General features: G+C 60.2%; 50 protein-coding genes and 1 riboswitch (1 of these 51 running past the window's edge). Of the genes, 27 read left to right on the forward strand and 23 right to left on the reverse strand.

The annotated features are described in order from the left end of the window. Positions 1-597: 597 nt before the first annotated feature. On the reverse strand, positions 598-810 hold the full coding sequence (locus H6M51_RS21640; RefSeq protein WP_185811882.1) for a hypothetical protein: 213 nt from the start codon (positions 808-810) through the stop codon (positions 598-600). A 144-nt stretch (positions 811-954) separates the two neighbouring features. Continuing rightward, positions 955-1170: riboswitch (cobalamin riboswitch) on the forward strand. Between the two features lie 51 nt (positions 1171-1221). Between H6M51_RS21640 and H6M51_RS21645 the strand changes: the two genes are divergently transcribed. The 6 genes from H6M51_RS21645 (at position 1222) to H6M51_RS21670 (ending at position 9732) form a co-directional block, all read left to right on the forward strand. After that, positions 1222-1905, forward strand: a complete 684-nt coding sequence (locus H6M51_RS21645) for an energy-coupling factor ABC transporter permease (RefSeq protein WP_185811883.1) — start codon at positions 1222-1224, stop codon at positions 1903-1905. A 138-nt stretch (positions 1906-2043) separates the two neighbouring features. Continuing rightward, the gene (locus tag H6M51_RS21650; RefSeq protein WP_185811884.1) at positions 2044-2988 is read left to right on the forward strand and encodes a phosphoribosylaminoimidazolesuccinocarboxamide synthase; all 945 of its coding nucleotides are present in this window, start codon (positions 2044-2046) and stop codon (positions 2986-2988) included. Positions 2989-3002: 14 nt separating this feature from the next. Then, positions 3003-3668 (forward strand): TetR family transcriptional regulator, encoded by a 666-nt coding sequence (locus H6M51_RS21655; RefSeq protein WP_185811885.1) that lies wholly within the window; start codon positions 3003-3005, stop codon positions 3666-3668. Between the two features lie 133 nt (positions 3669-3801). Continuing rightward, positions 3802-5019: an efflux RND transporter periplasmic adaptor subunit gene (locus tag H6M51_RS21660; protein ID WP_246780634.1), complete on the forward strand. Its 1218-nt coding sequence runs from the start codon at positions 3802-3804 to the stop codon at positions 5017-5019. 41 nt (positions 5020-5060) lie between these two features. Beyond that, entirely contained in the window at positions 5061-8177 is a 3117-nt protein-coding gene (locus H6M51_RS21665; RefSeq protein WP_185811887.1) for an efflux RND transporter permease subunit, read from the forward strand. 130 nt (positions 8178-8307) lie between these two features. After that, entirely contained in the window at positions 8308-9732 is a 1425-nt protein-coding gene (locus H6M51_RS21670) for an efflux transporter outer membrane subunit (RefSeq protein ID WP_185811888.1), read from the forward strand. Positions 9733-9798: 66 nt separating this feature from the next. Here the strand turns inward: H6M51_RS21670 and H6M51_RS21675 are convergent, their stop codons facing one another. After that, entirely contained in the window at positions 9799-10668 is an 870-nt protein-coding gene (locus H6M51_RS21675) for a MerR family transcriptional regulator (protein WP_210314905.1), read from the reverse strand. A gap of 95 nt (positions 10669-10763) precedes the next feature. On the opposite strand from H6M51_RS21675, the gene H6M51_RS21680 reads away from it, so the two are divergent. Both H6M51_RS21680 and H6M51_RS21685 read left to right on the forward strand, forming a co-directional pair. Further along, the gene (locus H6M51_RS21680) at positions 10764-12044 is read left to right on the forward strand and encodes a 4-aminobutyrate--2-oxoglutarate transaminase (RefSeq protein ID WP_185811890.1); all 1281 of its coding nucleotides are present in this window, start codon (positions 10764-10766) and stop codon (positions 12042-12044) included. 3 nt (positions 12045-12047) lie between these two features. Beyond that, on the forward strand, positions 12048-13532 hold the full coding sequence (locus H6M51_RS21685) for an NAD-dependent succinate-semialdehyde dehydrogenase (RefSeq protein ID WP_185811891.1): 1485 nt from the start codon (positions 12048-12050) through the stop codon (positions 13530-13532). 42 nt (positions 13533-13574) lie between these two features. Here the strand turns inward: H6M51_RS21685 and H6M51_RS21690 are convergent, their stop codons facing one another. Next, positions 13575-14498, reverse strand: coding sequence for a hydrogen peroxide-inducible genes activator (locus H6M51_RS21690; RefSeq protein ID WP_185811892.1), 924 nt, complete (start codon positions 14496-14498; stop codon positions 13575-13577). 100 nt (positions 14499-14598) lie between these two features. Here H6M51_RS21690 and H6M51_RS21695 point away from each other — a divergent pair, with 100 nt between their 5' ends. Beyond that, the gene (locus tag H6M51_RS21695) at positions 14599-14829 is read left to right on the forward strand and encodes a YdcH family protein (RefSeq protein WP_185811893.1); all 231 of its coding nucleotides are present in this window, start codon (positions 14599-14601) and stop codon (positions 14827-14829) included. A 150-nt stretch (positions 14830-14979) separates the two neighbouring features. Here H6M51_RS21695 and efp read toward each other — a convergent pair whose 3' ends face one another. Beyond that, positions 14980-15549, reverse strand: a complete 570-nt coding sequence (gene efp, locus H6M51_RS21700) for an elongation factor P (protein WP_185811894.1) — start codon at positions 15547-15549, stop codon at positions 14980-14982. Positions 15550-15686: 137 nt separating this feature from the next. Here efp and epmA point away from each other — a divergent pair, with 137 nt between their 5' ends. The 3 genes from epmA (at position 15687) to H6M51_RS21715 (ending at position 19597) form a co-directional block, all read left to right on the forward strand. Further along, positions 15687-16754, forward strand: a complete 1068-nt coding sequence (epmA, locus tag H6M51_RS21705; RefSeq protein WP_185811895.1) for an EF-P lysine aminoacylase EpmA — start codon at positions 15687-15689, stop codon at positions 16752-16754. After that, positions 16744-17787: a lysine-2,3-aminomutase-like protein gene (locus tag H6M51_RS21710; protein WP_185811935.1), complete on the forward strand. Its 1044-nt coding sequence runs from the start codon at positions 16744-16746 to the stop codon at positions 17785-17787. Before epmA ends, H6M51_RS21710 begins: the two co-directional genes overlap by 11 nt. 154 nt (positions 17788-17941) lie before the next feature. Then, positions 17942-19597, forward strand: coding sequence for a hypothetical protein (locus H6M51_RS21715; RefSeq protein ID WP_348644561.1), 1656 nt, complete (start codon positions 17942-17944; stop codon positions 19595-19597). 55 nt (positions 19598-19652) lie between these two features. Here the strand turns inward: H6M51_RS21715 and H6M51_RS21720 are convergent, their stop codons facing one another. Genes H6M51_RS21720 through H6M51_RS21740 form a run of 5 tightly spaced genes read right to left on the reverse strand, consistent with a single transcriptional unit; the run spans position 19653 to position 25415 of the window. After that, entirely contained in the window at positions 19653-21116 is a 1464-nt protein-coding gene (locus H6M51_RS21720) for an aspartate aminotransferase family protein (RefSeq protein WP_246780635.1), read from the reverse strand. 10 nt (positions 21117-21126) lie between these two features. Beyond that, a complete protein-coding gene (locus tag H6M51_RS21725; RefSeq protein WP_185811896.1) occupies positions 21127-22137 on the reverse strand; it encodes an NAD(P)-dependent oxidoreductase in 1011 nt (336 codons plus the stop codon). 53 nt (positions 22138-22190) lie between these two features. Continuing rightward, positions 22191-22613 carry a transporter gene (locus H6M51_RS21730; RefSeq protein ID WP_185811897.1) on the reverse strand — a complete coding sequence of 141 codons (423 nt, stop codon included), beginning with the start codon at positions 22611-22613 and terminating at the stop codon, positions 22191-22193. A gap of 34 nt (positions 22614-22647) precedes the next feature. After that, positions 22648-23976, reverse strand: coding sequence for an FAD-binding oxidoreductase (locus H6M51_RS21735; RefSeq protein ID WP_185811898.1), 1329 nt, complete (start codon positions 23974-23976; stop codon positions 22648-22650). Next, positions 23976-25415 carry a UbiA family prenyltransferase gene (locus H6M51_RS21740; RefSeq protein ID WP_185811899.1) on the reverse strand — a complete coding sequence of 480 codons (1440 nt, stop codon included), beginning with the start codon at positions 25413-25415 and terminating at the stop codon, positions 23976-23978. The genes H6M51_RS21735 and H6M51_RS21740 overlap by 1 nt, the downstream gene beginning before the upstream one ends. A gap of 361 nt (positions 25416-25776) precedes the next feature. On the opposite strand from H6M51_RS21740, the gene H6M51_RS21745 reads away from it, so the two are divergent. Beyond that, the gene (locus tag H6M51_RS21745) at positions 25777-26970 is read left to right on the forward strand and encodes a glycosyltransferase family 4 protein (RefSeq protein WP_185811900.1); all 1194 of its coding nucleotides are present in this window, start codon (positions 25777-25779) and stop codon (positions 26968-26970) included. Continuing rightward, positions 26967-27830 (forward strand): DUF6492 family protein, encoded by an 864-nt coding sequence (locus tag H6M51_RS21750; RefSeq protein ID WP_185811901.1) that lies wholly within the window; start codon positions 26967-26969, stop codon positions 27828-27830. Before H6M51_RS21745 ends, H6M51_RS21750 begins: the two co-directional genes overlap by 4 nt. Before the next feature lie 8 nt (positions 27831-27838). On the opposite strand, the gene H6M51_RS21755 is transcribed toward H6M51_RS21750, so the two are convergent. Further along, entirely contained in the window at positions 27839-29134 is a 1296-nt protein-coding gene (locus tag H6M51_RS21755; protein WP_185811902.1) for a lipopolysaccharide biosynthesis protein, read from the reverse strand. 129 nt (positions 29135-29263) lie between these two features. On the opposite strand from H6M51_RS21755, the gene H6M51_RS21760 reads away from it, so the two are divergent. Continuing rightward, entirely contained in the window at positions 29264-30958 is a 1695-nt protein-coding gene (locus tag H6M51_RS21760; protein WP_185811903.1) for a GumC family protein, read from the forward strand. Positions 30959-30970: 12 nt separating this feature from the next. Here H6M51_RS21760 and H6M51_RS21765 read toward each other — a convergent pair whose 3' ends face one another. From H6M51_RS21765 to H6M51_RS21775, 3 genes are all read right to left on the reverse strand, one after another. Next, positions 30971-32179 carry an O-antigen ligase gene (locus H6M51_RS21765; RefSeq protein ID WP_246780637.1) on the reverse strand — a complete coding sequence of 403 codons (1209 nt, stop codon included), beginning with the start codon at positions 32177-32179 and terminating at the stop codon, positions 30971-30973. A gap of 88 nt (positions 32180-32267) precedes the next feature. After that, a complete protein-coding gene (locus H6M51_RS21770; protein WP_185811905.1) occupies positions 32268-33257 on the reverse strand; it encodes a glycosyltransferase family 2 protein in 990 nt (329 codons plus the stop codon). 96 nt (positions 33258-33353) lie between these two features. Beyond that, positions 33354-34412, reverse strand: a complete 1059-nt coding sequence (locus tag H6M51_RS21775; protein WP_185811906.1) for a glycoside hydrolase family 5 protein — start codon at positions 34410-34412, stop codon at positions 33354-33356. A 434-nt stretch (positions 34413-34846) separates the two neighbouring features. Here H6M51_RS21775 and purU point away from each other — a divergent pair, with 434 nt between their 5' ends. The 3 genes from purU (at position 34847) to H6M51_RS21790 (ending at position 39344) form a co-directional block, all read left to right on the forward strand. After that, entirely contained in the window at positions 34847-35731 is an 885-nt protein-coding gene (gene purU, locus H6M51_RS21780; protein ID WP_185811907.1) for a formyltetrahydrofolate deformylase, read from the forward strand. Between the two features lie 115 nt (positions 35732-35846). Beyond that, a complete protein-coding gene (locus tag H6M51_RS21785) occupies positions 35847-38774 on the forward strand; it encodes an aminotransferase (RefSeq protein ID WP_185811908.1) in 2928 nt (975 codons plus the stop codon). A 162-nt stretch (positions 38775-38936) separates the two neighbouring features. After that, positions 38937-39344: a DUF3307 domain-containing protein gene (locus H6M51_RS21790; protein ID WP_185811909.1), complete on the forward strand. Its 408-nt coding sequence runs from the start codon at positions 38937-38939 to the stop codon at positions 39342-39344. 10 nt (positions 39345-39354) lie between these two features. On the opposite strand, the gene H6M51_RS21795 is transcribed toward H6M51_RS21790, so the two are convergent. Next, the gene (locus tag H6M51_RS21795) at positions 39355-40254 is read right to left on the reverse strand and encodes a LysR family transcriptional regulator (protein ID WP_185811910.1); all 900 of its coding nucleotides are present in this window, start codon (positions 40252-40254) and stop codon (positions 39355-39357) included. Between the two features lie 156 nt (positions 40255-40410). Here H6M51_RS21795 and H6M51_RS21800 point away from each other — a divergent pair, with 156 nt between their 5' ends. The 3 genes from H6M51_RS21800 to H6M51_RS21810 all read left to right on the forward strand — a co-directional run bounded on the left by H6M51_RS21800 (position 40411) and on the right by H6M51_RS21810 (position 44938). After that, positions 40411-41694 (forward strand): FAD-binding oxidoreductase, encoded by a 1284-nt coding sequence (locus H6M51_RS21800; RefSeq protein ID WP_185811911.1) that lies wholly within the window; start codon positions 40411-40413, stop codon positions 41692-41694. Positions 41695-41732: 38 nt separating this feature from the next. Then, positions 41733-43274 carry an aldehyde dehydrogenase family protein gene (locus H6M51_RS21805; protein ID WP_185811912.1) on the forward strand — a complete coding sequence of 514 codons (1542 nt, stop codon included), beginning with the start codon at positions 41733-41735 and terminating at the stop codon, positions 43272-43274. Positions 43275-43396: 122 nt separating this feature from the next. Then, positions 43397-44938 (forward strand): AAA family ATPase, encoded by a 1542-nt coding sequence (locus tag H6M51_RS21810; protein ID WP_185811913.1) that lies wholly within the window; start codon positions 43397-43399, stop codon positions 44936-44938. Here H6M51_RS21810 and H6M51_RS21815 read toward each other — a convergent pair. The 4 genes from H6M51_RS21815 to H6M51_RS21830 form a co-directional block, all read right to left on the reverse strand. Further along, positions 44925-45857, reverse strand: coding sequence for a TonB family protein (locus H6M51_RS21815; protein ID WP_185811914.1), 933 nt, complete (start codon positions 45855-45857; stop codon positions 44925-44927). The genes H6M51_RS21810 and H6M51_RS21815 overlap by 14 nt on opposite strands. Further along, positions 45854-46330, reverse strand: a complete 477-nt coding sequence (gene exbD, locus H6M51_RS21820; RefSeq protein WP_185811915.1) for a TonB system transport protein ExbD — start codon at positions 46328-46330, stop codon at positions 45854-45856. The genes H6M51_RS21815 and exbD overlap by 4 nt, the downstream gene beginning before the upstream one ends. Positions 46331-46335: 5 nt before the next feature. Further along, positions 46336-47394: a tonB-system energizer ExbB gene (exbB, locus tag H6M51_RS21825; protein ID WP_185811916.1), complete on the reverse strand. Its 1059-nt coding sequence runs from the start codon at positions 47392-47394 to the stop codon at positions 46336-46338. A 132-nt stretch (positions 47395-47526) separates the two neighbouring features. Beyond that, entirely contained in the window at positions 47527-48471 is a 945-nt protein-coding gene (locus H6M51_RS21830; protein ID WP_185811917.1) for a 1-phosphofructokinase family hexose kinase, read from the reverse strand. 235 nt (positions 48472-48706) lie between these two features. Between H6M51_RS21830 and H6M51_RS21835 the strand changes: the two genes are divergently transcribed. Continuing rightward, entirely contained in the window at positions 48707-49324 is a 618-nt protein-coding gene (locus tag H6M51_RS21835) for a riboflavin synthase subunit alpha (RefSeq protein WP_185811918.1), read from the forward strand. Between the two features lie 9 nt (positions 49325-49333). Here H6M51_RS21835 and H6M51_RS21840 read toward each other — a convergent pair whose 3' ends face one another. Continuing rightward, the gene (locus H6M51_RS21840) at positions 49334-49726 is read right to left on the reverse strand and encodes a response regulator (RefSeq protein ID WP_185811919.1); all 393 of its coding nucleotides are present in this window, start codon (positions 49724-49726) and stop codon (positions 49334-49336) included. 196 nt (positions 49727-49922) lie between these two features. On the opposite strand from H6M51_RS21840, the gene H6M51_RS21845 reads away from it, so the two are divergent. Both H6M51_RS21845 and H6M51_RS21850 read left to right on the forward strand, forming a co-directional pair. Next, the gene (locus tag H6M51_RS21845; RefSeq protein ID WP_185811920.1) at positions 49923-50312 is read left to right on the forward strand and encodes a hypothetical protein; all 390 of its coding nucleotides are present in this window, start codon (positions 49923-49925) and stop codon (positions 50310-50312) included. Positions 50313-50330: 18 nt separating this feature from the next. Continuing rightward, positions 50331-50819, forward strand: coding sequence for an MgtC/SapB family protein (locus H6M51_RS21850; RefSeq protein ID WP_185811921.1), 489 nt, complete (start codon positions 50331-50333; stop codon positions 50817-50819). 18 nt (positions 50820-50837) lie between these two features. Here the strand turns inward: H6M51_RS21850 and H6M51_RS21855 are convergent, their stop codons facing one another. Beyond that, entirely contained in the window at positions 50838-51626 is a 789-nt protein-coding gene (locus H6M51_RS21855) for an SDR family NAD(P)-dependent oxidoreductase (protein ID WP_185811922.1), read from the reverse strand. Further along, positions 51623-51814: a DUF3008 family protein gene (locus H6M51_RS21860; protein WP_185811923.1), complete on the reverse strand. Its 192-nt coding sequence runs from the start codon at positions 51812-51814 to the stop codon at positions 51623-51625. The genes H6M51_RS21855 and H6M51_RS21860 overlap by 4 nt, the downstream gene beginning before the upstream one ends. A gap of 145 nt (positions 51815-51959) precedes the next feature. Here H6M51_RS21860 and glgX point away from each other — a divergent pair, with 145 nt between their 5' ends. Beyond that, complete coding sequence (glgX, locus tag H6M51_RS21865; protein WP_185811924.1) at positions 51960-54038, forward strand: glycogen debranching protein GlgX; 2079 nt, start codon at positions 51960-51962, stop codon at positions 54036-54038. 9 nt (positions 54039-54047) lie between these two features. On the opposite strand, the gene H6M51_RS21870 is transcribed toward glgX, so the two are convergent. Further along, positions 54048-55055 (reverse strand): diguanylate cyclase, encoded by a 1008-nt coding sequence (locus H6M51_RS21870; RefSeq protein WP_185811925.1) that lies wholly within the window; start codon positions 55053-55055, stop codon positions 54048-54050. Between the two features lie 239 nt (positions 55056-55294). Beyond that, positions 55295-56482 carry an acyl-CoA dehydrogenase gene (locus H6M51_RS21875; RefSeq protein ID WP_185811926.1) on the reverse strand — a complete coding sequence of 396 codons (1188 nt, stop codon included), beginning with the start codon at positions 56480-56482 and terminating at the stop codon, positions 55295-55297. A 97-nt stretch (positions 56483-56579) separates the two neighbouring features. On the opposite strand from H6M51_RS21875, the gene H6M51_RS21880 reads away from it, so the two are divergent. After that, entirely contained in the window at positions 56580-57491 is a 912-nt protein-coding gene (locus H6M51_RS21880) for a LysR family transcriptional regulator (protein ID WP_185811927.1), read from the forward strand. A gap of 115 nt (positions 57492-57606) precedes the next feature. After that, positions 57607-57671, forward strand: partial view of an alpha-2-macroglobulin family protein gene (locus H6M51_RS21885; protein WP_185811928.1) — the beginning only. 5383 nt of this gene lie beyond the right edge of the window; the window shows 65 of its 5448 coding nt (coding positions 1-65); its start codon is at positions 57607-57609; the stop codon falls past the right edge of the window.

Genomic DNA, 57671 nt, shown 5'->3' on the forward strand with positions numbered 1-57671 from the left:
TGTTAAGCCTGCCGCCAGCGTTCGTTCTGAGCCAGGATCAAACTCTCAAGTTGAGAATTCAATCTCGACTAATCACTTTGTTCTGAATCGACGAGAACTCACTCGGCTGATTACGCATCACTGCGCCACCAGCCTGGTGTTCTCATATCAAAACGTGACCGTCGTTTGTCTTCTTAGAAAGCACATCTCTGTGCTACCTGCGCAAGACCGCCGCCCACGTTTCTCTTTCTTCCATCTTCAATTGTCAAAAAACAGACGGACAAATACCCGTCAAAAATCCCCATCCACCCAACCCTAAAGTCGGGCAACAAAACCAGCAAACGCTAAGTTCGAGATCTTTTTTGAACCAGAGTGCCAGGCCGTTTGGCGCCGCCCTCTCGTTCGGTGAGGCGGCTTATACGGCCACTCCTTTTTCCCGTCAACAGCCATTTGTCAAAAAACTGTCGTTTTTTTCAAATCGTTGATTTTAAAGCGAAAAAATCACCATATGATTCTATGCATCGCATTTGCGCCAACGGCGGCATCCGATCGCATTCGGCCCTTGGTCCTTCTCTATATGGGAAGTGACCAGCTTCGTTAAAAGACCCGGAAATCGCTTTAGCCCTTGGTGATCAGGATCAGCAAGACGAACATGATCGGGACGGCGCTGAGCGCTGGGATGATGATCGCGGGATAACCGAACGTCGCGATTGCCAGCACCCAGATCAGCAGCAGATTGACCACGAACAGGACCTTCGCCGTCGTTGGTCCGTGGATCGCCTCCTTCAGCATCCAGCCGAACAGGGGCACGCGATAGATGATGTCTGCCATTCCAAACCTCGTCTCTCTCAGCATGGACCGCAGATAGGAGCCTTCGTGGGGCCCGTTCAATGCGGCAAATTGGCTTTTGCAAAGGATGCGCGCATTCCTTTTCGCTGACGTCGCAATCTGCTGGACATCGCTTCATCCGCCGGCCTAAGCTTGCCATGTGATGGTTCCGCCCGGACAGGACAGGATGGGCGGACGAAGAGGGAATACGGTGAGGATTACCCATCAGGGGCCGATACCGTGGCTGCCCCCGCAACTGTGAACGGCGAGCGACGTCCGACATGCCATTGGCCTTGTGCTGATAAGGCGGACCGAAGCCCTGACCCGTAAGCCAGGAGACCTGCCATCGCTTTGCGGCACGAAAGCGCCATTCACTCTTCCCGCGCGGTGGGCGCGGACGAAAGGACTTGAGATATGCATATTGAACCCGGCGTCGTTGATGGCGCCAAACTCGCACTGAGCTATGCTACGGCTGCCCTCTCCTTCGGCCTCGTCGGGAAGATGGTCGTCGATGATATCAGGTCGAAGGCACGCCTGATTGGGCTCGCCGGTCGGGCACTGACCACGACCGCGCTTGTCTTCGCCTTTTTCGAGGTCTTGCCGCATCATCCCGTCGGCGTGTCGGAAGTACACCTGATCCTCGGCTCGACACTTTTCCTCATCTTCGGTGCCGGCGCAGCCTCGCTCGGCCTGGCTCTTGGCCTCCTGCTGCAGGGCCTGTTCTTTGCACCCTTTGATCTTCCGCAATATGGAATGAATGTCACGACGCTGATCGTTCCGCTTTTTGCCATCAGTCAGCTCGCTGAACGGATCATCCCGCAGAAGAAGGCTTATGTGGATGTCGGCTATCGCGATGCGCTCGCATTGTCGACCGCCTATCAGGGCGGCATCGTCGCCTGGGTCGCCTTCTGGGCCCTTTATGGTCATGGCTTCACTGCCGAGAGCCTGACGAGCATCGCAAGCTTTGGCGCAGCCTATATGACCGTGATCCTCATCGAACCCCTCGTCGATCTCGCAGTTCTCGCCGCGGCCAAGTCCTGGAAGAACGCGACCGACAACGGCCTCTTCAATGGCCGCCTGCACCGCGCAGCCGTCTGATTGCGCTGATGAGACTGAAGGGCGCATGGCACCCGCCATGCGCTTTTTTCTTTTGAAAGAGCCGCCGCTTTGGGGTACCGCGGGCCGCAAACCGCACCATCTGAGGTGCCATGACCCGTCTAGAGATCGAGGACCTCCATGCGTATCCTGTCCGAAGCCCATTATCCGGAACTGCCCAACTATTATCGTGGCAAGGTGCGCGAGAACTATGATCTGCCCGATGGCAGCCGGGTCATCATCTCGACGGACCGCCTGAGCGCCTTCGACCGCATCCTGACCTGCATTCCCTATAAGGGCCAGGTGCTGACACAGACTGCGCGCTACTGGTTCGAGAAGACGGCCGACATCTGCCCCAACCATGTCATCGCTTATCCGGATCCAAATGTCGTGGTCGGCAAGCGTCTCGATATTCTACCCGTCGAGATCGTCGTTCGCGGCTACCTTGCCGGCACGACCGGCACATCGATCCTGACACTTTATAAGAAGGGGGAGCGCAGCATGTACGGGATCACCCTTCCCGATGGCATGCGCGACAATCAGAAACTCCCGACCCCGATCATCACGCCGACGAGCAAGGAGTTCGACGGAGGCCATGACGAACCCCTGACGCCGGCGGAGATCGTCGAGAAGAAGCTGCTCACCGCCGAGCAATGGGAAACGCTGTCGCGTTACGCGCTGGCGCTGTTTGCCCGTGGCCAGAAACTCGCCGCCGAGCGAGGCCTCATCCTCGTCGATACGAAATACGAATTCGGGACTGACGAAAACGGCACGATCATCCTGGCGGATGAGATCCACACGCCGGACAGCAGTCGCTACTGGATCGCTGACAGCTATCAGACGAGCTTTGAGAAGGGCGAGCGTCCCCAAAGCTTCGACAAGGATTTCGTCCGCGCCTGGGTCGCCGAACGCTGTGATCCTTATGTCGATCCGATCCCGGAAATTCCGCAATCTCTGGTCGAAGACACCTCGAAGGTCTATATCAAGGCATATGAAGCAATCACAGGACTGGAGTTTCAGCCCGATGATAACGGCGAAAGCCCCTGGGCCCGCGTCCGCACAAATCTAGCCTCCTATTTCCCATGAGAAAGGCTTGACCCATGGATCAGGATTCTCGAGCACGCCCTGGCTCATGCTGCCCCTCGATGGGGGCGGGTGTAACCCAGCGTCGCCCGAGACGCCCGGCAGAAGAAACTCGGGAGGAGATCCTCAACACAGCCGAACGGCTGTTCCGCACCCATGGTTATGCAAGTGTCGCCATTGCCGACATCGCCACGGAACTGTCGATGTCGCCGGCCAATGTCTTCAAGCATTTTCGTACAAAAACGAGCCTCGTCGATGCGATCGCGACGCGGGCGATCGAACAGACCCTCAATGCGCTTAAAGCATTGGCAAGCGACAAGCCGGCCCCGGAGCGGCTTCATGCGCTCGCCCATCATCTGATGGAAGAGCATCTGTCCGAGCAGACGGACGCGCCCTTTGTCTTCGAAATGATCCTGGTTACCATCACCGAAGAACTGGACTGCGGAGACCGCTTTCGCGAGATCGTGGTTGGCATGATCGCCGAAATAATTGCAGCCGGGGTCCGGGAAGGCGTCTATCACGCGGATGATGTCCCGCGGCTGGCCAACGCGACCTTCGACGCACTCGCCTGCGTCATTCATCCTGTCATGACCGGGATGGAAAAGGCTGACATAATGGCAACACGCTGCCGAGAAGTCGTACGTCTCATTGATGCTGCACTGCGGTCGCCGCTTGTAAAGTGACGTTTGCTGATTTACGTCACTTCAAAGAATGGTGGGCGCCTCGGCATGCGCTTCCACTTTCCGGCGCGCCGTGTTTCGAAGGAAATGGGCGCGACAGTCTTCGATTACTGCCTTGCCATATGTATGGGATTATTTGATGCGCCCAAGCCTCAGACTTGCCTCCGTTCTCGTCATCTGTACCGCAGCCTTGGCAGGCTGCTCCGACCAGCAAGCGGCTCAAGGCGGCGCCGGCGCTGCAGCTGGTGGAGGTGAACGTCCGCCGGCAGCCGTGAGCGTTATTGTCATGAAGCAGGAAGCGCATGAGATCACGACCACTCTGCCCGGTCGCGCCTCGGCATTCCAGATGGCGGAGATCCGCCCGCGTGTCAGCGGCATCATCAAAGAAATCGCCTTCAAGGAAGGCAGCAAGGTCAAGACCGGAGATCTGCTCTTCAAGATCGAGGACGACACCTACCGCGCAGCTGTCGCCCAGGCGCAGGCCAGCCTGCAGAAGGCTGAAGCGGGTGTACCGACGGCACGATCCAACCTCGCCCGCCAGGAGCGCCTGGTAGGGAGCGGCGCCACACAGGTCGAACTTGAAAACGCGCGGGTGACGCTGCTTCAGGCAGAAGCGGATGTTGCCCAGGCCGCGGCCGCCTTGCGGTCGGCGGAGATTGCACTCGGGCTTACCGAAATCAGGGCTCCGTTCGAGGGTGTGACGACAATATCTCGTTATTCGATCGGCAATGTCGTGACCGCCAATCAGACAGACAGCCTGATGACGCTGCGCCGTCTTGACCCGATCTATATCGACCTGACGGAATCCAGCGCGAACTTGCTGCGGCTGCGCGAGGCGATCAAGGCTGGTCGCATCAATCAGACGAACCGAGAGACGGCCGACATCCGACTTACGCTGGAAGACGGCATCGATTATCCGATTGTCGGCAAGCTCGACATGTCCGAATTGGCGGTCAGCCAGACGACTGGCACCTTCTCGATCCGCGCGCTCTTCGATAATCCGGACAATCTGATACTGCCGGGCATGTATGTCCGAGCGACTGTCGATGTTGGCGTTGAAGAAGGCTATCTCATCCCTCAACGGGCTGCCACGCGCAACCCGAACGGCAAGCTGACCGCGAAGTTCGTGACCGCCGACAACAAGGTCGAGACGCGTACCTTCGAAAATGCAGAGGTCTCCGCAAACAACTGGCTCGTCGCCTCCGGCATCAAAGACGGCGACAAGCTTATCGTTGATGGTTTCCAGTGGATAGGCGACGGCGCACCGGTACAGCCGGTCGAGGCGAAGATCAATGAGGACGGGCTTGTTGAAGAGACCGCGGCCCCGGCTGCTGCTCCTGCTGCGCAACCGTGATTGTGCGACAGGCAAGGCAACCGAGGCGTAGAGGATAACCCATGGCCCAGTATTTCATCCGTCGCCCGATCTTCGCTTGGGTGATCGCGATCATCATCATGCTCGGGGGCGCATTGGCGATCTCGACATTGTCGATCGCCCAATATCCCGAAATCGCACCCACGACGGTGCAGATTTCGGCAAGCTATAACGGCGCCAGCGCCGAGACTGTCGAGAAATCTGTCACTTCGATCATCGAAGACGGGATGACCGGTCTTGATGATTTGACCTATATGACATCCTCGTCAAGCACCGGCTCGGCGTCTGTGACCCTCACTTTTGGCAATTCCATCGATCCGGAAATCGCCCAGGTTCAGGTTCAGAACAAGCTCCAGCTGGTTCAGTCCCAGCTGCCGGATGTCGTTCAGACCTCCGGCATCTCGGTGACGCGCTCAACCTCTAGCATCCTGCTGGTCGGCGCGCTCGTCTCGACCGATGGCGCCCGCAGCAATGTCGAGCTCGGCGACATCTTCTCGTCCCAGATCGAGGATCAGATCAAGCGCCTTGAAGGCGTCGGCAGCATTCAGGTCTTCGGAACGGGCTATGCCATGCGGGTCTGGCTCGATCCGTTCCAGCTCAACAAGTTTCAGCTAACCCCCTCCGATGTCACCACCGCGATCCAGGCCCAGAACACCCAGGTCTCCGTCGGCGCGCTGGGCAGTCAGCCTGCCCCGGCCGGTCAGCAGCTGACGGTGACGGTTACGGCTCAGAGCCAGCTGCAATCGGTGTCGGACTTCGAGGCGATCATCCTCAAGACCGAAACGGACGGCGCGACGGTTCGCCTGAGCGACGTGGCCCGCATTGAGATCGGGCAGGAAAGCTACGGCACGAAGACCCGCGCAAACAGAAATCCTGCGACCGGCTTTGCTGTGAACCTCGCGACTGGCGCAAATGCGCTGGATACCGCAGCCCTCGTCAAATCGCAGCTTGAGACCATCGGACCTTCGCTGCCGGAAAACGTCGTTATCACCTACCCCTACGACACGACGCCCTTTGTGCAGCTGTCGATCGAGAAAGTCGTTCACACGCTGCTCGAAGCGATCGTGCTGGTCTTCGTGGTATTGCTCGTCTTCCTGCAGAACCTGCGCGCGACCATCATTCCGATGATTGCCGTTCCCGTGGTGCTGCTCGGAACCTTCGGGGTCCTCGCCATCACCGGTTATTCCATCAACACGCTCACCATGTTTGCCATGGTGCTGGCGATCGGGCTCCTGGTCGACGATGCGATCGTCGTCGTGGAGAACGTCGAGCGGATCATGTCGGAGGAAGGACTTTCGCCGCTTGAGGCGACCCAGAAGTCAATGGGAGAGATCACCGGAGCGATCGTCGGTATCGCCCTGGTGCTGACGGCCGTTTTCATTCCGATGGCCTTTTTCGGCGGCTCCACCGGTATCATCTACCGCCAGTTCTCGGTGACCATCGTCTCGGCAATGCTGCTCTCGGCGCTCGTTGCCATGGTGCTGACGCCGGCGCTCTGCGCGACGATGCTGAAGCCGATAGATCACCACAAACAAAATCGCGGCCTGGGCGGTTGGTTCAACCGGAACTTCGATCGCGCGACAGGTGGCTATGTTTCCTCCATCGCCTACCTCCTGAAGCGCCCGCTACGCGTCATGCTGATGTTTGCGATCGTGATCGGCGGCCTTAGTTGGCTTTTCCTGCGCCTTCCGTCCTCCTTCCTTCCCCAGGAAGACCAGGGCGTGCTCATGACCATCGTCCAACTGCCTAATGGCGCGACGGTCACGCGCACGGAAGAGGTCATCAAGAAGATCGAGGACTATTATCTGGACCAGGAGAAGGACGCGATTCAGGACGTCTTCTCGGTTTCCGGCTTCTCCTTCACCGGCTCGGGCCAGAACTATGCCCTCGTCTTTGCCAAACTCAAGGATTTTGAACTGCGTGAAAAGCCAGAACTGGCGGCTTCGGCAGTCGTCCAGCGTGCCATGGGCTACTTCTTCACCCTGCGTGACGCGATGGTCTTCCCGCTGCAGCCACCTGCGATCCCGGGTCTTGGCAGTTCGAGCGGTTTCTCGATGTACCTTGTCGACAGCGGGAAGAACGGCACGGAAGCGCTCGCCGCGGCCTCACAGCAACTGATGCAGGCAGGGAGCACCAACCCCAGTATCAGCTCGCTGCGCTCCAACAACCCGCCACCGGAAACCCAGCTGAAGTTCCTGCTTGACCAGGAAAAGATGGGTGCCATGGGTCTCGACATCGCAACCGTCAACAACATGCTGTCGACGATCTTTGCCGGACGCAACGTCAACGACTTTACCCTGAACGGTGAACTGAAGCCTGTCTACGTGCAGGGTGATGCACCCTACCGATTGCAGGAAACGGCAATCAACGATTGGCATGCTCGCAACCGGGCGGGAGAAATGGTCCCGTTCTCCTCGTTCGTAAAAACAGAGTGGATCAGCGGTGCTCCGACGCTCAGCCGGTTCAACGGTGTCGGTGCAATCTCGTTGGAGGGCGCGGCTGGACCAGGCGTAAGTTCCGGGACAGCGATGGACACCATGGAAGAGCTGACCGCGGCCATGGATGGCGGCTACACCGTGGCGTGGCAGGGTATTTCCTATCAGGAAAGGCTCTCGGGTTCACAAGCGCCTCTGCTCTATGCCTTGTCCGTTCTGATCGTTTTCCTTTGCCTCGCAGCCCTCTACGAAAGCTGGTCGATCCCGTTCTCGGTGATCATGGCGGTCCCCGTCGGCGTGCTGGGCGCAGTCGCGGCCGCAACCTTCTTCGGACAATCGAATGACGTCTACTTCAAGGTCGGTCTCCTGACCACAATCGGTCTGGCCGCCAAGAATGCAATCCTCATCGTTGAGTTCGCCAAGGATCGACAGGCCGCTGGATTGAGTGTCATTGATGCAACACTGGAGGCCGCAAAACTCCGTTTGCGCCCGATTATCATGACTTCGCTCGCCTTCATCCTGGGCGTCGTGCCATTGGCTATTGCGACTGGCGCCGGCTCTGCGGCGCAGAATTCAATCGGGATTGGCGTACTTGGCGGCATGTTGACCGCAACGGCACTCGGAATCTTCTTCGTTCCGTCATTTTTTGTCATCATTCGTCAACTTTTCGGCGGTGCAAAACCAAAGGAATCGCTGTCGTCGTGAACATTGACAAACTATGTTAACCAACTAATGCGTAGGCTGCTGCGGCAGCCTACGTGTGTATGTCGGTCGTTGGCTCGAGGATCTCGAACACCTCGTCGTCGCAGGACCAGGATTTTTACAGGAACACGTGATGCTTAAGATTCGTGCTGCCGCTCCACTCGTAATGCTTTTCCTTTCTGGTTGTGTCGTTGGTCCAGACCATGAAGCGCCGCAGACCACGCTGCCTGTCAAATTCTCCGAAGGCAGCGCCCGCGCCGCCGCGGATGTGACCCTCGCACCCTGGTGGACGGCCTTCAACGATCGCCGTCTCAACGGTCTTGTGGAAACCGGTCTTGCCCAGAACCTTGACGTCCTGCAAGCGATCGAGCGCATCACGTCGGCCGAGGCAAGCTTTGAAGCTGCGGACGCTGCGGCCTTCCCGCAGGTGAATGCATCTGCCAACCATCAGGTCTCGAAGACCAACGCCAGCGGGGCACTTGCAAACAGCGACAGCAGAACCACGAACACCACCAGTGGCACCGGAAACATCTCTTGGATCATCGATCTGTTCGGCCAGTATCGCCGGGCGAAGGAAAGCGCCAAGGCCACCCTTGACGCCGCCTATGCCCGCGCCGATGTGGCTCGCCTGACCTTCCTGTCGAGCGTCGTCAACGCCTACATCGATGCCCGCTACTTCCAGGAACGCATCGCGATTGCCCGCAAGAACCTCGCATCGCGTCGTGAGACACTGGAACTGACGCGCCTCCAGTTGGAAGCCGGTGCTGCATCGCGCCTCGACGTCGTGCAGTCCGAAGGTCTTGTCAACTCGACGCTTGCCGAGATCCCCGGTCTCGAGATCTCCTTCCGTCAGTCGGTGCACCGGATTTCGCTGCTGCTCGGCCTTCCCGCGACCGAGTTGCTGGCAGACCTGCAAAAGGGCGCAGCCCAGCCCTATGCGCGTCGCAGCGTCAATGCCGGTGTCCCGGCCGACCTGATCCGCAACCGCCCGGACATTCGTGCCGCCGAGCGCAGCCTCGCAGCAGCTACCGCTGAAATTGGCGTTGCCGAAGCGGCGCTCTATCCTTCGATCACCTTGAATGGTTCGATCTCTCCTTCGCTCGTCGCGACCTCTGCGGTCAGCGGCAAGTCAACGACTTGGGGCTTCGGACCGACGCTGAACCTGCCGATCTTCGACGCCGGCACACGCCGGGCGACTGTCAAGGCGCGTGAAGCGGCTGCGCGCGAGGCCTATCTGGCTTGGAAGCAGACCGTCCTGAACGCCGTCTCCGAAGTGGAGAACGCCCTGGTTGCCGTCAGCCGCACCCGTCAGACGGTATCTGCCCTCACCGCGACTGTTCGCTCCTATGAAGAAGCGCTTTCGCTGGCCACCGCAAGCTACCGCGATGGCGCTTCGTCGCTTCTCGACGTGCTGGATGCCCAGCGTAACGTCGCCAGCGCACGGGCCAACCTCGCCCAGGCTGTCCAGCAGCTCGCCAACGGCTATGTCCAGCTCAACGTCGCGATCGGCGGCGGCTATGCCTGGGACGGCGCGAAGAAGGTCGTTGCCAGCAGGTAAGCAGCCCCCATACGCAAATGAAGGCCCGGAACCGGAGACGGTTTCCGGGCTTTTCTTTGCAGTGCTTTAGAAGGTGGCAGGCGTGTTGATCCAGATGAGAACAGTTTCGCCGCTTGAAATGTTGCGCCAGGAATGGGGCCGGCGGCTTTCGAAATAGAAGCTGTCGCCAGCGTGCAATTCGAAGAACTGATCGCCGTCGAGAATGATCTCCAGGCTACCGGAGAGCATATGGATGAACTCCTCCCCTTCGTGCTGATAGGCGCCTTCGCTAGACGCCCCGGGCGCAAGCTGGAAGCGGTTGCACTCCATCATGTTGCGCCCCTCGGCTAAGACCTGGACGGCAACGCCCGAAGAGGTGGTTGGCCAGGAAGCCCACTTGCCGTCCCGGATCAGCGACTCCCCGCCCCTTCCCTCTTCCTGTCCGCTGAGCGAAGCGAGCGTTGTCCCGAGATGGCGCGCAACCTCATGAAGTGCCGTAAAGGACAAACCTTGCGATGTACGCTCGAACGTGGAGAGCTGCGACACGGAAACGCCGGTCGCCTGGGCGACGGTGTCAAGCGTCTTGCCAGCTTCGCGCCTTAACCTTCGCATCCTCGTACCCGGACGGATGTCGGAGGCATCATCCTCTTGATCCCCCGCCTCCTCTTCACCTTCGGGCGAAATCTCTCGCAGGGTCTCTCGGATTGCCGCCGGGTTGAGACCTTTCTCGCTTCGAAGCCAGGCAATGCGCTTCAGCCGATCTATAAGAGCGCGATCGTAGAGCCGCTGGCCTGTCGGCGTCCGGATTGCTTGGATCAGGTCCTGGCTTTCCCACAGACGCAAGGTGGAGGGAGAAACCCCCGCCATTCGTGCGGCCTCTGCAATCTTGAACCGGATATCGTCCACGCTACCCCCTACGAAATGTCGCAGTCTCGCGTGATAATGCCGACAAGGCATATTGCAAGTCTACAGAAAAAATGTAGGAAATATCTCACCGGGCGATCGCAGTTTGATGCGACGCCGCTGGCAACCCTTCGCACAGGACGAAAACGATGAAGAACGCCGAAATCTCAGCCCGCAAGAACGACGCCATTTCCCGCGGCGTTGGCATGACCACGCAGATCTATGCCGACAAGGCTGAGAACTCGGAGATCTGGGATGTCGAAGGGAAACGCTACATCGACTTCGCCGGCGGCATCGCCGTTCTCAACACCGGCCACCGCCACCCGAAGGTCGTCGAAGCCGTCAAGAACCAGCTCGATCGCTTCACGCACACCTGCCACCAGGTCGTGCCTTATGAAAACTATGTTGCTCTCGCCGAGCGCTTGAACAAGATGGTCCCTGGCAATTTCGAGAAGAAGACGATCTTTGCAACGACGGGTGCTGAAGCCGTTGAAAACGCGATCAAGATCGCCCGTTGCGCGACCAACCGCTCCGCCGTTATTGCATTTACCGGCGGCTTCCACGGCCGTACCTTCCTCGGCATGGCCCTGACCGGCAAGGTCGTCCCTTACAAGGTCGGTTTCGGCCCGATGATGGGCGACGTCTTCCATGTGCCCTTCCCGCTCGAAATGCACGGCATTGATGTCGAGACCACGCTCGATGTTCTCGACAAGCTGTTCAAGGCAGACGTCGACCCGAAGCGCGTGGCTGCCATCATCCTCGAGCCTGTTCAGGGAGAAGGCGGTTTCTACGACGTGCCGCGCGCTCTGATGAAGGCGCTGCGCGAAATCTGCGATGAACACGGCATCCTGCTCGTCGCCGACGAGGTCCAGACGGGCTTTGCCCGCACCGGCAAGCTCTTCGCCATGGAGCATTATGACGTGGTTCCGGACCTGACGACGATGGCCAAGAGCCTCGCCGGCGGCTTCCCGCTCTCGGCCGTCACCGGTCGCGCCGAGCTGATGGATGCGCCCGGCCCCGGCGGTCTCGGCGGCACCTATGCCGGCAACCCGCTGGCGATCGCCGCCGCCCATGCCGTTCTCGACGTCATCGAAGAGGAAAAGCTCTGCGACCGCGCCAACCAGCTTGGCAATCGTCTCAAGCAGCGCCTGGAAGCGATCCGCGCCGACGTTCCGCACATCATGGACATCCGCGGCCTCGGCTTCATGAACGCCGTCGAATTCAAGGTCCCGGGAACCGACAAGCCGAATGCGGATTTCACCAATGCGGTGCGTGTCAAGGCGCTGGAGAAGGGCCTGATCCTTCTCACCTGCGGCGTCTACAGCAACGTCATCCGCTTCCTCGCTCCGATCACCATCCAGGACGAGGTGTTCAATGAGGCGCTCGATCTGATCGAAGCCTCGATCCGCGAAGTCGCTGCAGGAGCCTGAGGCATGACCATTTCAAAAACGCTGACCGAAAAGCTGAAGGACCCGACACTGGCGACCGACAAGTCGCTGGTCGGCAATGACTGGCTGGCTGCAAGCCAGTCGGGCAAGACCTTCGAGGTCACAAATCCCGCGACCGGCGAAGTCATTGCGGTTCTTCCGAACGTCAGCAAGGCGGAAGTGACCAAGGCGATCGACGCCGCCCATACCGCCCAAAAGGCCTGGGCGAAGAAAACCGGCAAGGAGCGCGCTGCGGTCCTGCGCAAGTTGAACGACCTGATGGTTGCCAATGCCGACGATCTGGCGACGATCCTGACCATGGAAATGGGCAAGCCGTGGCCCGAGGCCCGCGGCGAAATCCTCTACGGCGCATCCTACGTCGAGTGGTTCGCTGAGGAAGCCAAGCGCGTCTATGGCGACACGATCCCGGGCCATCAGGCCGACAAGCGGATCATGGTCATCAAGCAGCCCGTAGGCGTCGTCGGCGCCATCACGCCATGGAACTTCCCGAATGCCATGCTCGCCCGCAAGGTCGCTCCCGCACTTGCCGTCGGTTGCGCCATGGTATCGAAGCCCGCCGCGCAAACCCCGCTCTCAGCGCTGGCGCTCGCCATCCTTGCAGAGCGTGCCGGTCTACCCGCCGGTCTCTTCTCTGTCCTGACCTCTACCGATGCGGCAATGGTCGGTGAAGAGATGTGCGCCAACGACAAGGTTCGGAAACTCACCTTCACCGGCTCCACCAATGTCGGGCGCATCCTGATGCGCCAGGGCGCCGCCCAGATCATGAAGCTGGGCCTGGAACTTGGCGGCAACGCGCCCTTCATCGTCTTCGATGATGCAGACCTCGACGCAGCGGTCGAGGGAGCGATGATCTCCAAGTATCGCAATGCCGGTCAGACTTGCGTCTGCGCCAACCGTCTCTATGTCCAGTCTGGCATCTATGACGCCTTTGCCAAGAAGCTCGCGGAGAAGGTCGGCCAGCTGAAGGTCGGCAACGGCTTTGCGGAAGGAGTGACGACCGGCCCGCTGATCGACTCAAAGGCAGTCGAGAAGGTCAAGGAACACGTCGCCGACGCCGTCTCCAAGGGTGCAACCGTCGCCCTTGGCGGCAAGCCGTCCTCTGCTGGCGAGCTGTTCTTCGAGCCGACGATCCTGACCGGTGTCACCACCGCCATGAAGGTCGCGACCGAGGAAACCTTCGGTCCCGTTGCTCCGCTCTTCAAGTTCGAAACGGAAGAGGAAGTGATCGAACTGGCCAACGCCACCGAATTCGGCCTCGCCTCCTACTTCTACTCGAAGGACATCGCCAAGGTCTTCCGGGTCGCGGAAGCGCTGGAATACGGCATGGTCGGCGTCAACACGGGCCTGATCTCGACCGAGGTTGCCCCCTTCGGCGGCATCAAGCAGTCCGGTCTCGGCCGCGAAGGCTCCAAATACGGCATCGATGACTATACCGAGATCAAGTATATCTGCCTCGGCGGCATTGCCTAAGACACGACACCAGATCCCCGGCTTCGGCCGGGGGTTTTGCCTTCAGGGCATGGATCGGGCGAAGAGCTGATCCGCGATCTGGCTTGCGAGTTTCGCCAGAGCCTGGAAGTGGCTCCCCCGCGCCGACGAGCGCCGCCAGAAGAAGCCGATGTCCCGGGTTCCCTGCCAGTCGGTGACGGGCAATACCTTGATACCTTCGTCCTTGGCAAATTCGGTCCGCACATAGAGCTCCGGAAACAACGAAATTCCCATTTCGATGGAAACCATCTGCCGGATCGCATCCAGGCTGGAACCTTCATACTCCAGCGCCAGGATCGCGCCTGACATGTCAGCGAGCTTGCGCACCTCGTCCATCAGCCTGTGACCCGGGCCAAGTGTCAGCATCCGAGCACCCTTCAACGCGGCCATCGGAACGCTGTCCAGCTTGGCCAGAGGGTGTTCCCTCGGCACGGCAAGATAGATCCGCTCGCGGCAGATCTGCTCGGATACGAAATCGTCCTCATCGAAGGGGATCGGGCCAAGTCCGCAATCCGTCTCCCCCTGCAGGACCGCCTTCTCAAGAAGCCTCGGTCGGTCTTCGCGAATGTAGAGCTTGAGGTCCGGGTATTGCGAATGGAGCTTCGGCAAAAGGTGTGGCAGGAAATAAGGCCCGAAGGACGGTGCCACGCCAAGACGCATCGCACCACCAAGATTCCCCTTGGAGCTTGATGCGAGCACCGTGATCTCGTCGAGACCGTTCAGGATGATCTTCGCCGCATTGATGATATCCTGCCCCACAGGGGTGGGCGCGACCCGTCCGGGCATGCGGTCAATCAGCGTCACGCCGAGTTGCTTTTCCAGCAGCGACACCTGCACGGAAAGCGTCGGCTGAGAGACGTTGCACCGTTTGGCCGCCTCCCCGAAATGTCCGGTCTCACCAAGCATGACCAGATACTCCAATTGCCGATGGCTGGGTCGAAAGGGCATGGCGATCCCCATAGAGGAAAACTATCGAAATCATACAATCAATGAATTGGAATAATCAACTCGGAGGCATCACATTGTTGGCGTACGAAAGGAGACAGCCATGAAGCAACTGCTGAAAGCCCTCAAAGCCCGCCATACGATCGTCGCCGCCAAGATCGATGAGGAACAGCGTCGTCCGCAGCCGGACGGCATACGGGTCCGCGCCTTGAAGAAGATCAAGCTGCATTTGAAGGAGCAGATCATGTTGCTCGAGCAGGGCGAGACCACGAAGGTCAGCGCAGCCCGGGCGAAGGCGTCGAGCTTCGGCACCCCTCTTCTCGCCGGACGCTGAGCACGCTTGCGCTCCGTGATGGCGCACCGTGACCGGCGAGAGCGGCCGGCGGGGCACCCTGCGCCCCGCCGGCATTCTGAGCATCAAGATCGGACATAAAAAACCCGGCGTGGAGCACGCCGGGTTTCGCCAGTTAGATGAGGCCAGCGCTCAGTTCTTGGCGCGCTCGACATATGAATTGTCTTCGGTCGCGATGACAACGCGCGTGCCGGCATCGATATGAGGCGGCACCATGGTACGGATACCATTCGACAGCATTGCGGGCTTGTATGAGGACGAGGCCGTCTGGCCCTTCACGACCGGCTCGGTCTCGGTGATTTCAAGCGTCACGTGACGCGGCAGCTGGATGGCAAGCGCCACACCTTCGTGCATGGAGAGAATGCAAACCATGCCTTCCTGCAGATAGGCCTTCTGGTCACCCATGGTTTCGGCATCGACAACGACCTGGTCGTAGGATTCCGGGTTCATGAAGTGGAAACCTTCGCCGTCCTCATAGAGGAACTGGTGGTTCACGTCTTCGACAAACGCGCGCTCGACCTGTTCGGTCGTGCGCCAGCGCTCAGAGACCTTAACGCCATCGACGATACGACGCATGTTGACCTGGGTGACCGGCGTGCCCTTGCCCGGGTGGAAGTTTTCAGCCGTCAGAACGACGTAGAGCTTGCCGTCCACATCGATGACATTGCCCTTGCGCACGGACGAGGCGATAATCTTGACCATTGGATTTCCTTGTATCTGCGTAAGACCCGTCGTAAAGGACGGCCGTCCCGACTGACCTCTTTGAATTTCTCGGGCGCACCTAACCCAAATCCGGCAAAATAGCCAGCCCGTGTTGAGAAATGGACCGAGATTCCGGCATGACTGACAGCCGCCGATCATCCCCGCCCTGGTGGCGCACGTCCGTGCATACGGACCGGCGGCCCTTCCTGCTCGGGCGCAACCGGATCCAGGCAGCATTCCGCGCCCGTTTCTCCCAGCAGGATTTCATCGAGGTCGATACGGCGACTCTTCAGGTTTCGCCTGGAAACGAAGCGCATCTTCACGCCTTCAGCACCGCTGCCATCGGCCATGACGGCACGGCGGTCCCGCTCTACCTGCACACGTCCCCGGAATTTGCCTGCAAGAAGCTGCTCGCAGCCGGCGAAACCAGGATCGCCTGCTTTGCCCATGTCTATCGCAACCGCGAGCGGGGCCCCCTGCACCACCCGGAATTCACCATGCTGGAATGGTACCGGGTCGGCGAGAATTACGAGCAGCTGATGCGCGACTGCGCGGAACTGATCGCGCTTGCGGCGGAGACGGCCGGCACGAAGCGCTTTGTTTTTGGCGGCAAGACCGTCGATCCCTTTGCCGAGCCCGAACGGATCTCTGTTGCAGATGCCTTTACGCACCATGCCGACATCGACCTTCTGGCGACGATCGAAGCGGACGGCACGACGGACTGCGAAGCATTGGCCAGGCAACTGGCGGCAGCCGGCATGCGTATCGCCGCCGACGACACCTGGGCGGATCTCTTCAGCCGGGTCATCGTCGAGAAGGTCGAACCCAATCTCGGCAACGGCCGGGTGACCATCCTTGACCGCTATCCGGTCGCAGAAGCGGCCCTTGCCCGCCCCTGTGCCGATGATCCGAGGGTGGCCGAACGCTTCGAGGTCTACGCCTGCGGTGTCGAACTCGCCAATGCCTTTGGCGAACTGACAGACGCGGCAGAGCAGCGCCGCCGCTTTGTGGCCGAAATGGCCGAGAAGCAGCGGGTCTACGGCGAAACCTATCCGCTCGATGAAGACTTCCTGGAAGCGCTTCAGCACATGCCAGAAGCCTCCGGCATCGCGCTCGGCTTCGACCGACTCGTCATGCTTGCAACGGGAGCGCTGAGGATCGATCAGGTCATCTGGGCACCGGTTGCGGAGACCCATCTTGGCTGAACAGACGCTCAGGACCGTTTCCGACCTCGTGTCCGAGGGGCTCGTCGCCAGCGATCGGGCAACCGGCCTTGGGACGGTTGCCGAGCGCTACGCGATCGCGCTGACGCCCACGGTCCGGGCCCTGATTGATGCTAACGATCCGGCAGATCCGATCGCCGCGCAGTATGTGCCTGACGCCGCCGAATTGATCGAGCATCCCGCGGAACGACCGGATCCGATCGGGGACCATCCCCACTCGCCGGTCGAGGGTATCGTCCACCGCTATCCGGACCGCGTGCTGCTGAAGCTCGTTCATGTCTGCCCGGTCTATTGCCGCTTCTGCTTCCGCCGCGAAATGGTCGGCCCGCAGGGCGACGGCAATCTCGGCGCTGAGGCCCTGCAAAAGGCGCTCGACTACATCGCCTCGGACACGCGCATCTGGGAAGTCATCCTGACCGGCGGCGATCCGCTGATCCTGTCTGCTCGACGGCTGCGCGATGTGGCCGAGAAGCTGGCAACCATGGACCACGTCAAGGTCTTGAGGATCCATAGCCGCGTGCCCGTCGTCGATCCAGAGCGGATCACGGGCGAGCTGGTCGAAGCACTGGTATCCAGTGGCAAAAGCGTGATCCTGGCCTTGCATGCCAACCACCCCCGCGAGATGACGCCGGAAGCGCGGGCGGCCTGCCGGCGGCTGATCGCCGGCGGTGTGCAGATGGTCAGCCAGAGCGTGCTCCTGAAAGGAGTGAACGATAACGCAGAGACCCTGACATCGCTGATGCGGGCCTTCGTCGAAACGGGCATCAAGCCCTATTATCTGCACCACCCGGACATGGCGCCCGGCACCGGCCATTTCCGCCTGTCGATCGCCGAGGGTCAGGCCCTGATGCGCGAACTGCGTTCACGGATCTCCGGCGTCTGCATCCCCCACTACATCCTCGACCTGCCAGGCGGCCACGGCAAGGTGGCACTCGGCGAGGACGCGGTCCGTGATCTGGGCGATGGACGCTACGCCGTCCGCGATCGTCTCGGCGTAGAACATCTCTATCCCTGAAACGCCAACTGCCTGCCCCAGTTGAGCAATCCTGCGAGGCGTTTTCCGCCTGTTAAGCTTTCCTGCACACCATGGCGCGAATCGAGGCACGGCATCAGCGGCGGGGTGAAAAATCGTGGCGGTAAACTCGGCTTACGATCTGAATGATCGGGGAATGTTTTCAAGGCTCCTCGCATCTCCGGTGGCATGGCTCTGGATAGCGGTTGCGGGCCTGTCGATTCTTCTCGTCTTGCCCCTGGCAGTGCCGATCGGCCCGATGTACTGGGACACCTACATCTATCTCGATGCCGCCCAGCGGATTCGGATGGGCCAGATCCCCAGCCTTGATTTCTCAACGCCGGTGGGAGCCCTGGGCTACTATCTTTTCGTCTGGGGACTGGAGCTCTTTCCGAAAGCCCAACCTCTGCTGCTGGTGCAATGGTCGCAACTGGCCGTAACGGCGCCCCTGATGACGCTCGTGCTGCTCGACGCGGCGAGGACGAGCCGCGCGACATCCTTTGCACTGCTCATCCCGTTTCTTGTCTTCGCCACCTTCCCAGCCAATGCACAGTTCTTCCATTCCTATCCCGGACTTGATGGATTTGGCATCTACAACCGCCAGACCTCGCTTCTTCTCTATGTGCTGACATCAGGTCTCGTCTTCATGCGCGGCGGCCCGCGCTTCGCGCTCTTTTGCGCAATTGCGATGCTGGCTCTGTTTCTGACCAAGATCACGGGTTTCCTTGTCGGCGGACTGATCGGGCTCGGAGCCTTGCTGGCTGGGCGTATATCGATCGGCAACCTCGCGCTTGCCGCCATCGCCTTCCTGCTTCCATTGGTAGCCATAGAGCTTGGGACGGGGATGATATCCGCCTACATCAAGGACATTCTCGCTCTGATCGCCATGAATCAGGATGCCTTGCTGCCCCGCTTTCTGACGGTTGCATCGGGCAAGCTCGACGTGTTGATGCCGGCCGGCCTTCTTCTCCTGCTCATGGTCTGGGCCGATCTGAATTATGCATCAGAGCCGAGACGGTTCTTCGACCGCTCCTTCTGGTGGTTCGGCATCTCCCTGCTCGGCGGCACCATTCTTGAGACCCAGAACACAGGCAGTCAGGAATTCATTTTCATCTGGCCCGTTCTGCTGATGGCATACCAGAGGCTGCCTGCTGTCATCGACCGCACGAAGATCGCCTTTCTCGTACTCGCGGCCTTCTGCACCATACCGACGATGAGCAAGGTTGCGCACAAGACGCTACGTTCGGTCGCCGTGGCGCCGACCTATGTCGAACCCGACACCCCGCTGCTGCGTAACATGCAACAGGTATCGACCAGACCGGATGTCATGGAGCGCGCCATGATGCTGGAGCAGCATTATGCCACGCAGGGAGCGGCCTATATCGACCTCGCGAACCAGGGACAGTTGCCGAGCTGGCAGCTCTACAGCGAGCTGGATTATCAGGTTTACTGGGTGATTTCCGCAGACATCCTGGCGAAGGCATTGCTGAAATTTGAAGCCGACAATCAGATCCGGCTTGAAACGCTGATGACCCTCGACTTTGTAAACCCCTTCCCCTGGATTCTCGATCGCGACGCCACACGCAAGATCCAGATCGGAGCCGATCCCTTCCGGACAGTCCGGCAAGTCGCCCCCGAGGCGCTTGAAGCCGTTCGCGCCACGGATGGGGTATTGCGTCCGAAATGCCCGATAACAACGGGGCGCCGAGCGCTTGAAGAGCGCTATGGGGATGCGCTGTCAGGCAGGCAGGTGATCGCGATAGACCCTTGCTGGGACCTTTTGCTAAGGCCGGGTCTCATGAAGGCGTCATGAAGAAGGCCGGGTCACAAACCCGGCCTCTAAGTCTTTCAAGCGCTGCAGGTCTCCGTCACTTCACCTGTGCGGTGACGAAATCCTTCACGATCTTGATGATGCCGCGCGACATGACCTCGTCCAGCGCCGCGATGAACTGGTCGACATGCTCGCGTTCGCAGATCAGCGGCGGCTCGAGCCGGATGACGTTGCGGTTATACTCGGTGAAGGCGACGAGAACGCCGTGATCGCGTAGCAGATGGCTGCCGATGAAGCCCGGCAGCGAGCCCTTGAGCTTGTCGTCGAGCATCGCGATCACAGGGCGGAGCACCAGCGGCATCGTCTGCGAGAAGTCGTGGAACTCAAGGCCAACCATCATGCCCTGACCGCGGACTTCCTTGATCAGGCTCGGATAGCGCGCCTGCAGGAGACGGAGCTGGTCGAGCAGGTAGTCGCCGACCTCGGCAGTGCGGTCGATCAGGCCTTCGTCATAGAGCACGTTGAGCGCTTCGATCGAAGTGACGCATGCCTCGCCGATGCCGCCAAAGGTCGCCATGGCATGGATCATCGCCGTCTTCGGCGTACCATAAGCCTTCATATAGACCTCGCGCCGCGCGATCATCGCCGCCATCGCGGTTTTGCCACCGCCGAGTGACTTGGCGAGCGCGGTCACGTCAGGGACGACGCCGTAATGCTCGAACGCATAGAACTTGCCGGTCCGGCCGAGACCGCACTGGACTTCGTCGGCAACCCAGAGCACGCCATACTGGTCGCAGAGTTGGCGCAACTTCTGCCAGAAGGCAGCATCGGCCTGAATGATGCCGCCACCGCCCTGGACGGTTTCAAGCACGATGACACCGATTTCCGGATCGCTGCGGAAGGCGTTCTCGATCGCTTCGATATCGCCGAACGGCACGCGAACCGTGTTGTCGACCAGCTTGAACTGACCGCGATAGAGTGAACCGTCGGTGATCGACAGCACGCCCTTGGTCTTGCCGTGGAAGGAGTTTTCGGCATAGACGACCTTCGGCTTCTGCGGACCGGCCGCCCGCTCGGCGACCTTGATCGCAGCCTCCATGGCTTCCGAACCCGACGAGCCAAGGAAAACCATGTCGAGATCACCGGGCGAGCAGGCTGCCAGATTGTGAGCCAATGCCGTCGCATATTGCGACATGAAGGCGATTGCGATCTCGTGCCGCTTCTCATCCTGGAAGGTCTTGCGCGCCTCGATGATGCGCGGGTGATTGTGCCCGAAGGCCAGCGACCCGAAGCCACCGAAGAAGTCGAGGATCTTCCGGCCGTTCTGGTCGTAGTAATACATGCCCTCGGCACGCTCGACCTTCACCTTGTGGAAGCCGAGCAGCTTCATGAAATGCAGCTGGCCTGGATTGAGGTGCTGCGTGAAGAGATCGGTCATCTGCGGCAGGTCAAGCGCCTTGGCCTGATCGACCGACAGAAGCTTCGGCTTTTCGGTCTTGGCGCGCGGCGCCTTTACCGCATCGAGGGTCGGCTGTTCGTTCAGTCTGACTGCAGTATTCATCACTGTCTCCTCACGCAGCCTTCGATGCTGCGGCATGGGGTTCAAGACGGCCGTCGAGCGACTTCCGGTATTCTGTATAGGCGGCGATCAGCATGTCCTCATCGCGATACTGCGGCACCCAGCCGAGCTCGCGTTCGCCCTTGGACACGTCGAGAATGCACATCTCGTCGGCGATCAGATATTGCTCCGGGTCCATCAGCGGCATGTTGAGAAGGTCGAGGAAATCGAGCGTGCGCTTGACCGCCCAGGCGGGTGTCGGAACCAGGATCGACTTCGAGCCCGCATGCTTGACCAGATCGCCGAGCAACTTCTTCACCGGCGGCGGGTTGAGCGATCCGAGATTATAGACCTCGTTCGGCACGCCGGCCTTGTAGGCCGCATGCGCCGCCGAGGCGCAATCGAACACCGAGATGAACTGGTATGGGTTCTTGCCCGAACCGATCATCGGCACCGGCAGGTTGTTGTCGATCAGCTTGAAGAGCTTGGCGAGAATGCCGAGACGACCCGGACCGATGATCAGGCGTGGACGAAACAGGCTGATATTCATGCCGCGCTGGCGCCAGTCCGCCGCAAGCTCCTCGGTCTTCAGCTTGGAGAGGCCGTATTCCCCGAGTGGCTTGCACGGATGATCCTCAGTCTGGGGCCAGGTGTAGGTGTGGCCATAGACCATGTCGGTGGTGAAATGGACGAGAGACTTCGCGCCGGCTGCATCCATCGCCTTGATGATGTTCTCGGTACCGTAATAGTTCACCGGGAAGAAGAAGTCGTGCCGCTTGGCGCGGACCTGGATCGGCGACAGCATCTTGGCGGACAGGTTATAGACCATGTCATCAGCCTTGATGCCGAGACTGCGGATCGATTCCGGATCGGTGACATCGGTGTTGATGAAACGCGCGTCGCGATAATGCGGCAGGTCACTGCGGACGATATCGGCGACCACGACCTCGTGACCGTCGGCAAGCAGTCTGGGTGCCAGGTAGCGTCCGACGAACCCGTCTCCACCGAAGATGATGTGTCTCATGGTTTAAACCCCTGTTTATTCTTGATCTTTGGTTTGTTGGATGTGAACGTAGCTCAGGTCTCGGCCGACTTGGCGACAGCGCCCTGTTCCGCAGTCCTGCTTTCGGAATGGCCGCCCTGCGCGATCAGGATCGTGCCGACGCAGATGAAGGCGATACCGGCGATCTTCAAAGTGCCGAGTTCCTCCTTAAAGAGGAGCCAGGCACAGAGCGCGACGGCGACATAGGCGAGGCTGAGGAAGGGATAGGCAAAGGAGAGGTCTACCTTCGACAGCACGTAAAGGTGCGAAGCCATCGACACCACGAACATGGCAAGACCGAAAAAGACCCACGGATTGAAGAGGATCTGGAAGATCCGCTGGATCATGGTATCGGCCGAGAAGCTGATCGGCCCCAGCGAGATCATGCCGTACTTCAGCATCAGCTGTGCGGCGGCATTGGTCATCACCGTGAACAGGATGAAGGGTAGATATTTCATGATGTCCTCTCGTCGGATGGCATGTCCGGTCTCGTCATGAGTGCGGTGGAGTGAGTGCTGCACGGCGCCAGAAGTTCGACAGGAACCCGGGATCGCGCCTTGCCTCAAGTTCGGTCCAGCTGGGAAAGCCGGCCTGGAAGATAGCCGCGCTCATCCGCTGATCTTTGTAGGGATTGACGCGACCGCCCGCCTCGATCGTCAGGCGATCGAGCCTCTCAAGGAGCGCAAGCGTCGGCGCTCCGCGATTGGGAAAATCCATGGTCAGCGTATAGCCCGGCTTGGGGAACGACAGGATACCCGGCGACGCGACCTCACCGAAGCGCTTGAGCACGGTCAGGAAGGACGCGTGAGCAGCGTCGCGGCTCGCCTGCAGCAACAGCGGAATGGTCTGACGCGCCGTCTCGAACGGAATGACACTCTGGTGCTGGAAGAGACCGCGTGGACCATAGAGGCGGTTCCAGTGTGCCACCCCGTCAAGCGGATAGAAAAAGCTTCCGTAGCCTGTCTGATGCAGGTCGCGCTTCCGGCTCTTCGCGGCGAAGTAGGCCGCATTGAAAGCCGAAAGGCTAACGCGATTCAGAGCCGAGAACGGCAGATCGAAGGGGACCGACAGACGTGTCGCCTGTTTCTCGGCCCGGCGATTGCCATTGTGGGCATGGTTGCCGGTGATCAGCAGGCCCCGACCAGACGAACGCCCGGTAGCCAGCTGATCGACCCACGCCACGGCATATTCGTTGGCCTGGTCGGCGTCTTCAGCCTGATCGAAGTAGTCCTCCAGATTAGCGAAGGGCACGATCTGTTCGTCGATATCGAGCGAGGGCACGCGCATCAACTGGAGCCTTGCCCGGGTGATGATACCGGTCAGTCCCATGCCGCCGATGGTAGCCGCGAACATTTCGGGATTGCTGGTGAGCGAACAATTCAGGCTCTCGCCATTCGAACGAAGCAGCTCGAAGCTGGTGACGTGGCACCCGAAGGTGCCGCGCAGATGATGGTTCTTGCCATGCACGTCATTGGCGATTGCACCACCCAGCGTGACATACCGGGTACCAGGGGTCACCGGCAGGAAGAAGCCATGCGGTGCAACCAGAGCAATGATATCCTCAAGCGTCACTCCGGCGGCAGCATCAAGAAGACCGCTTTCGGCATCAAGCGACATGTCGGCAGAGGGGGCACGTATAGGCACAAGTGCACCGCAATCATTATGGCAGCTGTCTCCATAGGACCGGCCATTGCCAAACGGCAGGACAGTCACGCCACTGGCATCGGTCGTGCCTCGCAGTCTTGCGACGGCATCGCTCATCGGCAGCGCCGTGCGCTGTCGTCGGTCGATCCGTCCGAAGCTGTCATAAGCGCCGAGCATCAGACCATCCCGGCAACGATGAGGAGTGCAGCGCCAAGCGCGATAAAGATCTGGCTGCGCCAATCCGAAGCGATGAATACGACAGGGTCGTCATTCATTTCACGGCGATGGGCAAGCACCCAGACGCGCATGTTGATGTAGAGCACGATTGGCACCAGCGGCCAGATCAACCAGGGTTCCGAGTAGAGCGTGCCCACGGCATCGCTGTTGATGTAAAGCGCCAGAACCAGCACCGCCGTGAAGCCGGAAGATACCCCGCTCTGACCGACGATCCCGATATCCTCGGGCCGATATCCGCGGCCGGCGATCCGTGCCTGCTCCGGGGCTCCGGAACTCTGCAGTTCGACATAGCGCTTCAGGAACGCGAGCGAGAGGAAGAAGAACAAGGCAAAGGCCATCAGCCAGAAGGACATCGGGATGTCAGCCGCCAGCTTGCCGCCAAGCAGGCGCAGTGTGTAGAGCCCCGCGAGGCAGATGACGTCGAGCAGCAGCATCCGCTTGATCGCCAGCGAATAAGCCGTGGTGGTGACGATATAAACTGCGATAATCGCGGCAAACATCGGCGGCAGGAAGAAGCAGATCGCAGCAGCAATCGCCAGAAGAGCCGCAGAACACAGGAGGCCAAAGGGGATGGACAGCGCACCACTGGCAAAGGGCCGATGCTTTTTGCGTGGGTGGACACGGTCCAGTGGCAGGTCGATGATGTCGTTTATGATGTAAATGGCCGAGGCTGACGCCGAAAAGGCGATGAAGGCCAACGTCGCGGAGAACATCGTTTCTGCGATCAGAAAATCATGGGCGAGCACCACAGGCGCGAAGACCAGCAAGTTCTTGAGCCACTGATGGACCCGCAACATCTTCACATAGGTCTTGAAGTTCTGACGGGGCGCGTCGAAACGCATCGTGTCATGCGCCTGCTGATAGCGGGACGTCGCCCTGTCAGGCGCCACGACGATTGCATTGCGGGCCTGATCGAAGATCGCAAGGTCAGCGCGATCATTGCCGGCGTAGTCGAAGCCATATTCACCATAGGCCTCCACGAGCGCGGCAGCCTTCGCTTTGCTGGCGAGATTGGTCCCTTCGCTGGTGGCGAACACCCTCGAGAATATACCGAGATGCGCGGCAACGGCATGCGCCAGGGGCTCAGCAGCAGCTGTCGCCAGGACAAGGGTTCGACCCGAAGCATGCTCCGCCTGCAGATAACCAAGAAAATCCTGACGATAGGGCAGACGGGAGGCATCGAACGCAACACGTCTGGCAAGCTCGAGCTTCAGTCTCGCTTTGCCTCCCAGCGCCCAGAACGGTAGGAGGAACACGATCAGCGGATTTGACTTCAATGCGAGGAAGATCGTCTCCCACAACAGGTCTGTCGCAATCAGCGTTCCGTCGAGATCGACCGCAAGTGGTAGATCCAGGCTCTTTTGTAATCTGGCGTCCATTCCCGCTGCACTCCCAGAACGCTATACCAATCGAAGGCGCATGACTGCGGGACAAGCCCGGCATGCAGACAACTGAAAGGGAAGCGATACAGACCGCTGCCGATTGCCTTGGAACCCCACCGTCGTCCGGCGAGATCCACTGAGAAGCTCTCGGAACATCCCATCCGATCAAGAGGGACGCTCGCTGCCAAACGGACGAATACCCCTCAAAAACCTGCAAAACGTTAGGTATCGAGGCATGAATTCGGAGTTAATGGCCTTCTGAATTAGGCGCGTTTAAAGGAATGTTCACGCGGCTAACTGAGAATAAGGTTTAAAATTTGCCTCTCAAAAAAGTATCGTGTCTCGCATAGGTGGCGATTTGTCCTTGCATCTGCTCTTCGTCACATCGCTCGTTGCACAAGCCAATCCTTCGACTGGGTATGAACTCGCCAACGGGGCCTTGCTTGAAGGTCTTGAACGGGCGGGCGTGCGCACGACGGTCGTCGGTTGCGCCTGGCCTGGACAGGCCGTTGCGCCCGGTGCTCATGCCTCGCTCGGCGAGGTGGAGGTGCGGACCGAAAAAGCCGGCTCCGGTCTGAAACTGAAGTGGTTGCTGATGTCGCTCGCAAGCCGGCTGCCGATGTCGAGCGCCAAGCTTCGGGTAATCCCTGAAGAGGCGGTGCGAAAGGCGATTGCCTCAGCTGGCGATTTCGACGGCTACATCTTGAACGGCGTGGCATTGGCCGGAGCGTTTCCACATGTCTTCACCGGAAAGCCTTCGATTTTTGTGGCGCATAATGTCGAGCACCGCTCGTCGGCCGAGAACGCGAGAAACGCCGGTTCTCTGATCAAGCGAATTCTGTTTGCCCGGGACGCGCGATTGCTGAAGTCACTGGAAGACCGGTTGCGGGAACAGTCGGCCGGTGTCGTTGCCTTTGCTGCCGAGGACTTGGCAGAGCTAGGAGGGCGGCCGGAAGCTTCCGTATTTCTCCCCTTGAGCATTGCCAGATCGACCCATCTGCCGGTGACCACTAAGCTCACCCACGATCTTGCCCTGCTCGGGACATGGACATGGCATCCCAACCGAATTGGCTTGGAGTGGTTTCTCAAAGAGGTGAAGCCCATGCTGCTCGACGATGTCCGTATCAGTGTCGCCGGCAGCACGCCCGACGATCTTGCGGTTGCCTGGCCCGACGTCAAGTTTGTGGGACGGATCGATCGGGCCGCAGATTTCGTTGCAGCAAGCGCCGTCATCCCTCTGATCAGTCGGGCCGGCACCGGAGTCCAACTGAAGACGATCGAAACATTTTCGCTCGGACTTCCAAGCGTAGCGACCACCAGCTCTGTCCGCGGTATCGCAACAATCCCTGCCAACTGCGCGATCGCCGATGACCCGGCAGACTTTGCAGCAGCACTGAACGACAAGATCCGTCGTGCGCGTGGAGGAGACCTGCAGCGGCTCGACGGCACGATGTTTGCCGATCAGCAACGCATCCGCATGGATGCCGGTATCGGGGCCATGCTGAGCCTCCTGACAGGCAAGAAATCGGCTCAAAAGGAAACACTGTCATGAAGACAGCCGTTGTCACCGCAAGTTATCACGCCGATTTCGAACGTTTTCGGCTGCTCTGCGAAACGCTGGACAGGCATCTCTCGGGATACACCAAGCACTACGTTCTCGTCGAAGATCGTGACGTTCCACTCTTTCGGCAATTGCAGTCGCCACGCAGGGTGATCATCGCAGAAAAGGACCTCTTGCCATCCTGGCTCAGGGTCTTCCCTGATCCGCTCACCCTGGGCAGACGCCGTATCTGGCTGTCACTCAGGACCAAACCGCTTCGCGGATGGCATGTCCAGCAGTTCCGTCGGATCGCAATCGCAGATCTGGTCGACGACGATGCGTTTCTCTATCTCGATTCCGATGTCGCCTTGTTGAGACCTTTTGATTGCAGAGAGCTCTGGCGCGATGCTTCATTGCGCCTGCTGGTCAGGCCTGGCGCTCTTGAAGCAGAAGGCATGAGCGAACATCGCCGCTGGTCGGCCAATGCCGGCGAACTGTTCGGGCTTCCCGATACGCAGCGTTCGACGACCGATTATGTCGGGACCATGATCGCCTGGAAACGCAGCAGCATCCAGAAAATGTGTGCGCACATCGAGACTGTCACGGGCGAACACTGGATCGCCGCGATGGGCAAGCAGCGCAACTTTTCGGAATGCATGATGTATGGTCGTTTCGTGGACGACGTCGAAAACGGCGCGGGGCACTTCCACGACCAGACGGAACTCTGCAAGGTCTTCTGGCTTGCTCCGCCGCCCACGGAAGACGAATTCCGCGACTTCGTCCGGAACATGGCACCCGAGCAGGTCGCTCTCGGCATGCAGTCATTCCTGGGCCTTGAACCGGCTGACATTCGACGCATCCTCGGCCTGTAATCGATTTTTCAGACCCGATTTGCCGGCATTCTCAGGCTCGAATAAGTGAACACCGCCGAAATCAGATAGAGGCCGGCGAAGACGCCGTTCAGGGCGACAATCCAGCCTTGGCCATCAAGAGCCAAACTGTGAAGCAAGGCGGCTATCAATCCTGCCTTGCTTAGCGTCACCACGGCCAGACACAGGGTCCGCAGCCAGCTGTGTCCACGGGCATACATCAACTCACTCTGATACTCCGTGAGATTGCGGAAGCCCGGAACGAGAAGAACGAGCGGCAAGAGCTCGGCCACCGGGGCCACGTTCCGACCGAGGGCATTCGGGTAGAGATGCAGGAGAAAGGCGAGCATGCCGAGTCCCGCCACGGAGACAATCAACAGCCCGGCTTCAATGAACACCTTGACCCTGAGCGATTGCAGCAGGTCCGGACTCTGCATCAGCTTCTGAACCAGGATCGTGTTGAAGGAGCGGATCGGCAGCGCGGTCAAATCGACCACACGCATGATGATCGCGTAGATGCCAGCGACGGCGGGGCCGCCGATACTGAGGACCATCATCTTGTCGAGTTCGGACTGCAGATAGAACAGGAGTTCAGCACCCGCAACGGCCAGGGAATCCTGCACGCGCCGAAGATAAAGTCGCAAGTCGAAACGCAATCGCATGCGCGGATAGAAACAGAGCGCGACGACCAGCGACAGAGCATTGGCCCCTAGATACCACCAGACCCATTGATCCAGGTCGTGTGCAGCCGACTGGTTGTAGAACAAGAAGGCAGCGGCTGCGCGTGCCGCCGTACCAAGTATCACCAGAACAGCAGCAATGGCGAATCGCTTCAATCCGTTGTTGACGATGATCACGATTTCGGCCGACCGCCACAGAAGTGTCTCGGTTGCGATCACGATGGAGAAGGTGATGAGGCCGACGTCTTCAGAAAAAAACGTGAAGTAGATTGCCAGCGCTGCGAGCGCGACAAGCGGGAGCGAGACGACAGACGCCAGCAGGTAGCCGACCGTGTATACGCCCAGGAGCTGCGGCTTGACCACCGCGATCCGATACAATGGTGAACTGAACCCGAGCGCCAGAAGGCGTGAGAGGACCAGGCCAGTGCCTGAGGCTGTGGCGAAGACACCATAATCGGCGATCGGCAGGGTATTGGCGAGAATGATGAAGTAGACGAGGGATACGACCAAGCGCCCGGCCGAACCGGAGATCACGGAAAGATACGCGCCCACCAAATGCTGGTTTGCGGCGAAATGTCGGAGGATCGCTTTCACATCGGGTCCAGAGTTGCTCAGGTTGTCAGCCATAAATCGGGCAGTGCTGGGATGCTAGCAGCATAAGTTCGAAAGAGTTAATTTTCCGATTTGTTAACCATTTGTTTTTCTAAAAAAATTAGATTTGCGCCAAGCGAACCATTTGCCGAAGCAAGGGGCGATATGTATCTGCGCGACGAACGCAATAGCCACGGAGACAAGAAGCACGGCCTGGGAGCCACCGGATCTGTCTCCGGCCAGTCTTCTGGTCCTCGCTCCGGCCGCCCCTCGCTCAGGGACATGCTCGAGCGTCATGACGATTATCTCGATTTTCTCCGGGCCCGGGTCTCCATGTTGGAGGGCCAGGTCAACAGCATGGAGTTCGAGGAACCAAAGCCGGAGCCGCAGTCGGCTGCGCCCCAGGAGAAGCCTGCTCCGCAAACGACGGCCCGTCAGGGCCTCGGTTCAAATCCAGACGCCAGGCCCTCGGCAGAGGAAATGGCCGATTGGAAGCCACTGATCGATCCTCTCGTCGTCATCGACATCTTGAAGCGCTCCCATCGCATCCTGATCGCCTCGACGATTGTCGGCGGTGTATTTGCTGGCGCCTACGCCATGACCCTGCCGAAGCTTTGGATTGCCAGCAGTGACATCCTCGTAGACCCGCGTCAGATCCGCGCCGTGGGCGACCAACTGACGACCGACCAGTTGCCGACCGATGCCTCGCTCGCCGTGGTGGAAAGCCAGGCACGAATAGTCAAATCCAACAGTGTCTTGCTGAAGGTGATCGATGCGGCCAATCTGAAGCAGGATCCGGAATTCAACGGAAGCCTGACGCCGTCGGGCCTGGGCGGACTATGGCAAAGAGCGTCCTCGGCGAATGAGCAGAACATCGAGTCTCGCGTCCTCAACCATCTGCATAGGGTCATCAATGTAAATCGAGACGAAAAGACGTTCATCTTTTCGATATCAGCGGAAACCCGGGACCCTGAAAAGTCGGCTCGTCTGGCGAACATCGTCAGCAGCGTTTTCCAGCGGGAACTCGCCTCCATGCAATCCGACGCCGTACGCCGGACATCGGATGAGCTGGCAGGCCGACTGGCCGATCTTCGTATGAAACTCGAGGAGGCGGAGAAGGCTGCAGAAAGCTTCCGCAATTCGAACGACCTGGTCAACGTGGACGGCAAGCTGATCGTGGACAACGACCTCAAGCTGCTGAACGAGAAGCTGAGCGCGCTGCGGGTGGAGACGGCGGGATTGCGGGCCAAGATCACCAGCATTGCGAAGATGTCGGCCTCGAGCGGCTCGGACCTGGCGCTTCCTGAAGATGTAAGCTCTGATACCATCGCGGTCCTGCGAACGCGCTATGCGGACCTCAGCAAAGAACTCGAAGCGATCGCCGCCCGCTATGGACCGCAGCACCCGAAATACATCGAGGCGAGCTCTCAAGCAGGCGGGATGCGCAACCAGATCCGCGAGGAACTGGGCCGTATCCGAAGTGCGCTCCAGGTGGAATTGGATCGCTCCCTTCAGCAGGAAGTGGCGCTCACGAGCCGCCTGCGGGAGCTGAAGGACACCCAGGCATCCAACAATGACCGCTTGGTCACCCTACGCGAGCTTGAGCGGGAGGCAGCAGCGCGTCGCTCCGTATACGAATCCTTCCTGCTGAGAACACGGGAAACCGGAGAACAGGAAGCGATAACGCTCGCAAATGTGCAGGTGCTCTCCGAGGCGAGACCGCCGCTCGAACCGATCGGACCTTCCAGAAAGATCATCGCCCTTGGCGGCCTGATCGCCGGCTTTGGTGTCGGAGTGCTGATTGCTCTCGGACTGAACTTCGCACGCCTGCGAAAAAATCGAGACGAGGCAACGGTCTGACGGACGGCCGTTTCAGCTGCATTTGCGGGGAATGGCCACCCGGGCTACGAGCCTTAACCCGATCACGCCGAAGAAGCAGAACATCCAGACCGGATCCATGCGCCGGAAGAAGAAACTCTCCATCATCGCATTCAGCGTCGTGAAAAAGACGATCATCATGAAGAAGTCGGCAAGCAGCCTGTTTTCCCGAACCGGCCTGCAGCGCATGTAATCCACAAGAGGAAACAGGATCAGAACTGCAATCGCCACCACCAGCGCCGGGACGCCCATCGAAAGCGCAATATCCAGATAGCCGTTATGCGCATGGACGATCCCGCGCACGTCCCAGTCGAGATAATACGGGTTGGCTGCATAGCGAACCAGGTCGGTGCTCCAGAAGCTCTCATAACCGAAGCCCGTGAGCGGACGATCGGCCAATGCATCGAGCCCGAACTTCCAGATGGACACACGCCCGGTAAATGTCGGGTCGATACCCAATGACAAAACGAACTGGTGGATCGGTTCGATCAGAACGGAACCAAAGGTCAGGAGGGCAAAGGCGAGCTGGCAGCAGAACACCGCGAGTGGCGTCAGGATGCGCAGACCGAGTGCACTCGGCAGCAAAACCAAGAAAGCCGCGACCGGGACCAGTCCTAGCGTGGTCTTGGACCCGGTCTGGCCGATGAAGACCAGTGCCGAAAGACCGATCAGGAAGCCGGCCCAGCGGTCACCACGTCTCCAAAGGTAGATGGCAGCAAAGGCGAAGGCCGCCATGACTGGACCGGCGATGTTCTTGTGCGTGAAGACGCCACGCCACAAATAGGAATTCTGTGGCTCCAGCGCGTCGGAGCCATGGGTTGCAAGCGACGGGAACAAGGGGATTCCGGCATAACACACGGCGATGACGGTTCCGGCCACCACCCTCAGCATCCGCGCGTAACCGTCGCCATCCTGGGGCAGGACCAGGACGGTCACGATCGTCATCATGACGATCAGGGTAAGAATGATGCCGCGAAACGTGGCGTTCGGATCCGGACTTGAGAAACCGGAAAGCAGAAGGAACCCCACCATCAGGATCCAGGTCGGCCCGACCAGCGACGGGAGTTTGCGCAGATCGGCCAGCATCAGCAGGGAGCACAACGCGATGAGGCCCAGCAGGCCGAAACCCAGCTGATTGACCAGATTGCCGCCTTCCTCCACCCCCTCGTGAACCGGCGAGAACGGCTGGAAAGAGATGAGCATGATGGTGAACAGCAGGATGCTCACGACAACAGCAGCCCGCCGCAACACATGGGCAGGATTGACAGGTCCTGCGATCGCGACACTTCGGTCAGCGACCGTCCGTATGTCGGTACTGTTCATCGGCATATCCGAAATGAGCAAGCGTCCGGCCGAGACCGACATGAACATAATAGAGGCTGTTCCGAAGCGATCCCAGGCGCCGGGCGGCCAAAAGCGCCTTCAACGGCGACAGGCCAAGCAAGGCCAGGCTTTTGAGGAACACCCGCGCTGCGCCCAGAGGCTGTTGAGAACGACGCCCCTTTTCCACAAGGGTCGAGATCACACCGTCACGGATTCCACGGGCACGCAACCAGGACGGTTCCAGACGATTTGCCGGCACCGTCTCATAAACAGGCGCATCGGCGCACCAGGCAGTTCTGAAGCCTCTTCGTACCGATCGATCGATGAAATTGGCGTCACCTCCGCCAATGAAGTTGAACCTGGGATCAAGGAACGGATAGTCATTGGCTTCGAGCACCTTGCGCGAGACCAGCAGATTGCCTGAGGAATAGAGAAGCGGGACGGGTCCTGTCGCGCGATACGGCGGCGTGAACACGGGATGCTGCGGCACGTCACCCGTCTCTGTCGTCGGGAAGACCGGCACCTGAGGACCACCGACCAGATCGGCGAGGAAGCTTTCCTTGGTGCGGCTCATGGTCTCGATCCAGTCGGGACCAGCGATCTCGTCATCATCGATGACGAGCACATGGCTCATGTTGGGGAAAAACCGAAGCGCCGTCACCCAGGCCGCATTATAGGCATTGCAGTTGCCGCGCAGGCTTTCGACGATGAGGATACCATTGAGCTCCCCGGCATCGAACAACGGCTTTGCCGCGATGACGCCTTCACGGCCGTCACTGTCGTTATCGACCAGCACGACGGCGAACCGACGGGCAGTCCTTTGTGAGGCGAGACTGGCGAGCGTCTTGAGAAGATGCACCGGGCGGCGAAAGGTCGGCACTGTCACAACGACAGTGATATCTTCATGCGCCAGATCCGGCGTTTGCGTGACCAGCTCGATGTGATCCGGTAAGGCCAATCTGGAACTCTTTCGAATGTGCGGAACTGTGCCGAGCAAATACGAAAACTGTTGATACCAGCTTAACCTCGAGCCCTTTCGGTCAAGACACAGGATTTAGCGGCGCTCAAGGGCCGGACAGCCTTCAGTGGCTCCGACAAAATCGTTGAGCACCGGCGCCAACCCCTTCAATTGCGGTCGGTCTCCATTCTTGGTCGGCTGGATGTTCAGCTCTTCGGTCTCAGGCCACCAGTCACCGGCAGCCCAATACGTCCAGCCGATCCAGGACGATTTGTCTTGATCGAGCAGCTTGACCACATCGGTCAGTACCGCCGTGCATTCTGGCGTGCCCGGCACACCGAATTCTCCAAGGAAGCCTCGCTGCCCCGTCTTCCTGAGCCATTCGCCGACCCGGCGTATGGAGTCGACAGCATCCGAGGCTCGGCTGCAGTTGTTCAAGGTACCCGAAAAGTCATCGTCGAAATACTGGTGGATCTCGAAGGCGTAGTTGTTGGCAGGGTCCTTGATATCCAGGAGCACCTCGGCATTCGCTCCACCATACCAGTCACCGAACCAGCTATGCGCGCCCGACCACGATGTGCCCGGGACCAGAATGAGATTGTCTGCTCCCGACTTGCGGATTTGTGCGATGGCCGCGTTGGACGCATCACGCCAATCCGTCGACGAGATGTCGAACGGCTCATTCATCAGGCCGAAGACGACATGTTTGTCTCCGGCGAACTCCTCGGCCAGCCGCCGCCAGAAGTCGACGAAGGCTGAGACGGGCACCTCTTCCGTTCCGATCAGTTTGCCGAAATACCGGGCGTAATTATGCGGATCCAGAATGACGGTCTGATTGAAGGACCCGATCGTCGCGACAGTTTCACGGAGTCGGTCAAGTTCAGCCGGATCGAACTCGCTGTTGAGCTTCGGCTGCAGACGCTCCCAGAGGAACGGCAGCCGCACGGTGTTGAAGCCCTTGCCCGCGAAATAGGTGATCGTTTCAAGGGAGGGGTAGATGTATCCCTCGCCATACACACCCTCCAGATTGCCGAACTCGGCCCCTGCCAGGTTGATCCCGCGATAGCATGCGCTATCCGAAGCTGCCGTTGAGCCCAGCGGAGTTGCCAAGGCGACAACGCCGGAAATCAGGCAAAACAAAAAATTCCGCTTCATAGTTCTCGAACCTGCCCATGACCTTCCCTGGCAGAAGTCTTAGAGGGCGTCTCGCGCGCTGTCATTCTGGTTCTGCAAAAACATTGATGCGAATAACTGCCACACCCACCGGATGACACCTTGCGGAACGGATGCGAGATACGGCCAGCCGAGATCTGCCTGCGCAATCCGCTGTAGCGGCCATCCGCATCGTGACGTTTTCTCTCTGACGACCATGGAAACAGCGAAGATGCGCCCTCGGAAGACGCAATGGGAACGGGGTTTTGCATTTCCTGGCCTAATCTCTGCCAGCGAAAAGGTGCGGAGATCGCCGCTGCGCTCACCGAAGGCCTTGAAACACGACGGAGAGGTCCGCCATGCGGCACACTTCCGATCGTGCCGCACATGCGATAGAGACAAGGCGCCTGCGCCATGCCGAGGAGATGAGAGAACCGATGACGAGCTATGTTTTGACCGTATCCTGCCAGTCCACTCGCGGCATCGTGGCTGCGATTTCGGGTTATCTTGCCGAGCAGGGCTGCAACATCGTCGATAGTTCGCAGTTCGACGATCTCCACACCGGCCACTTCTTCATGCGCGTCTCCTTCATCTCGGAGGGAGGCGTGACGCAAGCCAAGCTGGACAAGGGTTTCGTGGCCGTCGCCGAGAAGTTCGGCATGAACTGGAACCTCTATGACGCGGCCCAGCGCATGAAGGTGCTCCTGATGGTATCGCGCTTCGGCCACTGCCTGAACGACCTGCTCTATCGCTGGAAGATCGGCGCGCTCCCGATCGATATCGTCGGCGTCGTCTCGAACCACTTCGACTACCAGAAGGTCGTCGTCAACCACGACATCCCCTTCCACCACATCAAGGTGACGAAGGAAAACAAGCCCGATGCCGAGGCCCGGATCATGGATCTGGTCGATCAGACCGGGACCGAACTGATCGTTCTCGCGCGCTACATGCAGGTGCTCTCCGACGACATGTGCCGCAAGATGTCCGGCAAGATCATCAACATCCACCACTCCTTCCTGCCGTCCTTCAAGGGTGCCAATCCCTACAAGCAGGCCTTCGAGCGTGGCGTCAAGCTGATCGGCGCGACCGCCCACTACGTCACGGCTGACCTCGATGAAGGCCCGATCATCGAGCAGGACGTTGCCCGCATCACCCACGCGCAGTCGGCAGAGGACTATGTCTCGATCGGCCGCGACGTTGAAAGCCAGGTACTGGCGCGAGCGATCCACGCCCACATCCACCACCGCACCTTCATCAACGGCAACCGGACTGTCGTCTTCCCGGCAAGCCCGGGCTCCTACGCCTCCGAGCGCATGGGCTGAACCAGACAAGGGCGCCGCAAAGGGCGCCCTTCGTCTATCAACGGAAATCCGGTCCGGGATAGACGCAAAACGAAGCTCTGCTAATGTCCCGACATGATTCTCCGGGAGAAAATGTATGGCCGAATCGGCTCTGCTTCAGCGCACTGAATTGCCGCGCCCCAATGTCTCGCTCGCTGACGCCAAGATCATCTTCAATGAGTTCTATGGCTTTAGCGGTTCTATCCGGGAGTTGGGCAGCCAGCAGGATCGAAATTTCCTCATCGACACGGGCGAAGAACGCTTGGTTCTGAAAGTGACCCGCGCGCAATATCCGCAGCAGGAACTGGATGCCCAGAACCGGGCCATGGAGCATCTACGCAATCTCGATATCGGTTTGCGTGTGCCCGAACCGATCCCCGCACTGACCGGTGAGTACATCCCGCAGATCGAGGTCGGCGGCGAATACTACTGGATCCGGCTTCTGTCCTACCTCGATGGCCAACCGCTCACTCGCCAGAAATACCTTGCGCCAGAGGTCGTCGCGTCCTTCGGCGATGTGGTGGCGCGGGTTGCAAGCGGGTTGAAGGACTTCCGTCACAGCGGGCTCGAGCGCGAGCTGCAATGGGACCTTCGCCGGGCGGGACCGGTTGCCCTGCATCTCCTGAAATCGGTTTCGGACGAGAAACAGCGGGACCGGATCGCCAAGGCGATGATCGTGGCCGTCAAGCGCCTGCAGCCGCTGGCGTCAGCGCTGCGCATTCAGCCAATCCATCACGACATCACCGACGACAACATAGTGGCAACTCCGAATGCCACGGGCCGGCTCCTTCCCGACGGCGTCATCGATTTCGGCGACGTTCTCTACGGCTGGCTGGTTGCAGATCTGGCCGTCACCTGCGCTGCCCTGCTGCATCACGCCGATGGCGACCCCTTCTTCATTCTCCCGGCCGTTAAAGCCTTCCACGCGCACTACCCGCTGAACGAGGCGGAACTGAAGGCGCTCTGGCCCCTGATCGTCGCGCGCGCCGGTGTGCTGGTCGCAAGCAGCGAGCAACAACTGTCCATCGATCCCGACAATGACTATGTGCTTAGTAACATCGAGCACGAGCGAACGATTTTCGAGGTCGCGACATCGGTCCCCTATCCGCTGATGGAAGCAGCCATCATGGACGCCGCGGGCATGCTTGCCGAACCGCCTGAATTCTCGGTTTCCCATCCGCTACTCCCGTCACTCGCACCCGCAGATTTCCGGCTGACGGACTTGACGGTCACCAGTCCGGATCTGCCCCGGGACAGTTGGAGCGATCAGGAAATCGACTGGAAGCTCCTTGCCCGCGCGGCCATGGAAACCGGTGTCGCCTCGACGCGTTATGGTGAGTTCCGGCTGTCATACACCAAGCCACGGTCTTCGACCCCGCCCGCAACCTTTGCACTGCACATCGATGTTTGCCTTCCGAGCGGAACTGAAGCATTCGCCCCGTTCGATGCAAAGATCATGATGGATGGCCATCATCTGATCCTGACATCACCCGATATCTCACTGCATCTGGATGGTATCGACTGCAGTCTCGATGACGGTGCAAGCGTGGCAGCGGGCGATCGGATCGGCAAGATTGCGGGCGCCGCGGGAGGTGTGGGAGGCCTGCGCATCCAGCTTTGCCGTGATCCGGACCTCGTTCCGCCGCTCTTTGCAAAGCCTCAGCAAAGCCACATCTGGTCCCGCATCTCCCCCTCCCCGTCACGCCTCCTCGGCGTTGGCGTTGACGCACCCCAGCTTGAGAGCCAGGACTTGCTTCAGCGGCGCCGCAAGAGCTTCGCAAAGCCGCAGAAGAACTATTATGCCGATCCGCCACAGATCGAGCGCGGCTGGAAAGAGCATCTCTTCGACGTCAAGGGCCGCGCCTATCTCGACATGGTCAACAACGTCACGATCCTGGGCCACGGCCATCCGCGCCTTGCCGATGCGGTCGGCAGACAATGGGCGATGCTCAACACCAATTCGCGCTTCCACTATGCGGCAGTCGTCGAGTTTTCCGAACGCCTGGCCTCTCTTGCGCCTGAAGGCCTGGATACGGTCTTTCTGGTAAACTCGGGCTCGGAGGCCGTGGATCTCGCTTTGCGTCTCGCCTGGGCCCATAGCGGACGTCGCAACATTGTGAGCCTGCTTGAGGCCTATCACGGCTGGACGGTGGCCAGCGACGCGGTCTCGACCTCCATCGCCGACAACCCGCGCGCGCTCGAAACGCGTCCGGACTGGGTCCATCCCGTGCTCTCGCCCAACACCTATCGAGGCAAGTACCGTGGTGACGGAGCGACGGATGGCTATGTCCAGGCCGTCATCGAAAAGATCGCCGAGATCGAGAATGCCGGCGGACAGCTTGGCGGCTTCATCGCCGAAAGTGTCTACGGCAATGCAGGAGGCATTCCGCTTCCGCCCGGTTACCTGAAGGATGTCTACGCGCTGGTACGCGCCCGCGGCGGCCTGTGCATCGCCGACGAAGTGCAGGTCGGTTACGGACGTCTCGGCCATCACTTCTGGGGCTTCGAACAGCAGGGCGTGGTGCCAGACATCATCACAACCGCCAAGGGCATGGGCAACGGTCAACCGCTCGGCGTGGTCATCACCCGCCGTGAGATCGCCGACAGCCTGGAGAAGGAAGGCTACTTCTTCTCCTCGTCCGGCGGCAGCCCGGTGAGCTGTGTCGTTGGCATGACCGTGCTCGACATCATGCGGGACGAGAAGTTGCAGGAGAATGCCAGAGACGTGGGGGATCATCTCAAGGCACGCCTTGAGGCATTGGGCCAGCGCTTTTCGATCGTCGGTGCCGTGCACGGCATGGGGCTCTATCTCGGCCTGGAATTCGTCCGCGATCGCGAAACCCTGGCGCCGGCCACCGAAGAGACGGCAGCGATCTGTGATCGCCTTCTTGATCTCGGCGTCATCATGCAACCGACCGGCGACCATCTTAACGTTTTGAAAATAAAACCGCCGCTCTGCCTGGCCTGGGAAAGCGCAGATTACTTTGTCGACATGCTGGAGAAGGTGCTTTCCGACGGCTGGTGATGGAATGCACAAACATCACCAGCGCCCTAACGGGAAGCGCCGAAACCCGATCTGGCTGTAAAGAAACTGCAAAGCCCAAATCTGGGTAGACTAAATGGCCGCTTCACAGCGTTTTGAAGAGTGGTCTATCTTCGGACAGAAATGAACGCCGAAGGAAGTCACATGCCCACCATACCGGAGCAAATCGCCAGTCATCTGCTGATCTGGGCTGTCGCTCTGTTCATCCTCAAGCATCTGCTGGCCGACTTTCTTCTGCAGACCAGCTGGATGGCCATGGGCAAGGAACGCCGCGAAGGGTGGCTTGCGCCGCTCTTCGCCCATATCGCCGTTCATGCGGCGGGAACGCTGCTGATTTCCCTCTTGATGGCGCCAATGCTCGCCTGGCTGGCACTGGTCGATCTAGTCGTGCACGGCGCGATCGATCGGGCCAAGACAAGCCTGCAGGGCCGCTATCGGTTCAAGGTCGATCAGGCCGCATACTGGTGGCTCTTTGGTACCGATCAGACCCTCCACCATCTGACCCACCTGGTATTCGCAGTCTGGATTGCAGCAGCGGCAAGTCTGCCCTGACCGTCACCACTCAGCTGCGGGCGAGTTCTCTGACGATCCAGTCCCTGAAGACGACAAGCGGCGGATAGGCTGCCCGCTCGCGCGGGAAAGCGAGATAGTAACGCTGCGCACTGCGTATCGGGCGGTCAACCGCCGGCACCAGCTCGCCGCGTTTCAGCTCATCCTGGATCAGGAAGGTCGGCAAGAGCGCCACACCTAACCCACCGATTGCCGCCTGGGATGCGGTGGCGAACTGGTCGAACAGCATGCCATGCACGCTGGCAAAGGCGACGCCCGTTTCGGTGAACCAGCGCTCCCAGGCATCGGGCCGCGTCGTCAGGTGCAGGAGCGACACATCAACCAGGTCGGCAGGTGCCTCGATCCCGTTGGCACGCTTGAAGTCCGGGCTGCAGGCCGGAATCGTCTCCTCCTGCATCAACAGCGTCAGCTCCGCACCCGGCCATACAGGATCACCGAAGTGGATGGCGGCATCAATCGAATCCAGTCGGAAATCAAAGGGCGAGAGACGGGTCACCAGGTTGATGGTAATCCCGGGATTTGCGGCCAGGAACTGCCCGAGACGCGGAGCGAGCCACCGCGCGCCAAACGTCGGCAGGATCGCGAGATTGAGTGTCCCACCATGGGGATTGGCCCGGAGATTGAGGGAGGCACTGGATATGCGCCTCAGCGCCTCCCGGATCTCGCGGGCATAGCTGTCACCGGCGACCGTCAACCGGATCGTCTGCCGCTCCCGGAGAAAGAGTTCAACGCCAAGCTGGCTTTCCAATGCCTTGATCTGGCGACTGACCGCACTCTGCGTCAGATCAAGCTCGCGAGCGGCAGCCGTGATGCTGCCGGTGCGCGCGGCAGCCTCGAACGCGGTCAGCAGCGACAACGACGGCAGGAATCGACGGGCGGCGAGCATGGTCATGCCTTCCGGGAATGATCTCTTGAGAATTTATCGCTGGAATGGCGTAGAACGCTCTTCTAGAAAACTCAAGACTGTACGGGGCGGAATGATATCGGGTGTCAAGCCATGCCCGGATAAGCCTCCCCGGCACGATTGCGAGAGCCCCGAGGTCACATCATGCAAGACGATCCGCGCTCCCACGGTCTTTGGGAAAAGACGGCGCCGGCTGCACCGCAGACGACGTCGCTCAATGGTGCGTTGAAAGCCGATGTCGTGATCGTCGGTGGCGGCTATACCGGCCTTTCCGCAGCCCTTCATCTTGCTGAAGCGGGCACCAGCGTCATCCTTCTCGAAGCAAAAGAGATCGGCTTTGGCGGTGCAGGCCGCAATGTCGGCCTGATCAATGCCGGCATGTGGGTCATGCCCGACGATCTTCCAGGCGAGCTCGGCCCAGTCTACGGGGAGAGGCTGCTGGACCTGCTCGGCAACGGTCCTCGCACCGTTATGGACCTGATCGATCGCCACGGCATCGAATGCGAGCTTGAGCGGCAGGGCACGCTGCATTGCGCCGTCGGCAACGCTGGGCGCAAGGAAATCGAAGCAAGAGCAGAGCAGTGGCAGCGCCGCGGTGCGCCGGTGGAACTGCTCGACGAAGCCGAGACCGAGCGAAAGATCGCCACACGCGCCTACCAGGGCGCCCTGCTCGACCGCCGTGCCGGTACGCTGCAGCCGCTCGCCTACGCCCGCGGCCTTGCCCATGCCGCAGCAAAGGCCGGTGCAATTCTCTACACGGCGAGCCCGGTCGAGAGCTACGCCAAAGCGGCGGATGGCTGGCAGGTCCGGACATCCGAAGGCAGCGTCGATGCCCAATGGATCGTCGTGGCAACCGATGCCTATAGCCACGGCCCCTTCGCCGCCGTGCGCGAGGAGCAGGTTCACCTGCCCTACTTCAACTTCGCCACCGTCCCCTTGAGCGACAACCTGCGTAAGTCGATACTGACAGAGCGCCAGGGCTGCTGGGACACCAAGGAGGTTCTCTCCTCCTTCCGCATGGACAAGGCCGGCCGCATGGTTTTCGGCAGTGTTGGCGCCCTACGCGGCACGGGTCTGTCAATCCACCGGTCCTGGGCACGGCGTGCGCTGAAGGCGATCTTCCCACAGATCGGCGACATCGCCTTCGAAAGCGAATGGTATGGGCAGATCGGCATGACCACCAATGCGCTGCCGCGCTTCCACAAATTTGCACCCGGCGTCATCGGCTTCTCCGGGTACAACGGCCGCGGCATTTCCCCGGGCACCGTCTTCGGCAAAACCATAGCCAGCCATATCCTTGGCCAGATGTCAGAGGACGAGTTGCCCCTGCCGCTTACCGATCCACAAGCACCAGCCTTCCGCACCCTGAAGGAAGCATGGTACGAGGCCGGGGCCCAGGTGGCGCACCTGGCCGGCGCACGATTTTGAACGAACAAGAACCAGGTAGACCTGACGGAAGGACCACCATGACCCTCGCCACTCTCAAGTTTTCGGCCGAAACGGCATCGCTGATGGCAAGCTTCGGCGTCGACGCCAAGGCGCTCTCCGGCGGCACGCTTTCGGTTCGTTCGCCGATCAACGGCGAGACCATTGCAGCCGTCGCCGAAATCTCTGCCGACGACACCCGCAAGGCGATCGATGCGGCCCACAAGGCCTTCCTCGAATGGCGCCTCGTGCCTGCCCCGCAGCGTGGTGAACTGATCCGCCTGCTTGGCGAGGAACTGCGCGCGGCCAAGACCGAACTCGGTCGCCTCGTCTCCATCGAGGTCGGCAAGATCACCTCCGAAGGCCTGGGCGAAGTCCAGGAAATGATCGACATCTGCGATTTCGCCGTTGGCCTCTCCCGCCAGCTCTACGGCCTGACGATCGCGACCGAACGCGCCGAACACCGCATGATGGAAACCTGGCACCCGCTCGGCGTCACCGGCATCATCTCGGCCTTCAACTTCCCCGTCGCCGTCTGGTCATGGAATGCCGCACTTGCGCTCGTCTGCGGCAACTCGACGATCTGGAAGCCGTCGGAAAAGACCCCGCTCACTGCCATCGCCACCCAGGCCATCTTCGAGAAGGCCGTAAAACGCTACAACGCTCAGGGCGGCAAGGCGCCTGCAAACCTCTCGACGCTTCTGATTGGCGGCCGTGACATCGGCGAGATCCTCGTCGATCACCCGAAGGTCCCGTTGATCTCGGCGACTGGCTCCACCGCCATGGGCCGCGCCGTCGGTCCGCGTGTCGCCGCCCGCTTCGGCCGCTCGATCCTCGAACTCGGCGGCAACAATGCCGCCATCGTCGGCTCGACCGCCGATCTCGACCTGACGCTGCGCGGCGTCGCCTTCGCAGCCATGGGCACCGCCGGCCAGCGCTGCACCACGCTGCGTCGTCTCTTCGTGCATGAAAGCGTCTACGACACGCTGGTTCCGCGCCTCATCAAGGCCTATCGCTCGGTCACCATCGGCAATCCGCTGGAAGCCGGCAATCTGATCGGGCCGCTGATCGACAAGGGCTCCTTCGACCGTATGCACCACGCGCTTGAGGCCGCAAAGGCCAATGGCGGCAAGGTCCATGGCGGTGACCGCGTGCGCGCCGACGAGGCGGCCGACGCCTTCTACGTGCGCCCAGCCCTTGTCGAGATGCCAGAGCAATGCGGCCCGGTCGTAGAGGAGACCTTCGCGCCGATCCTCTACGTCATCAAATATACGAATTTCGACGACGCCCTGGCGCTGAACAACGACGTGCCGCAGGGTCTCTCCTCGTCGATCTTCACCAACGACATCCGCGAGGCGGAAGCCTTCGTCTCCGATCGCGGTTCGGATTGCGGCATCGCCAACGTGAACATCGGCCCGTCGGGTGCAGAAATCGGCGGCGCCTTCGGTGGCGAGAAGGAAACCGGCGGCGGCCGCGAATCCGGCTCCGACAGCTGGAAGGCCTATATGCGCCGCCAGACCAATACCGTGAACTACGGTCGCACCCTGCCGCTCGCCCAGGGCGTCAAGTTCGACATCGAGTGAACGGCGAAGGGCCGGTGGCAATGCGCCGGCCCTTGATTCTGCGACAAAGGTCCATGTGCCCGGCACTGGCCTTTGGCCTGTGAATTTGTGAAGCTGCGGCAACCGTCAGATGTGGGGGATGCATGCCAGCCGAGGACCAATCCGCAACCATCGCCTTTCTGCGATCCCGCGCAAGCCACGGCACCACCTCGCTCGTCGAAGTGATCGAGACTCACATCTCTTTGATCTTCCTGGCCGGAGACAAGGCCTACAAGCTGAAGCGGGCGGTCAAGCTACCCTATGCCGACTTCTCGACGCTCGATCTCCGCAGGCGTTGCTGCGAGGCCGAGATCGCTCTCAACCGCCGGACCGCACCGGAGATCTACCTAGGCGTCAGGGCTATCAGCCGCGACGCCAGCGGAAAACTAGCGTTTGATGGAGAAGGCGTCCCCATCGACTATGTGGTCGAGATGCACCGTTTCTCGCAGGATGTGCTATTCGACAGGATGGCGGAGTCGGGCGTTTTGTCGAAGCCCCTGATGGAAGAGACGGCCGAGCGCATTGCCGACTTTCACAAGGAGGCCAGGGTGCTGCACACCGGCAGCGGTCGTGCGAACCTCGCGGCCATTCTTGATATCAACCACGCGGCCTTTTCTGCCGTGCCTCTTTTTTCTGCTGCCGAAACTCGGCACCTGACTGATCTCTTTCAGCGGGCTCTTGATCGCCATGGCACACTGCTCGACGGACGAGAGCAGGATGGCACGATCCGTCACTGCCATGGCGACCTCCATCTGCACAACATCTTCCTTGGGCCCGAAGGTGCGCGCATGTTCGACTGCATCGACTTCAACGAGCATCTGGCAACCTCGGACATTCTCTATGATCTGGCCTTCCTGCTGATGGACCTGTGGCACCGTAACCTGCCGGACTTTGCCAATGCCGTCGTCAATCGCTATCTCGACCGCACCGGTGACGATGCGGGCTTCGGCCTATTGCCGTTTTTCCTGGCCTTGAGAGCCGCCATTCGCGCCCATGTCGGTGCAACACAGCTTCGGGACCTCGGTGACCCATCCGGCAAGGCGGCAAAGGAAGCACTTGCCTATCGGGATCTCGCACTCGATCTGTTAGAGCGAAAACAACCGGTATTGGTTGCCGTCGGCGGATTGAGCGGCTCCGGTAAATCGACACTCGCGGAAGCCATGGCGCCTCATATCGGGCTGGCTCCCGGCGCACGACTGCTCGAAAGCGACCGGCTTCGCCGCGCCATGCTCGGCCACACACGGGGCCATCCGATGCCGGAAGAGGCTTACAAACCAGAGGTTTCGGCGCGTGTATATGCGGCCATTGTCGAAAAGGCGGATATGGTCTTGAAGTCTGGCGGCTGCGTTGTTGCCAATGCGGTCTTCGCGAATGCAGCCGAAAGGGCAACACTCCAGAAGGTGGCACAGGAGAACGATGTTCCGTTTCTCGGGCTTTGGCTGGAAGCCGATCCGGCCACCCTTCGAGCCCGCATTCAGGAACGACCGGTTCGCGACTCGGATGCGACGGTCCATGTGCTTGATCAGCAATTGGAGCGCGCAACAGGCCCAATCCTTTGGCACCGCATCGATGCCGGCCGCCCTATCCTCAAGGTAAGGCAGGAGGCGCTGGACCTGCTCAGGACGGCAGCGATCAGCGCAGATTGAATCTGACCGGGGCCGTTATGGTCTTGCTGACGCCAGCAGGCGGTGCCGGAACCGGGGAAGCAGCGCGCACCATGTCAAGAACGGCATTGTCCAGCGTCGGATAGCCAGACGAGCGGGAGAGGGAGACGGACAGCACATTGCCGGAATCGTCTATTTTGAACCGGACATAGACGGTGCCCTCTTCCCGGTTGCTTCGGGCAGCGCTCGGGTAACGCTTGCGGCGTTCGAGATGGGACATCAAACGAGACTGCCATCTTGCGGGCGAGACATTCTGCCCCGCGCCGCTCGCGGAAGCGGCAGCAGCATTGCGAGTCGACTGCACGACCTCTGCCTTGGCCGTGCGCGCCGCCTGTGAAGCCGGCGGCTGCACATGGGGTTTCTTCACCACCTTCTTCGGCGGGGTCGCCTTCTTCTTCGCGATCTCGGGCTTGGGCACCGGCGGCCGCATCATCGGGATCGGAACCTCGACATTTGCGAGCTCCGCCATCACCAGCTCCTCGATAGGATCGATTTCCGGGGGCGGCTCTGGCAAGGGCTCAGGCTCGACGATCGGAGGCGGTTCCGGCAGCGCTTCCGCGACTTCCGGCTCCGGCTCGGGCTCCGGGGGCGGAGGCTCCGGCAAGGGTTGCGCGACAGGCTGCGGAATTGGCTCCGGCTGGGGCTCGCTTGTTGCCGTCTTGACCTCTTCCGCGTCCACCTGATCGGTGGAGATTTCGGTCTCATCGGTAATGACGGCTTCGGGCAGGGCCGCAAGTTCGATCATGATCGCGGGCGGCGGTCCGCTGTCGGCCAGTTCCACCTTAGGCTCGCGCAACAGAACGGCCACGGCGCCCGCATGGGCCGTGACGATCAACACGCCGGCCGTGGTCCACAACAGCCCCTCACCAAGGATCCGTTTTGTGGAGCGGGGCTCGATCATGGCCTGGGCTCCGCAGAGCCAGCGCTTGCGCCCTCCTGGACGGGGGCGGCCGGAACCGTCTCCAGTCCGACAAGCGCGATCTTCAGGTAGCCGGCCTCACGCAGAAGGTTCATGACCTCCATGAACTGGCCGTAGTCCACCGTCTTGTCCGCGCGCAGGAAGATGCGGGCATCCTTGTTGCCCTCCGTCATGCGATCCAGCGAAACGCCCAGCGCCTCGCGGGCAACCGTATCATTGCCGAGCGAAAGGCTCATGTCCTCCTTGAGGCTGACGTAAACAGGCTCATCGGGCCGCTCGGCCGGTTTTGCTGTGGAGGCCGGCAGATCGACATTCACGTCGACGGTCGAAAGCGGTGCCGCCACCATGAAGATGATCAAAAGCACCAGCATGACATCGATGAAAGGGGTGACGTTGATCTCGTGGTTCTCCACGAGATCGTCACCGGACCCGTTATCCCTGATACCGCCGGCCATCGTGATTACTCCGCCGCCATCGCCATGGCCTTGGTCGCCTGGGCGATCCGAGCACTCTTGCGGAAGTCGAGGTCGCGGCTGACCAGACGCTCGATGCCGGCGCCGGCATCGGCGAGCAGCTGACGATAGCCTGTCACCGAACGGGCGAAGACGTTGTAGATGATGACGGCAGGAATGGCCGCGACCAGACCGATGGCTGTTGCAAGCAGAGCTTCGGCGATACCGGGGGCAACGACCGCGAGATTGGTCGTCTGCGTTTCGGCAATGCCGATAAACGAATTCATGATGCCCCAGACAGTCCCGAAAAGACCGACAAACGGTGCCGTTGAACCGATGCTCGCGAGTACGCCAGTTCCGCTCGACATCTGCCGGCCGGCCCGGGCTTCGATGCGCGACAGGGCCGAGGCAACGCGTTCTTTCACTCCGTCGCCGCCAACCTGATCGATCGCAGCATCGGACAAGGACACCTCATGTTGCGCAGAGCGAACCATGGCGGCAACGACACCGCCCCGCTTTTCCAGCAACTGCATGGCATCGCTCAGATGGCGGGCCGCGATGACAGCCTTGAGGCCCCGCTTGGCTCGCGAGCGGGCGCCGAACAGCTGCAGTGACTTTGCGAGCCATACGGTCCACGTGAGCACGGAAGCGAGTGCCAGAGCGATCATCACCGATTTGACGACCCAGTCGGCCGCCATGAACATGCCCTCCGGCGAGAGATTATGCGCCTTCTTGGCGTCTCCGACGGCAGCAGCGCCTTCGACCGCAGGAGGAACCGCTTTGATTGCTGGGGTCGGCGGAGGGGATATGACAGGCTGTGCCATGGGCTGTGCCGCCGGCCGCGCGATCGGCGCGGACGGCTCTGCATCGGTTGAAGGCGCAAGTGCCGGATCCGGTGACGCGACCGGCTGTGAAGCGACGACAGGCGCCGGTGCGGCAGCCGCAGCGGCTTCAGGCACCGATGGCACCGGCGCCGACTGCTGCGCCAGCGCGATGGTCGAGCTCAGAAGCAGGAACAGGAGAATGCCAAATCGCTTGAGCAAAGGCCCCGAATGAATGAGCGGCATTGGGAGCTCCCTTATTAGATGACTGAACTAGACCTCGCCCGGGACGGGCATTCACGCTGCCTCCCAATATAAAACTTGATAATTTGTGACAAGTAATAAAACAACCGTCGGACGTTTTTCCCGAAGGCGTGATCAATCAAGCGACGATCCGGCGGCCCGGATTTCACGCCTGTAGAGATCGAGAACGTCCTGTTGGCGGCACAACTCCGTACCGGAGGTCATGACCGTTGCCGCTCCGGCGGCTTGCCCGAAGCGGAAGGCGTCTTCGATGCTGTGCCCTTCTGCCAAAGACCAGACCATGCCGGCCACAAAACTATCGCCGGCACCGGTCGCAGAGTTAACGGGCACATCGATCGCCGGCAGCTGGATGATCTGATCGGCTGAGGCAAGGACTGCTCCGTCCGCACCGAGTGTCACGGCGATGTACTTGGCGGCACCCGTGCGGATATGGGCCTGGGCCGCTTTACCGACCTCATGATGGGCGAGTTTACGACCGAGGAATGTCTCGAACTCTCCCAGGCTTGGCTTGACCAGGAACATCCGTGCGCCGGACATTGCCTGCGTCAAGGCGGCTCCGGACGTGTCCAGCACAAACATACCACCCCGCTCCGCAACCAGTTTCGCGAGCCGGACATAGGTATCGTCAGGCGCGCCTCTCGGCAGGCTGCCACTTGCGACGACATAGTCGGCATCACTGGAAGCGACGGCCTGGAAAAGCGGCTCGAGCTCAGCCCGCGTCACCAAAGGCCCTTCCGGGACGAAGCGATACTCCAGATTGGTTGACGTCTCGTGCACCGCAAAAGCGACTCGGACTGGATCGTGAATGCGGAACGTCCTCTCCACAATCGGCAGCGGCTTCAGCATGGCCTCCAGCAGTTCGCCGGTGGCGCCGCCGGACAAGAACATCAATTCGCAGGTTCCACCGAGCGTCGCAATGACGCGGGCGACGTTGATACCCCCTCCCCCGGGGAATTGCTGCTGATTATGAGTGCGGGTCTTGTGCGTGTGGCGCACCACCTCCGCATCGCTGGAGATGTCGATCGCCGGATTGAGGGCAATGCAAAGGATCTTGGTCATGAAAGAGGCCACCGAATGAGATGAGAAGGCACAGTGAACTAATGTTACGACAGATCTAGGACGGCGAAGCCTAAGCCCGCAACCCGTTCCAAAGCTGCAGACTTCTCAACCGCCCGTCCACCCGTCCGTTCCCGAGGAATGCAGATGGTGAACACTGAGAAGCTGACGAAAGCATTGTCTTTGGCGGGCGAGGCATTACCTTCGCGTCGCAGCCACTGAAGAAAGAAATCACGTCATGTATACCGGCATCGTTCAGACCGTCGCTCCGATCACATCCGTCGTTCGCCGCGATGGCTACACGACCTTTTTCATCGAATTTCCCGAGCGGCTGATGGCAGACCTGCAGATAGGGGCGAGTGTCTCGGTGGAAGGCGTTTGCCTGTCGGTAACAACGATGGAAGGAACGATCGTTACCTTTGACGCCATGGACGCAACGCTTGAGCGCACCAATCTGGGCACGCTCAAGGCCGGAGACCGCGTGAATATCGAACGCTCGGCAAAGCCCACAGACGAGAATGGCGGGCATAACATTGCTGGCCACATCGCAACCACCGCCGAACTGGTTGCGGCGAAGATGGATATGCCGGGCGCCTTCATCCGTTTCCGCATGCCTGCGGAATGGTCAAAATATGTCTTCAAGCGCGGCTATCTGGCTGTCAACGGCGCGAGCCTGACCGTCGCGGAAGCGGAAGACGGCACCTTCACGATCAACCTGATTCCCGAAACTCTTCGTCAGACGACGTTCCCGCGCTACCGGCCGGGCGACGCGCTGAACATCGAGGTCGACCATCAGACAATGGTAATGGTGGACGTAGTGGAACGAACGCTCGAACGCCTGATGTCCAGGCGCTGAAGCACGATCTCAGTGACGGCCGATCGGGCGGGGCGTCGGCGCCTCGCTCAAGAGGGATACAAGCACTTGTCGGTAATCGGCCGGCTTGGGTGCGCAAAGTTCGGGCGGGATTCCGTTTTCCTCGATTTCGCGGATGGCCGACCCCGACACGATGCGGAACGGGATCCCGCTGCGGCGAAGCTGCTGGACGATCGGCGTGACCGCGCCGTCACGAACCTTGAAGTCGAGAATTGCACCCGAGATATGCTCCGTTTCGAGAATTTCGAGCGCGTCGCGTACGGTCTCGGTTGTGATCACATTGACGCCAGCGCGCGCAACGGCGTCTGCGGCATCCATTGAGATGAAGACATCGTCTTCTACGATGAGGATGGTATCGATGGCGAGGGCCTGTCCTGGTCTCATCTTCGTTCTCCTTTTGCCACCACAACGCGTGCCACCGCGCTTTGTTCAGTTTTTCTTAAATTGCCAAACAACATGGTAAACATAGACTTAACTGCCCATTCAGGAGGATTGCTGCTCGCGGGGATGGAACATTGCCTGAGATGGAACATCCCTATGACGCCCGGCGTTTCCACGCTGAAACAAAGGGAGATTATCCATGCAGATCATCGGAACGGAAATCATCGAGAGCCCCGAAGCATCAGGTAGCTTTGTCGTCGAATTCCATGGAGACGGCGGCGAGAGAGTATCAGTCCAGATGGCGCAGACGGAAAGTGGCGCCCTGACCCGCGACAATGCCCTGGGAAAAGCCCAGGTTCTGCTGCTCCAGGCGAGTCGCTTTGACATGACCGATGCGGAAGAGAAGGAGGACGCTGAGACAGGCCAAGAGCCCAGCGAAGCTGTCGAAAGCCTGCGCCAGGAACAGCAGGAGAAGAGCATGCAACGCGGAGGCAGTGCGCTTGAAGAGGGTCTCGAGGACACTTACCCAGCCAGCGACCCCGTTTCTGCTACCTATACCTCCACGATCGCCGGCGACCGGAAGCACTAAGCCTCAGGGTGCGGGAACATGCCCTCCGAACTTTCAAGCTTCGGCACGACGACAACTCTTGAACTGTCGGCCATCGTCATCAGGCTCCTGATTGCGATGGCCTGCGGTGCTGCGATCGGCGTGGAGCGAGAATGGCGCAGCCACGCGGCAGGTTTGAGGACGCATGTTCTCGTGTGCCTGTCAGCGGCAATCGTCGCGGTCCTGACGATCGAAATTGCGCACCACGACGCCTTCAATGCCCAGGAGGTCAGGCTCGATCCGATACGTCTGATCGAAGCTGTCACAGCAGGCGTCGCTTTCCTCGCGGCAGGCATGATCGTCTTCAACAAAGGCGAGGTGAAGGGACTGACGACAGGTGCCGGCCTGTGGTTCGCCGGTGCCATTGGCCTGTCCTGCGGCCTGGGCTTCTGGCAGATCGGATTGATCGCCACCGGCTTTGCCTTGGCTGTTCTTTGGCTCCTGCGGCTGCTGGAACACCGCCTCCCGATCCCTCCCGAACGGGACTGACGGGCGGGTGGCTGCTGCTTATCTCAACAAGCTTTGGCCACCATCGACCCAGATTGGCGTCCCCGTGACGTGCCGGGAGGCATCAGAGGCAAGAAAAGCAATGACCTCGGCGACGTCCTCCACGGTCCCGGCTTCCCCGCCGGTCAGCGGAATGTCTCCTTCCGGAAACGAGACGGGTACCTCGGCCTGCCGCTTGTTGCGGACCCGGGTATTGTCGTCGATCTCGGTGTCGATCGCGCCAGGGCACACGGCATTGATCCGGATACCGTGACGGCCGAGTTCAAGGGCGAGTTGCTGCACCATGGCGAGCTGAGCGGCCTTGGTGGCAGAATAGGCCGTCGCACCCGGCGAGGTGAATGTCCTTGTTCCGTTGATCGAGGAGACGACGATGATTGAACCGCCACTCTTCTTCATGTGAGGCACCGCGTGGTGGAGCGTCAGATAGGTGCCCCTGAGGTTGATCGCGATGGTCTTGTCGAATTCTTCCGGCTTCAGGTCATCTATGGGCGCCCAGGTGCCGTTAATGCCGGCATTGGCGACAACGATTTGCAGTCCCTTGCGGGCGACTATCAATTGCTCCACGGCAGCTTGCATCGAGCGCGCATCACTGACGTCCGCCACAAGGACCATGCCATCACCGCCAAGCTTACGGATTTCGGTGAGTGTTTCCTCCAGCTCGTCTTCAGTACGCCCCAGAAGTCCGACAAATGCGCCACCGCTTGCAAGTTTCAGGGCGGCCCCCTTTCCGATCCCTGATCCGCCCCCAGTTACGAGCGCCGTTTCCCGGCCAAGCTCGCCCGGCGTCATGTGCGATCCTCGACATGGCCCGGCTTGCCTTTCCGTTTTGTCGAAGCAAGTTCTTCAAGCTCCGTCTCGCTCATGCTCTTTTCCATGCTGCGAGAAGCACCTTTCAGATCGGAGACCTTCGCATCGCCTCGTTTGGCAGCCAGTGCGGCACCTGCCGCCTTCTGCTGTGCCTTCGATTTCGCCGGCATCTGCTTCACCTTTCGTGCTGCATCAAAGGATCGTCTTGCGAGGCAAACCGGCGAGGAGACCGAAAGTTCCTGATGAAGAAGAGGTCCGGAACAAAGGTCGGAGGTTGGGAATTAAGCTCCGCAACTCCAGACATCAGAGGATCAGATGGACGCCAAGAGCACGCATTTTCATGTCACGCCGGGCGAATGGCACCAACTCGGCGCGTGCTTCGATGGAGAGGGCACCAACTTCGCTCTCTTTTCCGCCCACGCAGAACGCGTCGAGCTCTGCCTCTTCGACGATAGTGGAAGTATCGAGATCGCACGGATCGAGCTTCCCGAATACACCAACGAGGTTTGGCACGGCTATCTGCCCGGCGTTAAGCCAGGGCAGCTTTATGGCTACCGCGTCCACGGGCCTTACGAGCCGGAGAACGGGCATCGTTTCAACCCGAACAAGCTGCTGCTCGACCCCTATGCTCGCGAAATCGTGGGCGATTTCGCCTGGTCCAAGGCCCACTTCGGTTATGACTTCGACGCCGACGAGAAGGATCTCTCCTTTAACGCGCTCGATAGCGCCCCCTGTTCGCCCAAGTGTCGCGTCGTCGACCCGGCAGACAGCCGCCAGTCAAACGGGTTCCAACGCATTCCATGGGCGCAAACGATCGTCTATGAGACCCATGTAAAGGGTTTCACCAAGCTCCACCCGGCCATCCCGGACGAACTCAGAGGCACCTTCGAAGGTCTGGGTCACAAAGCTGCAGTTGATTATGTGAAGAGCCTCGGCATCACGTCGATCGAATTGCTGCCGGTCCACGCATTCCCCGATGACAGTCACCTGATGGACAAGGGGCTGCATAATTTCTGGGGCTACAACACCATCGGCTTTTTCTCTCCGGCAAGCCGCTATTATGGCCCCAAGGGCCTGCTTGGCTTCCGCGACATGGTGCGATCCTTCCACGACGCCGGCATCGAGGTGATCCTTGATGTCGTTTACAACCACACGGCAGAAGGCAACGAACTCGGCCCGACCCTGTCCTTCAAGGGCATCGACAATTTCTCCTATTACCGCACCTTGCCGGACAATCACCGCTACTACATCAACGACACGGGCACCGGTAACACGGTCAACACCTCTCATCCCCGTGTCTTGCAGATGGTGATGGACAGTTTGCGTTATTGGGCCGAGGAGATGCATGTCGATGGTTTCCGCTTTGACCTCGGCACCATTCTGGGCCGCGAGCCCGAGGGCTTCGACCAACGCGGCGGCTTCTTCGATGCAATCTCGCAGGATCCGGTTCTCTCCAAGGTCAAACTGATCGGCGAGCCATGGGACATTGGCCCAGGCGGCTATCAGGTTGGTGGCTTCCCGCCGGGCTGGGCTGAATGGAACGACAAATACCGCGATTCCACCCGCGAATACTGGCTGAACACCGACAATACGGCCCAGGATTTTGCTGCCCGCCTTTTGGGCTCGGGCGACATCTACGACCTTCGCGGCCGTCGCCCCTGGGCCAGCGTAAACTTCATCACCGCGCATGATGGCTTCACGTTGAACGACCTCGTTTCCTATGACCAGAAGCACAATGATGCGAACGGCGAGGACAACAAGGACGGCCACGATCACAATCGCAGTCACAACTACGGTCATGAAGGTCCGACCGACGATGCCGGGATCAACGAGATCCGCGAGCGTCAGAAGCGCAATTTCCTCGCCACGCTCTTCTTTTCGCACGGGACACCCATGCTCCTGGCCGGCGACGAATTCGGCCGCTCGCAGATGGGCAACAACAATGGATATTGCCAGGACAGCGAGATCAGCTGGCTGCATTGGGAAGACCTGCCGCAGACCTGCGAAGATCTACGGGAATTCACCCGCCGCCTCATCGCGCTGCGCCAGACCCAGCCACTTCTACGCCGAGCAAACTGGCGCGATGGCATGATCATCGACTGGTACAGCGTGGAGGGAGGCCATCAGGAAGCCGAGCATTGGCTGGATGGCAACCCGCTGGCGTTGAAGCTCTTGCGTCCGGATCTCGACGGCGAGGAAACAGCCTGGCCGGAGATTCTGCTGCTTTTCAACCCCGTCGCCGAGGACATCGACTTTGTGATGCCAGAGACCGGTGGCGGCAACTGGCAGCTCGAACTGACCACCTTCGATGTCGACCGTCACGGAGACGTGGCGGAGGAGGGCAAATCTTTCCGCTTGGAAGCACGGTCGCTCGCCCTGTTCAGGCGAGCCTGACAACCGCCGTCAGTCCTCTGATGCGCGCTGCAAGACCTCGAAGTCGTAAAGCTGCCCGGCCACGGAAATGCGCCGGGCAGATATCACGACAGGCACCACATTGCCGCCGCCATCGCGGATATCACCCCGCATGCCGGAGTAGCCTCCGTCGCGGTCAAGCAGCATCAGCCGTTCCGCACGTGCCTCGCTCCCGGAGACCACGCCGGACGCTACCATCTCGCTTCCCCCGATCTCATCCCAGCTTTTGCCAACAAGGTCGAGATAGGCTTGGTTGACCCGGATGTAACGGGAACTCTTCTGACCGATGCTCGAAATGGAGAAGGCAACCGGTGAGAGTTCGAACAGTGCCTGGATCACTGGCCCGGATAGGGCATTGGCTTCCGCTTGTTCGATGACCTCCTGAGAAATCGCCTCCTCGTCGCGAGCGGGCGTGAGTTCGTAGTCGGCAGGTAGCGCCAGTTCGTCCCGCAACACCGCCACGAACCGCCACAGGTCGATCTCGAGAAACTGGGGTTTGTGGCGATCTTCGACGTTTTCAAGCTGCACAGGCAGCGTCTCGATGGCATCGGTAAGACGTTGCGTCTCTCGTGCATTCCGGGCGCCGTTCAAGAGCTCGGTGAGCTTACCGATCGCAATGTTCCGGAGGATAACATAGCCGGCCTGCAGCTTTGTCGCTCGTTCGGCCTCGACCTCTTCCACCGGTCGGGTACCGTCAGCAACCGGCAACTGTTCGAGTAGCGCCCAGATGTTGCGTTCTTCGGGGCATTCCTCATGCTTGGCTGTGCCCTGCGGCGCGTAGCGAATAAGGCTCAGGATTGTTTCGACGCCGAATGCATCGACATCGGCGCTGACCGTCTTGCCGTCCGTCCCGGTTTCCTGAGCCGTCAGGCGGCTGGGACCGCCATTGTCATCGAAGTAGACGCAAACCTCAGAGATCCGGTCCGGAAACTCGAGCCAGGGGTGCTCGCTACGAAACGTCTTCAGCGCGGACTGGTCGAGCACTGTCAAAGCATACATGGCGCCTCCTCCACAACCGGTCGTGGTGCAAGGCACCGTCTCCCGCTCCACCCGAACAGGAATCACCGTACCTCAGCATAAATCAAACATAGCGGCTTCTGAACGTGTTTCTATGTCCGCACAAGTATATGAATGTTTAAGCTGAAGTCTTGCAGTTTCGACACCGACGCAAGAATGCGACAGTCCCGCTCCCGGATCAATCAATGATGGGGAGCGGGACTGAACTCACTGAGTAACGATCAGAAAAACGCCTGAATGCCGGTTTGCGCACGGCCCAGGATCAAGGCATGCACGTCATGCGTGCCCTCATAGGTATTGACGGTTTCCAGGTTCTGCGCATGGCGCATGACATGGTATTCGATCTGGATACCGTTGCCGCCGTGCATGTCGCGGGCCATGCGGGCGATGTCGAGTGCCTTGCCGCAGTTGTTGCGCTTGACGATCGAGATCATTTCCGGAGCGAACTGGTGTTCGTCCATCAGGCGACCGACGCGGAGAGAACCGAGCAGGCCGAGCGCGATTTCGGTCTGCATGTCGGCCAGTTTCTTCTGGAAGAGCTGCGTGCCGGCGAGCGGCTTGCCGAACTGCTTGCGATCGAGACCATACTGGCGAGCACGATGCCAGCAATCCTCGGCCGCACCGAGAACGCCCCAGGAAATGCCATACCGGGCGCGGTTGAGGCAGCCGAACGGACCCTTGAGGCCCGAGACGTTTGGCATCAGCGCATCTTCGCCGACTTCGACGCCGTCCATGACGATTTCGCCGGTAACCGAAGCGCGCAGCGAAAGTTTGCCGCCGATCTTCGGAGCGGACAGCCCCTTCATGCCCTTCTCAAGAATGAAGCCGCGGATTTCGCCGCCATGGGCTTCCGACTTCGCCCAGACGACGAAGACATCGGCGATCGGTGCGTTGGAGATCCACATCTTCGAGCCGCGCAGGCGATAGCCGCCCTCGATCTTCTCGGCGCGCGTCTTCATGCCGCCCGGATCGGAGCCGGCATCCGGCTCGGTCAGGCCGAAGCAACCGATGAGTTCACCGGAAACGAGACCTGGAAGATACTTGTCCTTCTGCTCCTCCGAGCCATAGGCATAGATCGGATAGATGACGAGCGACGACTGCACGCTCATCATCGAGCGATAGCCGGAGTCGATGCGCTCGATCTCCCGCGCCACCAGGCCGTAGGACACGTAGTTGGCGCCGGCAGCACCATACTTCTCGGGCAGCGTCACACCGAGGAGACCGGCCTTGCCCATCAGGCGGAAGAGCTCAGGCTCGACCGTTTCACCGAGATAGGCGTCCGCGACCCGCGGAGCGAGCTCGGCTTCGGCAAAACCCGCCGCCGCATCCTGGATCATCCGCTCATCCTCGCTGAGGATCTCGGACATCAGGAAGGGATCACTCCAGGAAAAGGGTCGCATCTCGCTCATCGGTCTCATCCATTTGTTTCGTTATGCCAGATTGCTCATGTCTGACAACAATTCAAGCCATGTTTACTCATGTTGCTATTAGGTCTATTCATATCACATGCTCACACATCAACGCCGTTTCCTGCCGTCCACCAGCGCGCTCGCCGCCTTCGATTCCGTTGCCAAGCTCGGCAGCTTTTCGGCTGCCGCCAACGAACTGGCGCTGACACAAGGGGCGATCAGCCGCCAGATCGGCCTTCTCGAGGACCAGCTCGGCGTCAAACTCTTCGAGCGCACCAATCGCGGCGTCGAACTGACGGCCATCGGCCGAACCTATGCAAGAGGTATCGGGGACGCACTGGCCACGATCCGCACGCTCTCGCTCGAAGCCATGGCGACCCGCGACGACACGCATCTGCGCCTCGCCATCCTCCCCACCTTCGGCACCCGCTGGCTGATGCCACGCATCCCCGACTTCCTGTCGAAGAACCCGGCCATCATCATGGATTTCGCCACGCGCATCGGCCAGTTTGACTTCGAGGGCTCGGGGCTGGATGCCGCGATCCATATCGGCGAACCGAACTGGCCCGGCACGGATTGCCAGTTCCTCATGCATGAGATGGTGGTGCCGGTCTGCAGCCCGGCCTTTCTCGCCGCCAACCCGGTGAAGCGGCCCGAGGATCTGCTGGCCAAACCGCTCTTCGACATGGCGTCGCGCCCGCGCGCCTGGGAGCATTGGTTTGCGAGCCTCAACATCAGCGAAGGCCGGGGCGGTGGCATGCGTTTCGAGCAATTCTCCAACGTCGTCCAGGCCTGCCATGCGGGCCTCGGCATTGCACTGGTACCGACCTTCCTGATCGAGCCCGAACTGGCGAGTGGACAGCTGGTCCGCGCCTGGGATCATGAGGTGAAAAGTGCCAGCGCCTATTACCTCGTGCGACCGCTGTCGAAGATGGCCTACGGGCCGGCAAGCACCTTTGCCGCCTGGATCCTCGAGCAGGCCAGAAGCTTCAGCGAACGACGCCCGTAAGGCACCTGCAGTCTACCCAGAAATGACTCGCAGCCTGTGTCCTGTGCCGATTGACAAGCCACCGTCATGAGCAAAGAGTAACCTCTCAAAGCCGTGATCAGGCTCGGAGGGGACCATGTTGAAGCACCGTTTTTCGGCAATTTTCACACTTGCACTTGCGCTCGTCCCGCTACCCCTCCT

This window comes from Rhizobium sp. AQ_MP, assembly GCF_014237835.1.
Taxonomy (GTDB): Bacteria; Pseudomonadota; Alphaproteobacteria; order Rhizobiales; family Rhizobiaceae; genus Allorhizobium.

Excerpts from the sequence above, each read along its gene's own strand:
- H6M51_RS21755 (WP_185811902.1), bottom strand. The coding sequence starts at position 29,134 with ATGGCTGACAACCTGAGCAACTCTGGACCCGATGTGAAAGCGATCCTC.
- H6M51_RS21760 (WP_185811903.1), top strand. The coding sequence starts at position 29,264 with ATGTATCTGCGCGACGAACGCAATAGCCACGGAGACAAGAAGCACGGC.
- H6M51_RS21835 (WP_185811918.1), top strand. The coding sequence starts at position 48,707 with ATGTATACCGGCATCGTTCAGACCGTCGCTCCGATCACATCCGTCGTT.
- H6M51_RS21685 (WP_185811891.1), top strand. The coding sequence starts at position 12,048 with ATGACCATTTCAAAAACGCTGACCGAAAAGCTGAAGGACCCGACACTG.
- H6M51_RS21640 (WP_185811882.1), bottom strand. The coding sequence starts at position 810 with ATGGCAGACATCATCTATCGCGTGCCCCTGTTCGGCTGGATGCTGAAG.
- H6M51_RS21875 (WP_185811926.1), bottom strand. The coding sequence starts at position 56,482 with ATGAGCGAGATGCGACCCTTTTCCTGGAGTGATCCCTTCCTGATGTCC.
- H6M51_RS21725 (WP_185811896.1), bottom strand. The coding sequence starts at position 22,137 with ATGAGACACATCATCTTCGGTGGAGACGGGTTCGTCGGACGCTACCTG.
- H6M51_RS21730 (WP_185811897.1), bottom strand. The coding sequence starts at position 22,613 with ATGAAATATCTACCCTTCATCCTGTTCACGGTGATGACCAATGCCGCC.
- H6M51_RS21720 (WP_246780635.1), bottom strand. The coding sequence starts at position 21,116 with ATGAATACTGCAGTCAGACTGAACGAACAGCCGACCCTCGATGCGGTA.
- H6M51_RS21690 (WP_185811892.1), bottom strand. The coding sequence starts at position 14,498 with ATGCCCTTTCGACCCAGCCATCGGCAATTGGAGTATCTGGTCATGCTT.
- H6M51_RS21695 (WP_185811893.1), top strand. The coding sequence starts at position 14,599 with ATGAAGCAACTGCTGAAAGCCCTCAAAGCCCGCCATACGATCGTCGCC.
- H6M51_RS21775 (WP_185811906.1), bottom strand. The coding sequence starts at position 34,412 with ATGAAGCGGAATTTTTTGTTTTGCCTGATTTCCGGCGTTGTCGCCTTG.
- H6M51_RS21680 (WP_185811890.1), top strand. The coding sequence starts at position 10,764 with ATGAAGAACGCCGAAATCTCAGCCCGCAAGAACGACGCCATTTCCCGC.
- H6M51_RS21800 (WP_185811911.1), top strand. The coding sequence starts at position 40,411 with ATGCAAGACGATCCGCGCTCCCACGGTCTTTGGGAAAAGACGGCGCCG.
- H6M51_RS21810 (WP_185811913.1), top strand. The coding sequence starts at position 43,397 with ATGCCAGCCGAGGACCAATCCGCAACCATCGCCTTTCTGCGATCCCGC.
- H6M51_RS21665 (WP_185811887.1), top strand. The coding sequence starts at position 5,061 with ATGGCCCAGTATTTCATCCGTCGCCCGATCTTCGCTTGGGTGATCGCG.
- H6M51_RS21765 (WP_246780637.1), bottom strand. The coding sequence starts at position 32,179 with ATGCTCATCTCTTTCCAGCCGTTCTCGCCGGTTCACGAGGGGGTGGAG.
- H6M51_RS21845 (WP_185811920.1), top strand. The coding sequence starts at position 49,923 with ATGCAGATCATCGGAACGGAAATCATCGAGAGCCCCGAAGCATCAGGT.
- H6M51_RS21645 (WP_185811883.1), top strand. The coding sequence starts at position 1,222 with ATGCATATTGAACCCGGCGTCGTTGATGGCGCCAAACTCGCACTGAGC.
- H6M51_RS21675 (WP_210314905.1), bottom strand. The coding sequence starts at position 10,668 with ATGCCTTGTCGGCATTATCACGCGAGACTGCGACATTTCGTAGGGGGT.
- H6M51_RS21735 (WP_185811898.1), bottom strand. The coding sequence starts at position 23,976 with ATGCTCGGCGCTTATGACAGCTTCGGACGGATCGACCGACGACAGCGC.
- H6M51_RS21855 (WP_185811922.1), bottom strand. The coding sequence starts at position 51,626 with ATGACGCCGGGCGAGCTTGGCCGGGAAACGGCGCTCGTAACTGGGGGC.
- H6M51_RS21740 (WP_185811899.1), bottom strand. The coding sequence starts at position 25,415 with ATGGACGCCAGATTACAAAAGAGCCTGGATCTACCACTTGCGGTCGAT.
- exbB (WP_185811916.1), bottom strand. The coding sequence starts at position 47,394 with ATGCCGCTCATTCATTCGGGGCCTTTGCTCAAGCGATTTGGCATTCTC.
- H6M51_RS21830 (WP_185811917.1), bottom strand. The coding sequence starts at position 48,471 with ATGACCAAGATCCTTTGCATTGCCCTCAATCCGGCGATCGACATCTCC.
- epmA (WP_185811895.1), top strand. The coding sequence starts at position 15,687 with ATGACTGACAGCCGCCGATCATCCCCGCCCTGGTGGCGCACGTCCGTG.
- H6M51_RS21670 (WP_185811888.1), top strand. The coding sequence starts at position 8,308 with ATGCTTAAGATTCGTGCTGCCGCTCCACTCGTAATGCTTTTCCTTTCT.
- efp (WP_185811894.1), bottom strand. The coding sequence starts at position 15,549 with ATGGTCAAGATTATCGCCTCGTCCGTGCGCAAGGGCAATGTCATCGAT.
- H6M51_RS21785 (WP_185811908.1), top strand. The coding sequence starts at position 35,847 with ATGGCCGAATCGGCTCTGCTTCAGCGCACTGAATTGCCGCGCCCCAAT.
- H6M51_RS21750 (WP_185811901.1), top strand. The coding sequence starts at position 26,967 with ATGAAGACAGCCGTTGTCACCGCAAGTTATCACGCCGATTTCGAACGT.
- H6M51_RS21795 (WP_185811910.1), bottom strand. The coding sequence starts at position 40,254 with ATGACCATGCTCGCCGCCCGTCGATTCCTGCCGTCGTTGTCGCTGCTG.
- H6M51_RS21880 (WP_185811927.1), top strand. The coding sequence starts at position 56,580 with ATGCTCACACATCAACGCCGTTTCCTGCCGTCCACCAGCGCGCTCGCC.
- H6M51_RS21650 (WP_185811884.1), top strand. The coding sequence starts at position 2,044 with ATGCGTATCCTGTCCGAAGCCCATTATCCGGAACTGCCCAACTATTAT.
- exbD (WP_185811915.1), bottom strand. The coding sequence starts at position 46,330 with ATGGCCGGCGGTATCAGGGATAACGGGTCCGGTGACGATCTCGTGGAG.
- purU (WP_185811907.1), top strand. The coding sequence starts at position 34,847 with ATGACGAGCTATGTTTTGACCGTATCCTGCCAGTCCACTCGCGGCATC.
- H6M51_RS21860 (WP_185811923.1), bottom strand. The coding sequence starts at position 51,814 with ATGCCGGCGAAATCGAAGGCACAGCAGAAGGCGGCAGGTGCCGCACTG.
- glgX (WP_185811924.1), top strand. The coding sequence starts at position 51,960 with ATGGACGCCAAGAGCACGCATTTTCATGTCACGCCGGGCGAATGGCAC.
- H6M51_RS21655 (WP_185811885.1), top strand. The coding sequence starts at position 3,003 with ATGGATCAGGATTCTCGAGCACGCCCTGGCTCATGCTGCCCCTCGATG.
- H6M51_RS21715 (WP_348644561.1), top strand. The coding sequence starts at position 17,942 with ATGTTTTCAAGGCTCCTCGCATCTCCGGTGGCATGGCTCTGGATAGCG.
- H6M51_RS21815 (WP_185811914.1), bottom strand. The coding sequence starts at position 45,857 with ATGATCGAGCCCCGCTCCACAAAACGGATCCTTGGTGAGGGGCTGTTG.
- H6M51_RS21870 (WP_185811925.1), bottom strand. The coding sequence starts at position 55,055 with ATGTATGCTTTGACAGTGCTCGACCAGTCCGCGCTGAAGACGTTTCGT.
- H6M51_RS21790 (WP_185811909.1), top strand. The coding sequence starts at position 38,937 with ATGCCCACCATACCGGAGCAAATCGCCAGTCATCTGCTGATCTGGGCT.
- H6M51_RS21805 (WP_185811912.1), top strand. The coding sequence starts at position 41,733 with ATGACCCTCGCCACTCTCAAGTTTTCGGCCGAAACGGCATCGCTGATG.
- H6M51_RS21850 (WP_185811921.1), top strand. The coding sequence starts at position 50,331 with ATGCCCTCCGAACTTTCAAGCTTCGGCACGACGACAACTCTTGAACTG.
- H6M51_RS21840 (WP_185811919.1), bottom strand. The coding sequence starts at position 49,726 with ATGAGACCAGGACAGGCCCTCGCCATCGATACCATCCTCATCGTAGAA.